This is a genomic window from Sphingopyxis sp. GW821-FHT10B01 (genome assembly GCF_059415685.1).
Genome location: NZ_JBWKNS010000007.1, coordinates 1 through 56,889 on the forward strand (window position 1 = coordinate 1; position 56,889 = coordinate 56,889).

General features: G+C 62.3%; 51 protein-coding genes, 3 tRNA genes and 1 pseudogene. 20 read left to right on the plus strand and 35 right to left on the minus strand.

The window, feature by feature from the left end; genetic code table 11:
- Window positions 1-131: 131 nt before the first annotated feature.
- The 3 genes from AC07NV_RS19135 to ychF all read right to left on the minus strand — a co-directional run bounded on the left by AC07NV_RS19135 (window position 132) and on the right by ychF (window position 2,252).
- Window positions 132-392, minus strand: a complete 261-nt coding sequence (locus AC07NV_RS19135; RefSeq protein WP_495167988.1) for a helix-turn-helix domain-containing protein — start codon at window positions 390-392, stop codon at window positions 132-134.
- A gap of 75 nt (window positions 393-467) precedes the next feature.
- Window positions 468-848, minus strand: a complete 381-nt coding sequence (locus AC07NV_RS19140; RefSeq protein WP_495167989.1) for a hypothetical protein — start codon at window positions 846-848, stop codon at window positions 468-470.
- Window positions 849-1,154: 306 nt separating this feature from the next.
- Window positions 1,155-2,252, minus strand: coding sequence for a redox-regulated ATPase YchF (gene ychF, locus AC07NV_RS19145; protein WP_495167990.1), 1,098 nt, complete (start codon window positions 2,250-2,252; stop codon window positions 1,155-1,157).
- A 144-nt stretch (window positions 2,253-2,396) separates the two neighbouring features.
- Here ychF and AC07NV_RS19150 point away from each other — a divergent pair, with 144 nt between their 5' ends.
- Complete coding sequence (locus AC07NV_RS19150; RefSeq protein WP_495167991.1) at window positions 2,397-3,047, plus strand: CAP domain-containing protein; 651 nt, start codon at window positions 2,397-2,399, stop codon at window positions 3,045-3,047.
- A gap of 46 nt (window positions 3,048-3,093) precedes the next feature.
- Here the strand turns inward: AC07NV_RS19150 and AC07NV_RS19155 are convergent, their stop codons facing one another.
- The 9 genes from AC07NV_RS19155 to AC07NV_RS19195 all read right to left on the minus strand — a co-directional run bounded on the left by AC07NV_RS19155 (window position 3,094) and on the right by AC07NV_RS19195 (window position 10,021).
- Window positions 3,094-4,971 (minus strand): PhoX family protein, encoded by a 1,878-nt coding sequence (locus AC07NV_RS19155; protein WP_495167992.1) that lies wholly within the window; start codon window positions 4,969-4,971, stop codon window positions 3,094-3,096.
- Between the two features lie 158 nt (window positions 4,972-5,129).
- Window positions 5,130-5,540 (minus strand): GNAT family acetyltransferase, encoded by a 411-nt coding sequence (locus tag AC07NV_RS19160; RefSeq protein ID WP_495167993.1) that lies wholly within the window; start codon window positions 5,538-5,540, stop codon window positions 5,130-5,132.
- Window positions 5,537-6,106, minus strand: a complete 570-nt coding sequence (gene pth / locus AC07NV_RS19165; protein WP_495167994.1) for an aminoacyl-tRNA hydrolase — start codon at window positions 6,104-6,106, stop codon at window positions 5,537-5,539. The genes AC07NV_RS19160 and pth overlap by 4 nt, the downstream gene beginning before the upstream one ends.
- Before the next feature lie 57 nt (window positions 6,107-6,163).
- Window positions 6,164-6,796, minus strand: coding sequence for a 50S ribosomal protein L25/general stress protein Ctc (locus tag AC07NV_RS19170; protein WP_495167995.1), 633 nt, complete (start codon window positions 6,794-6,796; stop codon window positions 6,164-6,166).
- 111 nt (window positions 6,797-6,907) lie between these two features.
- Window positions 6,908-7,759 (minus strand): TraB/GumN family protein, encoded by an 852-nt coding sequence (locus AC07NV_RS19175; protein ID WP_495167996.1) that lies wholly within the window; start codon window positions 7,757-7,759, stop codon window positions 6,908-6,910.
- Window positions 7,760-7,803: 44 nt separating this feature from the next.
- Window positions 7,804-8,742, minus strand: coding sequence for a TraB/GumN family protein (locus tag AC07NV_RS19180; RefSeq protein WP_495167997.1), 939 nt, complete (start codon window positions 8,740-8,742; stop codon window positions 7,804-7,806).
- 64 nt (window positions 8,743-8,806) lie between these two features.
- Window positions 8,807-9,241, minus strand: coding sequence for a hypothetical protein (locus AC07NV_RS19185; protein WP_495167998.1), 435 nt, complete (start codon window positions 9,239-9,241; stop codon window positions 8,807-8,809).
- On the minus strand, window positions 9,234-9,446 hold the full coding sequence (locus AC07NV_RS19190) for a helix-turn-helix transcriptional regulator (protein WP_495167999.1): 213 nt from the start codon (window positions 9,444-9,446) through the stop codon (window positions 9,234-9,236). The genes AC07NV_RS19185 and AC07NV_RS19190 overlap by 8 nt, the downstream gene beginning before the upstream one ends.
- A gap of 242 nt (window positions 9,447-9,688) precedes the next feature.
- Complete coding sequence (locus tag AC07NV_RS19195) at window positions 9,689-10,021, minus strand: UrcA family protein (RefSeq protein WP_495168000.1); 333 nt, start codon at window positions 10,019-10,021, stop codon at window positions 9,689-9,691.
- Between the two features lie 276 nt (window positions 10,022-10,297).
- On the opposite strand from AC07NV_RS19195, the gene AC07NV_RS19200 reads away from it, so the two are divergent.
- The 6 genes from AC07NV_RS19200 to AC07NV_RS19225 all read left to right on the plus strand — a co-directional run bounded on the left by AC07NV_RS19200 (window position 10,298) and on the right by AC07NV_RS19225 (window position 17,432).
- The gene (locus AC07NV_RS19200; RefSeq protein WP_495168276.1) at window positions 10,298-11,179 is read left to right on the plus strand and encodes a glycine--tRNA ligase subunit alpha; all 882 of its coding nucleotides are present in this window, start codon (window positions 10,298-10,300) and stop codon (window positions 11,177-11,179) included.
- The gene (glyS, locus tag AC07NV_RS19205; RefSeq protein WP_495168001.1) at window positions 11,176-13,335 is read left to right on the plus strand and encodes a glycine--tRNA ligase subunit beta; all 2,160 of its coding nucleotides are present in this window, start codon (window positions 11,176-11,178) and stop codon (window positions 13,333-13,335) included. Before AC07NV_RS19200 ends, glyS begins: the two co-directional genes overlap by 4 nt.
- Before the next feature lie 103 nt (window positions 13,336-13,438).
- The gene (ppdK, locus tag AC07NV_RS19210) at window positions 13,439-16,099 is read left to right on the plus strand and encodes a pyruvate, phosphate dikinase (protein WP_495168002.1); all 2,661 of its coding nucleotides are present in this window, start codon (window positions 13,439-13,441) and stop codon (window positions 16,097-16,099) included.
- A gap of 107 nt (window positions 16,100-16,206) precedes the next feature.
- Entirely contained in the window at window positions 16,207-16,782 is a 576-nt protein-coding gene (locus AC07NV_RS19215; RefSeq protein WP_495168003.1) for a DUF1214 domain-containing protein, read from the plus strand.
- A 1-nt stretch (window position 16,783) separates the two neighbouring features.
- Window positions 16,784-17,311 (plus strand): DUF1254 domain-containing protein, encoded by a 528-nt coding sequence (locus AC07NV_RS19220; RefSeq protein ID WP_495168004.1) that lies wholly within the window; start codon window positions 16,784-16,786, stop codon window positions 17,309-17,311.
- Between the two features lie 44 nt (window positions 17,312-17,355).
- Window positions 17,356-17,432: transfer RNA gene (locus tag AC07NV_RS19225), tRNA-Arg, on the plus strand.
- A 922-nt stretch (window positions 17,433-18,354) separates the two neighbouring features.
- On the opposite strand, the gene AC07NV_RS19230 is transcribed toward AC07NV_RS19225, so the two are convergent.
- The 3 genes and pseudogenes from AC07NV_RS19230 to AC07NV_RS19240 all read right to left on the minus strand — a co-directional run.
- Window positions 18,355-18,609: a hypothetical protein gene (locus tag AC07NV_RS19230; protein WP_495168005.1), complete on the minus strand. Its 255-nt coding sequence runs from the start codon at window positions 18,607-18,609 to the stop codon at window positions 18,355-18,357.
- Window positions 18,606-19,892: a pectate lyase family protein gene (locus tag AC07NV_RS19235; protein WP_495168006.1), complete on the minus strand. Its 1,287-nt coding sequence runs from the start codon at window positions 19,890-19,892 to the stop codon at window positions 18,606-18,608. Before AC07NV_RS19235 ends, AC07NV_RS19230 begins: the two co-directional genes overlap by 4 nt.
- Window positions 19,893-20,169: 277 nt before the next feature.
- A pseudogene (locus AC07NV_RS19240) lies at window positions 20,170-20,730 on the minus strand (integrase core domain-containing protein); the annotation flags it as partial.
- 63 nt (window positions 20,731-20,793) lie between these two features.
- On the opposite strand from AC07NV_RS19240, the gene AC07NV_RS19245 reads away from it, so the two are divergent.
- Both AC07NV_RS19245 and AC07NV_RS19250 read left to right on the plus strand, forming a co-directional pair.
- Window positions 20,794-21,965 (plus strand): IS3-like element ISSpwi1 family transposase gene (locus tag AC07NV_RS19245; RefSeq protein WP_495168007.1). Its coding sequence is split into 2 segments (ribosomal slippage): window positions 20,794-21,058 and window positions 21,058-21,965, totalling 1,173 coding nucleotides; the frame shifts between segments, so codons are not numbered across the junction.
- Between the two features lie 70 nt (window positions 21,966-22,035).
- On the plus strand, window positions 22,036-22,563 hold the full coding sequence (locus tag AC07NV_RS19250) for a hypothetical protein (RefSeq protein ID WP_495168008.1): 528 nt from the start codon (window positions 22,036-22,038) through the stop codon (window positions 22,561-22,563).
- Here AC07NV_RS19250 and AC07NV_RS19255 read toward each other — a convergent pair.
- A tRNA-Ser gene (locus tag AC07NV_RS19255) sits at window positions 22,523-22,613 on the minus strand. The two genes, AC07NV_RS19250 and AC07NV_RS19255, sit on opposite strands and share 41 nt — an antisense overlap.
- A 73-nt stretch (window positions 22,614-22,686) precedes the next feature.
- Between AC07NV_RS19255 and AC07NV_RS19260 the strand changes: the two genes are divergently transcribed.
- Window positions 22,687-23,838, plus strand: a complete 1,152-nt coding sequence (locus AC07NV_RS19260; protein WP_495168009.1) for a peptidylprolyl isomerase — start codon at window positions 22,687-22,689, stop codon at window positions 23,836-23,838.
- A 5-nt stretch (window positions 23,839-23,843) separates the two neighbouring features.
- Window positions 23,844-24,158 (plus strand): DUF1905 domain-containing protein, encoded by a 315-nt coding sequence (locus AC07NV_RS19265; protein WP_495168010.1) that lies wholly within the window; start codon window positions 23,844-23,846, stop codon window positions 24,156-24,158.
- Here the strand turns inward: AC07NV_RS19265 and AC07NV_RS19270 are convergent.
- Window positions 24,148-24,276, minus strand: coding sequence for a hypothetical protein (locus tag AC07NV_RS19270; protein ID WP_495168011.1), 129 nt, complete (start codon window positions 24,274-24,276; stop codon window positions 24,148-24,150). The genes AC07NV_RS19265 and AC07NV_RS19270 overlap by 11 nt on opposite strands.
- A 116-nt stretch (window positions 24,277-24,392) precedes the next feature.
- On the opposite strand from AC07NV_RS19270, the gene AC07NV_RS19275 reads away from it, so the two are divergent.
- Window positions 24,393-24,467 (plus strand) — tRNA-Thr (locus tag AC07NV_RS19275).
- Between the two features lie 61 nt (window positions 24,468-24,528).
- Here AC07NV_RS19275 and AC07NV_RS19280 read toward each other — a convergent pair.
- On the minus strand, window positions 24,529-25,407 hold the full coding sequence (locus tag AC07NV_RS19280) for a LysR substrate-binding domain-containing protein (protein WP_495168012.1): 879 nt from the start codon (window positions 25,405-25,407) through the stop codon (window positions 24,529-24,531).
- A 154-nt stretch (window positions 25,408-25,561) separates the two neighbouring features.
- Between AC07NV_RS19280 and AC07NV_RS19285 the strand changes: the two genes are divergently transcribed.
- A complete protein-coding gene (locus tag AC07NV_RS19285) occupies window positions 25,562-27,886 on the plus strand; it encodes a CDC48 family AAA ATPase (protein WP_495168013.1) in 2,325 nt (774 codons plus the stop codon).
- Here AC07NV_RS19285 and AC07NV_RS19290 read toward each other — a convergent pair.
- Window positions 27,883-29,196 carry an MFS transporter gene (locus tag AC07NV_RS19290; RefSeq protein WP_495168014.1) on the minus strand — a complete coding sequence of 438 codons (1,314 nt, stop codon included), beginning with the start codon at window positions 29,194-29,196 and terminating at the stop codon, window positions 27,883-27,885. The two genes, AC07NV_RS19285 and AC07NV_RS19290, sit on opposite strands and share 4 nt — an antisense overlap.
- A gap of 146 nt (window positions 29,197-29,342) precedes the next feature.
- Here AC07NV_RS19290 and AC07NV_RS19295 point away from each other — a divergent pair, with 146 nt between their 5' ends.
- Window positions 29,343-29,981, plus strand: a complete 639-nt coding sequence (locus tag AC07NV_RS19295) for a class I SAM-dependent methyltransferase (RefSeq protein ID WP_495168015.1) — start codon at window positions 29,343-29,345, stop codon at window positions 29,979-29,981.
- Here AC07NV_RS19295 and AC07NV_RS19300 read toward each other — a convergent pair.
- Window positions 29,978-31,174: a phospholipase D-like domain-containing protein gene (locus AC07NV_RS19300; protein ID WP_495168016.1), complete on the minus strand. Its 1,197-nt coding sequence runs from the start codon at window positions 31,172-31,174 to the stop codon at window positions 29,978-29,980. The genes AC07NV_RS19295 and AC07NV_RS19300 overlap by 4 nt on opposite strands.
- A 343-nt stretch (window positions 31,175-31,517) precedes the next feature.
- On the opposite strand from AC07NV_RS19300, the gene AC07NV_RS19305 reads away from it, so the two are divergent.
- The 3 genes from AC07NV_RS19305 to AC07NV_RS19315 all read left to right on the plus strand — a co-directional run bounded on the left by AC07NV_RS19305 (window position 31,518) and on the right by AC07NV_RS19315 (window position 34,242).
- The gene (locus AC07NV_RS19305) at window positions 31,518-32,843 is read left to right on the plus strand and encodes an ATP-binding cassette domain-containing protein (RefSeq protein ID WP_495168017.1); all 1,326 of its coding nucleotides are present in this window, start codon (window positions 31,518-31,520) and stop codon (window positions 32,841-32,843) included.
- Window positions 32,836-33,108, plus strand: a complete 273-nt coding sequence (locus AC07NV_RS19310; protein WP_495168018.1) for a hypothetical protein — start codon at window positions 32,836-32,838, stop codon at window positions 33,106-33,108. The genes AC07NV_RS19305 and AC07NV_RS19310 overlap by 8 nt, the downstream gene beginning before the upstream one ends.
- Window positions 33,109-33,522: 414 nt before the next feature.
- Complete coding sequence (locus AC07NV_RS19315) at window positions 33,523-34,242, plus strand: beta-barrel domain-containing protein (protein WP_495168277.1); 720 nt, start codon at window positions 33,523-33,525, stop codon at window positions 34,240-34,242.
- 160 nt (window positions 34,243-34,402) lie between these two features.
- On the opposite strand, the gene AC07NV_RS19320 is transcribed toward AC07NV_RS19315, so the two are convergent.
- The 3 genes from AC07NV_RS19320 to AC07NV_RS19330 all read right to left on the minus strand — a co-directional run bounded on the left by AC07NV_RS19320 (window position 34,403) and on the right by AC07NV_RS19330 (window position 41,488).
- Window positions 34,403-40,321, minus strand: a complete 5,919-nt coding sequence (locus tag AC07NV_RS19320; protein WP_495168019.1) for a hypothetical protein — start codon at window positions 40,319-40,321, stop codon at window positions 34,403-34,405.
- A 439-nt stretch (window positions 40,322-40,760) separates the two neighbouring features.
- Window positions 40,761-41,222, minus strand: coding sequence for a GIY-YIG nuclease family protein (locus AC07NV_RS19325; protein ID WP_495168020.1), 462 nt, complete (start codon window positions 41,220-41,222; stop codon window positions 40,761-40,763).
- 41 nt (window positions 41,223-41,263) lie between these two features.
- The gene (locus AC07NV_RS19330; protein ID WP_495168021.1) at window positions 41,264-41,488 is read right to left on the minus strand and encodes a hypothetical protein; all 225 of its coding nucleotides are present in this window, start codon (window positions 41,486-41,488) and stop codon (window positions 41,264-41,266) included.
- 553 nt (window positions 41,489-42,041) lie between these two features.
- Between AC07NV_RS19330 and rpoZ the strand changes: the two genes are divergently transcribed.
- Window positions 42,042-42,386, plus strand: a complete 345-nt coding sequence (rpoZ, locus tag AC07NV_RS19335) for a DNA-directed RNA polymerase subunit omega (RefSeq protein WP_495168022.1) — start codon at window positions 42,042-42,044, stop codon at window positions 42,384-42,386.
- A 52-nt stretch (window positions 42,387-42,438) separates the two neighbouring features.
- Here rpoZ and AC07NV_RS19340 read toward each other — a convergent pair whose 3' ends face one another.
- The 12 genes from AC07NV_RS19340 to wecB form a co-directional block, all read right to left on the minus strand.
- Window positions 42,439-43,044, minus strand: a complete 606-nt coding sequence (locus AC07NV_RS19340) for a DUF3800 domain-containing protein (RefSeq protein ID WP_495168023.1) — start codon at window positions 43,042-43,044, stop codon at window positions 42,439-42,441.
- A 10-nt stretch (window positions 43,045-43,054) separates the two neighbouring features.
- Window positions 43,055-43,510 carry a hypothetical protein gene (locus AC07NV_RS19345; RefSeq protein ID WP_495168024.1) on the minus strand — a complete coding sequence of 152 codons (456 nt, stop codon included), beginning with the start codon at window positions 43,508-43,510 and terminating at the stop codon, window positions 43,055-43,057.
- 66 nt (window positions 43,511-43,576) lie between these two features.
- Complete coding sequence (locus AC07NV_RS19350) at window positions 43,577-43,963, minus strand: hypothetical protein (protein WP_495168025.1); 387 nt, start codon at window positions 43,961-43,963, stop codon at window positions 43,577-43,579.
- Between the two features lie 60 nt (window positions 43,964-44,023).
- Complete coding sequence (gene ftsH / locus AC07NV_RS19355; protein WP_495168026.1) at window positions 44,024-45,967, minus strand: ATP-dependent zinc metalloprotease FtsH; 1,944 nt, start codon at window positions 45,965-45,967, stop codon at window positions 44,024-44,026.
- Window positions 45,968-46,048: 81 nt separating this feature from the next.
- Entirely contained in the window at window positions 46,049-47,053 is a 1,005-nt protein-coding gene (gene tilS / locus AC07NV_RS19360) for a tRNA lysidine(34) synthetase TilS (RefSeq protein ID WP_495168027.1), read from the minus strand.
- Complete coding sequence (locus AC07NV_RS19365) at window positions 47,007-47,957, minus strand: tetratricopeptide repeat protein (protein WP_495168028.1); 951 nt, start codon at window positions 47,955-47,957, stop codon at window positions 47,007-47,009. The genes tilS and AC07NV_RS19365 overlap by 47 nt, the downstream gene beginning before the upstream one ends.
- Before the next feature lie 114 nt (window positions 47,958-48,071).
- Window positions 48,072-48,941, minus strand: a complete 870-nt coding sequence (locus AC07NV_RS19370; protein ID WP_495168029.1) for a helix-turn-helix domain-containing protein — start codon at window positions 48,939-48,941, stop codon at window positions 48,072-48,074.
- 139 nt (window positions 48,942-49,080) lie between these two features.
- Entirely contained in the window at window positions 49,081-50,382 is a 1,302-nt protein-coding gene (gene hslU / locus AC07NV_RS19375; RefSeq protein WP_495168030.1) for an ATP-dependent protease ATPase subunit HslU, read from the minus strand.
- Window positions 50,383-50,387: 5 nt separating this feature from the next.
- Entirely contained in the window at window positions 50,388-50,954 is a 567-nt protein-coding gene (hslV, locus tag AC07NV_RS19380) for an ATP-dependent protease subunit HslV (protein WP_495168031.1), read from the minus strand.
- Between the two features lie 54 nt (window positions 50,955-51,008).
- Window positions 51,009-51,812: a class I mannose-6-phosphate isomerase gene (locus tag AC07NV_RS19385; RefSeq protein ID WP_495168032.1), complete on the minus strand. Its 804-nt coding sequence runs from the start codon at window positions 51,810-51,812 to the stop codon at window positions 51,009-51,011.
- A gap of 45 nt (window positions 51,813-51,857) precedes the next feature.
- Window positions 51,858-53,153 (minus strand): UDP-N-acetyl-D-mannosamine dehydrogenase, encoded by a 1,296-nt coding sequence (gene wecC, locus AC07NV_RS19390; protein WP_495168033.1) that lies wholly within the window; start codon window positions 53,151-53,153, stop codon window positions 51,858-51,860.
- A complete protein-coding gene (gene wecB, locus AC07NV_RS19395; RefSeq protein ID WP_495168034.1) occupies window positions 53,143-54,249 on the minus strand; it encodes a non-hydrolyzing UDP-N-acetylglucosamine 2-epimerase in 1,107 nt (368 codons plus the stop codon). Before wecB ends, wecC begins: the two co-directional genes overlap by 11 nt.
- 260 nt (window positions 54,250-54,509) lie before the next feature.
- Here wecB and AC07NV_RS19400 point away from each other — a divergent pair, with 260 nt between their 5' ends.
- Window positions 54,510-55,298 carry a metallophosphoesterase family protein gene (locus tag AC07NV_RS19400; RefSeq protein ID WP_495168035.1) on the plus strand — a complete coding sequence of 263 codons (789 nt, stop codon included), beginning with the start codon at window positions 54,510-54,512 and terminating at the stop codon, window positions 55,296-55,298.
- Between the two features lie 91 nt (window positions 55,299-55,389).
- On the plus strand, window positions 55,390-56,841 hold the full coding sequence (locus AC07NV_RS19405) for an O-antigen ligase family protein (RefSeq protein WP_495168036.1): 1,452 nt from the start codon (window positions 55,390-55,392) through the stop codon (window positions 56,839-56,841).
- Window positions 56,842-56,889: the final 48 nt, after the last annotated feature.

Consider the following 56,889-nt stretch of genomic DNA (forward strand, 5'->3'; position numbering starts at 1 on the left):
CATCTGCTTTCTAACGCTCTGGGCCCCGGCCTTCGCCGGGGAACATGAGTGGGAGGCAATGGCAGTTCACCACCCCAGAGTGGGCGTTCGCTACCAATTTGATCAAAATGACCGGAAACGAGCGATTTCAGCTACGACGGATCGGTCGGCGGAACGCGCAATGTGGCAGCGATCTGTGCTTCGGCCGCGTTTGCTTCATCTATGAGCAGGAGCAATGCCTTGGCGGTGTCTTCCAGTAGTCCGTCACCAAGAGGCCGCTCCCCATTGATGAAACGGCGGATAGCCCGCTCGTCTATGCCAAGGCGCCGCGAGAATGCAGTGGTGCCGCCAAATAGTTGGACGCAATAAGCAAAATGCTCGCGTCGTTCGTCCACTGAAAATGACGCGGCCATTGTTTCTCCTTTTCGTTCCCTGCCGGCTGCCATAGGCTACCTTACGGATGAGGCGCAATCGACCGATTGCGGACGTTAGCGAACTAGCCCAAATCTTTGCTCCAGACGTTCCAGAGAAACTTCAAATTCCGACACGCCTTGCGCGAAGGCCGATCTCACTAAGCCCCTGTCCCTCACGCATCTCAGAGCGGGAATAACTTCCAAGCCTGGATCGGCTCCGTTTTCAGCCTCGTAAGCCTTCTTCAATTGTTCAATTCGCTTTTTGGAACGCCGGTTAAAGAACGCTTCCTGCTGGCTACGGGTCGATTTGTCACACGCCATCTTCCCTTTGTTGATCGGATGCGCATACCAAAGGAAAGTCGCCAGCGTTTCTTCGTCTCCAGAAGATGAAGCTTCTGCGGATTCAACAGCTTGGAATGCCAATGCTAAGACTATCGCTGTGCCGATCATACCCATGAGCCATCTAGTACCATGATGCGCTAGCATCGAAACTGGAAATGTCCGCTTCCTACCCCAATGCCGACATCACCCTAAAATAAGCCTTTCCTACATTATCCGGCCATGCCAGCCTTCATCCGGCTCTTGCATTCGGTGGACAAAAAGCGGTCGCCGTCCGGTTTGCGGGTCGGCCACGGCGGAGTCGTGCCGGACGCGTCAGCATGACGCGAGGCCCAAACCGGGCGCGCGTAAGGCTGAACTTTCCTGAACTTTGGAATATTGCGCGGCCCTGGTGCCGACCGGCCCCGCAATGACGAAGCCGGATCAGCTGTGCAGGAAGTGCATTACGTCGCCGTCGTGCACGACATAGGCCTTGCCCTCGGCGCGCAGCTTGCCCGCTTCGCGCGCCCGCGCTTCGCCGCCCAGCGCGACATAATCGTCATAGGCGATCGTTTCGGCGCGGATGAAGCCCTTCTGGAAATCGCTGTGGATCTCGCCCGCGGCTTCGGGCGCGGTGGCGCCCGTGTGGACGGTCCAGGCGCGCGCTTCCTGCGGGCCGACGGTGAAGAAGGTGATCAGGTGGAGCAACTCATAGCCCGCACGGATGACGCGCGCGAGGCCGGTTTCGTGGAGGCCCATTTCTTCGAGGAATTCGAGCCGGTCGGCCATGTCCATCGTCACCAGCTCGCTTTCGATCGCGGCCGAGACGACCACGGCCTGTGCGCCCTCGGCGGCGGCCTTGGCAAAGACCTTTTCGGAGAAGGCGTTGCCGTTCGCGGCGCTGCCTTCATCGACGTTGCAGACATAGAGGACGGGCTTCGAGGTCAGCAACTGCGCGGTGCGCAGGACGCGGGCCTCTTCCTCATCCTTGGGGTCGGTCAGCCGCGCGGGCTTGCCTTCGCGCAGCAGGTCGAGCGCCTGGCCGAGGACCGAAGCTGCAATCTTGGCTTCCTTGTCGCCCTGCGCGGCCTTCTTGGTGAAGGCGGGAACGCGCTTTTCGAGGCTTTCGAGATCGGAGAGCAGCAGCTCGGTCTCGACCGTCTCCGCGTCGGCGACCGGGTCGACCTTGTTCTCGACATGCTGGATGTCGTCATCTTCGAAACAGCGCAGGACATGAACGATCGCGTCGACCTCACGGATGTTGCCGAGGAACTGGTTGCCGAGCCCTTCGCCCTTCGAGGCGCCGCGGACGAGGCCGGCGATGTCGACAAAGGCGAGCTGCGTCGCGATGATCTTCTTGCTGGTCGCGATGGCGGCCAGCTTCTCGAGCCGCGCATCGGGCACCGCAACATTGCCGATATTCGGCTCGATCGTGCAGAAAGGATAGTTCGCCGCCTGCGCGGCCGCCGTTTCGGTCAGCGCATTGAACAGGGTGGACTTGCCGACATTGGGCAGGCCGACGATGCCGCATTTGAAACCCATAAAAACTCCGTGAGGTTCGGCGCGCTGTTGAGGGAGGCGCCGGTGTTGCAGCGCCCCTAGCGCCAGATTGCCTCCGGCGCCAGTCCTTGCCGCCGCGCTTTGCCGTTGCGCCCGGTTCAGACTTGCGCCTTTATCGCTCCAGCCATGATGAAATCCCGCTTCCTTGCCGCCGGTATCCTTCTGACTCTCGGCGCGACCGCCGCCGTCGCCGCGCAGAGCAGCTTCGAGGAAGGCGTTTTCGTCGAGCTTAATCGCTTTCGCAGCGATCCCGCCGCCTATGCCGAATATCTGCGCGATTATCGCCCGCGCTTTGAGGGCAAGCTCCTCGTCAGCGACGACGACAGCGAAATCGACATCATGACGCGCGAAGGCGTCGGGGCGGTCGACGAGGCGATCCGTGACCTCCGCCGGGAAAAGCCGCTCGCCGAACTCGAATGGAGCAATCCGCTGGCGCGCGCCGCGGCGGACCATGTTGCGGTCCAGTCGCGGTCAGGCGCCGTCGGCCATTACACAAGGGGCAGTGGGCCGGGCGAACGGATGAAAGCGCGCGGTGGCGGTCCCTATGTCAACGAAGTCATCACCTACGGCCATCACACGCCTGCGGGCGTTGTCGACCAGTTGCTGATCGATGACGGCGTGCCGGACCGTGGGCATCGCCACAGCCTGCTCCGTCCGGAGCATCGCTATGCGGGGGTCGCGTGCGGGCGGCACCCGGTGCACCGGACGATGTGCGTGACTTTGATGTCGCAAACCCCGGATGGTTCGCCGCCTCCACCGCCAAGGCGCACACCCTAGCGGTTGCCCCGCCCGCCATTTCGGTGCGGGCGGGGCCTCTGCTTCGTCAGTTGCCGACCGGCTGGCTGTCGGTCCGTCGTACGACGATGGTCGACGAACGCGGCTGCTGTCCGGCAACCGGCCAGTTGCCCGTCGGATGCTGGATGTTGACGAAGAAGGTCTTGAGATCGGGCGTATAGGCAAGGCCTGTGATCTCGCAGCCGAGCGGGCCGACGAGGAAACGCTTCGACTGCTTGCTCGTCTGGTCGACATAGAACATCGCATTATGGCCGAACGCCTGATCGATCGTCTTGCCGGTCACGCCCGAGTTGCCGGGGACGCTATGGTCGGTCTGCACCCACATGCGACCCTGCGGATCGATGCGGAGGCCATCGGGGCTGGAGAAGGTGTCGCCATTGATGTTGCCGACCAGATTGCTGCCGCCTGCCGCCAGCGACGGATCGCCTGCCGTCAGGAAGATTTCCCACGTGAACTTGGTCGCCAGCGGCGAATCGCCTTCTTCGCGGAACTTGATGATATGGCCGTGCAGGTTGGTGACGCGCGGGTTGGCGGGGTCGGTGACGCGGCGGCCGCTGTTGTTGGTCAGCGTACAATAGACCGCCTTGTTGTCGGGCGCGACGGTCAGCCATTCGGGACGATCCATCACGGTGCCGCCCGCGACGCGCGCTGCCGATGGGCAGTTGATGAGCACGTCGGCCTGGTTGTTGAAGTTGACGATACGGGGTGCCGGTGGCGTCGTGCTCTGGCTGACGTTGCCCGGGTCCGAGGCGCCGGCGACAAGGCCATTCTGGCCCACCACAAGCGCGCGCCACTCGCCCGTGCCATTGCCGTTGAAGCGGGCGACGTAGAGCGTGCCATAGTCGAGTATATCGGTGTTCGCTGCCCGGTTCGTGGCGCTGTAAGCGCGGTCGGGGATGAATTTATAGATGCAGCCCGGCGTCGAGTCGTCGCCCATGTAAAATGCGACGCGGCGGTCGGCGTTCGCCATATAGGCGACATTCTCGTGATTGAAGCGCCCCATTGCGGTGCGTTTGGTCGGCTGCGCGAGCTCGCGCAGCGGATCGATCTCGACAACCCAGCCATAATTGGTCGCCGGCTGCGTCGGGTCGAGATAATTGTCGGTGGTCTCTTCGCAGGTCAGATAGGTGTCCCACGGGGTGCGGCCGCTCGAACAATTGTTGAGCATACCCTTGATCGTCCCGGAGAGCAGGCCCGCAGCGGGGCCGCCGGCGCGATAGCTGCTGTTGCCGGTATAGCGGCGGTTATAGGTCGATCCGGGCTGTACCGCCCATTTGCCGTCGCTGCCCTTGGCGATCTCGACGACACCGATGCCGACCGCCGACAGGGCGAGCGCCTTCTGGTCCGCAGTCGCCGTGGCGGCGTCATAGTTGCCCGCCATCAGGATGTTGAAGTCGGGATATTCGTAATTCATCGCGAGGATACCGCGGTTGTTCGCATCGACACCCGGGAAGGCGAAATATTCCATCCCGTCATGGTTGCCGCCGGCCCATTTCTCGGCAACCGCCGGAGTCGGGAAGCTGCCCGAATAGGCGGTACCGGTCTCGACCGAATCTCCCGCTTTCAGCAGCACGTCGACGGTATAGCCCGCGGGCACCGTGACCTTGTCGTCCTGATTGGCGGCGACGGCCGCGAAATTGACGGCATAGCTGGCCGACGGCGTCGGGGTTGGCGTCGGGGTCGGCGTGGGTGTGGGCGTCGGCAGCGTGACGGTGGGGTCGCCGCTGGTGTCGTCGCAGCCCGCCAGCACGGCCGCGGGAATGATCGACAGCCCGAACAGGCCGTTGCGCAAAAGCGTACGGCGCGACGGGTTTTGGGCGACAAGTGCCTCGAGGCTGTCGGGGCCGGGAAGGTCGTTTGCTTCGCCGCGATAAGGCGCGCGAGCGTCGTCGGTAAGATGTGACATGCAGTTCCCCTGTTTTTCGGTTGAGCCCCGGACTGACTGTCCGGATGAGGTGGCGCACCGATTGCAGAGGGAGGTGTCAGCACCATGGCTCCACCATGTCGGGAAGGGTCGACTCTTGTGACGGTCTTGTTACGCGAACGGTTCGCGCCGATCGACGATCAGGCCAGCCATCGAGCAAAGACGCGTACCGGCTGCAACTCCCAGTCAAGATGTTCGTACAGTCCGGCTGCGGGATTTCCCTCGCGCAGCATCAATTCGACCTTCGGGCAGCCGCGAAGCTTCAGCCAATCGCAGGCGTGATCGAGCAATTGTCGAGCGATACCCTCGCCGCGTTGATCAGGGGCGACCGCCAAATAATAAATCCACCCGCGATGGCCGTCGAAACCGGTCATTGCCGTGCCGATGATCCGGTTGTTCCGTTCGGCGACGAAGATGGTCGATGCCGAATGATCGAGCGCGCGCATGAAATCGGCGCGCGGGTCGTTCCATGGGCGCGTCAGGTCGCAGGCGTGCCAGATTGCGATTACCGCGTCGGCATCATTCGCCGCCGCGGCCCGCAAGCTCGTCATCCCTGCAACCGCAGCGCGAGATCGCTTTGGAACCGGACATCGTCGCCGTCGGCGAGCCACTTGGCCTCGGCGGCGATGGCGCCGAGCAGATCGATCAGCGGCTCCATCTCGCTCTTGTGGTAATTGCCGAGGACATGACCGGTAACCCGGTCCTTGTGCCCCGGATGGCCGATGCCGATGCGCACGCGGCGAAAATCCTCGCCGACATGCTGGATCATCGACCGGATGCCATTGTGGCCTGCGGCACCGCCGCCTTGTTTGACCTTCACCTTCATCGGCGCGAGGTCGAGTTCGTCGTAAAAGGCGGTGACGTCCTGCGCGGTCAATTTGTAGAAATCGAGCGCGGCGCGCACGCTGCGGCCGCTTTCGTTCATGAAGGTGCCGGGTTTGAGCAGCAGGATTCGCTGCGATCCGATACGCCCGTCCTGGATCCAGCCCTGGAATTTCTTCGCGGGTGCGGGAAAGTCGTGGACGTCGGCGATGACGTCTGCGGCCATAAAGCCGACATTGTGACGGTGCATCGCATATTGGGGCCCGGGATTGCCGAGGCCGACCCAGAGCTGCATGCTATCCGCCTTTCGTGGAAGGCCCCTCCCGCAAGGGGAGGGGCCGCCCGGATAAGATCAGGCTTCTTCGCCGCCTTCGGCTGCTTCGCCTTCGGCCGCCGTATCACCGGCGTTCGACTTCATCGCCGACGGCGCAACGATCGTCGCGATGGTGAAGTCGCGATCGGTGATCGCGCTTTCGCTGCCCTTGGGCAGGGTGACGCTGCTGATGTGGATCGAATCGCCGACATCAAAACCGGTGACATCGATCTGAACGTCGTCGGGCATCTTGTCCGAATCGCAGATCAGCTCGAGCTCGTGGCGAACGATGTTGAGCACGCCGCCGCGCTTCAGGCCCGGCGAGGCTTCTTCGTTGATGAATACCACGGGGACCGCGACTGTGACCTTGGCATCCTTGCTGATGCGCAGGAAGTCGGCGTGGATCGGGCGATCCTTGACCGGGTGGAAAGCGACGTCCTTCGGCAGGGTCCGCACCTGCTTGCCATCGACTTCGATCATCACGATCGAATTCATGAAGTGACCCGTCATCAGCTGCTTCATCAGCAGCTTTTCTTCGACGTGGATCATCAGGGGTTCTTCTTTGCCGCCATAGACAACGGCGGGGACGCGGCCATTACGACGCAGTTCACGCGAGGCTCCCTTGCCTCCGCGATCACGCGTCTCGGCCGACAGCACCAGCTGGTCGCTCATCATTTTTCTCCGAGAAACAGATTACACAGTCCGCCACGCCTCCAGGGATGACCATGGTCGGAAGCGAGGGCGCTTAGCGGCGCAATGCCCGAAATGCAAGCGTCAGCGCGTTTATTGTACGCGGCTGACTTTCAGTCCCTCGGCCTCGAGCATCGCCGGTACGCCGTCGGTCCCGACCAGATGACCCGCGCCGACCGCCATCAGCACCGTGCCGGGCTGGTCCATGCGCCGCTTCACCCACGCGCTCCAGCGCCGGTTGCGGTCGGTGAGGATCGCCCGGCGCGCCGCCGGTACGGCATCGACGTCCTCGTTGATGACTTTTTCCAGCGCCGCAACGTCACCGCGGCCCCACGCAGCGGTCAGTTCGCCGACGTCCTTCACCGCGTCGTTCGACTTTTCGGCTGCACGGGTCAGGAGCGTGCGCTGGGTGGGCGCGTCGAGCGTTTCGAACAACATCAGCTGCTCCTGCGCGGTCTCAAGGCCACCGATCGGCTTTCCGCCCGCCTTGAACATCTGGGTCAGCCCGGTTTCGACGCCGTCGGAAGGCGACAGTCTGGCGTTTTGTGCAACCCGCTGCCCCATCAACACCATCACGGCCCAATCGTCGAAACTCTCGCCGCTAAAACCGCTGCCGCTTGCTTCGAGTACGCGGTAACGGGTCAGCGCCTCGCCCGAGAGGCGCGCGTCCATCGCGAGCGGGGCCGTTCGCGGGGCGAGCTTCCGGAACACGACGCCGGCCGCAGCGAGTTCGGTCGGCGACAATTCCAGTATCAGCTCGTCGGCCGCGCGGATCGCGCCCGCAACCTTACCCTCGCTCCAGTCGGTCCCACGCGGCAAGGCATGCATCGTGCCGAGCAGATAGATGTTTGTATCCTCGTCCGCGACCAGCCACATGGCGGGCCGCGCTTGCTGTGCAGGCTCCGCGGTGCCGCAGGCGGTAAGTAGGCACGGCAAAAGGGCCACCGCGAGGCGGCGACCCCAATGTCCGGAGCGGAGCGTTTCGAAGCTCAATATTTGACCCGCTTTGCGGTCAGACCGCGTTCTTTCAGATAATCCTGGACGCTGTGCTTGCCGGCAAGATGGCCTGCGCCGACCGCGACGAAAACGGTGCCGGGTTGCTCCATCCGCGCCTTGAGCTGGTCGGCCCAGCGGGCATTGCGATCCCAAAGCAGTATTTTGGCAAGTTCGGGCGTTGCGGCTAGGCTTTCGTTCATCGACACGGCCAGCCCGTCGGGATCGCCCTTCGCCCACAACACGACCATCTTGTCGAGCTGCGGCCCCAGCTTGTCGAGATCCTTGACCACCGAGTTCAGGAAGACGACCTGCTGCGCCTCGGGCAGCGCGTCGAAGAAACCGAGTTGCTCGGCGAAGGTTTCAAGGCCCAGCACGGGCTTGTCGGCCTTTTTCGCAAAGGACGTCAGCAGCTTTTCGGCGCCCTGTTCGGGGTCATAGCCAAGCTTGGTGAGTGGCAGCACCGACAGGGTGATCGCCGGGAACCAGGGCTCGAACATGTCGAACTGCGTTACGGGCAGACCAACGCTCGCCATCGCGGCCTGATAGGCCTTGAGCTGGTCGGGATCGAGGCGTGACGACAGGGTCTTGCCGCTCTGGTCGATCGCCAGCGGCATCATCACCTTCGCCATTTCGGCTTGGTCTTCGGGCATCACCATCTCGATCATCAACTGGTCGGATTTGTCGAACGCGCTCTTCACTGCCTCGTCGAACCAGCTGAGGCCGGGCTTCAGCACATGGACGGTGCCGAAAAGATAGATGGTCGTGTCCGCGTCCTTCACCACCCACAGCGCGGGGTCGGCATCGGTCGTTGCCGGGGCCGTCACCGCAGCGGGTTCGGCGGCAAAAGCCCGATTGCTGCCGGGGACCATCGAGCATTGGGCAAAGGGGATGACCGCGCACGTGGCTGCGAGCGTCTTGAACCAGCTTTTCATGGAGAAATCACCTTTCATTTTCAGTGCTTATGGCCGGTCCATAGAAGAGAGGAAAGGAAAAGGGTCAGCGATATTTCAGCCACAACCAGACGATCGCGTTCACGGCCATCGAAAAGAGGAACAGCAGCATCGTGTCGGCGGGTGGAGCAAGGCTAGCCCGATTCAGGATCCACCAAACCGGAGCGGGGACGATGAAAGCGTACCAGCCGGCGAGGCCGGCCCAGAGCCATGCACGCTCTTCGTGATCGTCGATCGCCCGGTGATAAATGATGAGCGAGATGGCAAGTCCTAACGCCCAGAACAGCGATGCGCCGATCGCGAAGCCGGCACTGAGCGAACCATGGAACGCGGCTTCGAGGCCGTTGCGGCCTGCCGGCTGGTCGACGATCATCGAGCCGCCAAGTATCCCTCCCAGTACGGCCGCGAAACCGAGCGCGAAGCGATACCGCCGTTTACGCGGCGAAATGCCGCGGCGCGGCTTGGTGTCGGCTTCAGTCATCCTTGTTTCCCTCGTGGGCGTCATCGAAGATTTCCTCGATCGACATTTCGAACAGGCGCGCGAGCTTGAAGGCCAGCGGCAGCGACGGGTCATATTTGCCCGTTTCGATCGCATTGACCGCCTGCCGCGACACATCGAGCCGGTCGGCAAGTTCCGCTTGGCTCCAGTTTCGCATGGCGCGCAGCACTTTCAATTTGTTGTTCATCGACGCCTCGTCAGCATTTCCATCCGAAGGGACATGACTTCCCATAAACAGCAATCTGTCGGGGAAGGTGAATTATTTGCCATTCTCTTCAGGATGGTCGGATTTGCGGCGAAAGGTTCGGACCGTTCGTCTTACTGCAAGAGACTGGAGCGCCGCCACCGGGTGGGGGGGGGCGCTCCAGCCCCAGGTCGCCAAGCCGCCACCGGGGAAGGCACGGCCAGAACGAAACTGTCATTCTTCCGTTACCGGGCGGCGATCACCATCAGCAGGGCAAGCTCCGTACCGGCCTGTGCCTGAGCGATCGCACGCTCGGCCTGCGGTTCGGCCTGTGCGGCGGCGGCTGTGATACATTCCAACCGGCGCGTCATCCCGGCGGTCCCGCGCAGGCCTCCCGAGTAACAGACGCTGCGCGCGGCGCTCTTCAGCCGGGCATCGAGCCGTTCACGATCGGCAGCATGAGTCAGGTTGAGGTCATCGATACGGACCGTCGCGACCTTGTTTTCTGCCTCGGTAGCCATGGCGGGGGTCGCGGCGATGGAGAGCGAGAGAGCAAGGATCAGAGCGCGGTTCATCATGTCTATTCTCCTTAGATCAGTTTGGACTAAGTCATGTTTGCATGTCTTAGTGTCATGTACACATGACTATATGTCGCGATTTGCTGACTATGTCAATAACACCTTACAAAAAGTTCCGTAACCGTGACAAAGTCGCGCGTTTTGCTCGTGCGGGGCATGGCGGGGAGCCTTGACCCTGCGGCCCCGCTGGGCCAATGCGGCGGCGATTTTTGCACCTGCGAAGGAATTGCGGCCGTGGCCGACGGGGCGGACAAGACACCACTCAGCTTTCAGGACATGATCCTGACGCTGCACGCCTATTGGGCGGCGCGCGGTTGCGCGATCCTTCAGCCTTACGACATGCGCGTCGGGGCAGGGACGTTTCACCCGTCGACGACATTGCGCAGCCTCGGCCCCGAGCCTTGGAATGTCGCCTATGTCCAGCCGAGCCGCCGCCCGACCGACGGCCGCTATGGCGAGAACCCCAACCGGCTCCAGCATTATTATCAGTATCAGGTCATTCTGAAGCCGTCGCCGGCCGACTTGCAGGAACAATATCTGGGTAGCCTCGCCGCGATCGGTATCGACCCGCTCCTCCACGATATCCGCTTCGTTGAAGACGACTGGGAATCGCCGACGCTCGGCGCGTGGGGCTTGGGCTGGGAAGTCTGGTGCGACGGGATGGAAGTCACCCAGTTCACTTACTTCCAGCAAATGGGCGGCTTCGACTGCAAGCCTGTCGCGGGTGAACTCACCTACGGGCTCGAACGCCTCGCCATGTATATCCAGAATGTCGACAATGTGTACGACCTCCGCTTCTCCGACGCCGTCGGCGACGTTCCGGGGATCAGCTATGGCGACGTCTTCCTCGAGAATGAAAAGCAGTTCTCGAAATGGAATTTCGAGGTTGCCGACACCGACAGCCTGTTCGCGGGATTCAAGGCCGCCGAGGCCGAATGTCAGCGCGCGATCGCCGCAAATGTTCCGCTCGCCGCCTATGACCAGGCGATCGAGGCGAGCCACCTCTTCAACCTGCTCCAGGCGCGCGGCGTGATCAGCGTGCAGGAGCGCGCCAATTATATGGCGCGCGTCCGCGACCTCGCGAAGGGTAGCTGCAAGGCGTGGATCGACAGCCAGTCCGAGCGCTGGACCGCACAATATCCGGGGTGGACTCTGTGACCGACTTTCTTCTCGAACTGCGCAGCGAGGAAATCCCGGCGCGGATGCAGGCTGGCGCGCGCGCCGAACTGGAAAAACTGTTCCGCGCCCAAATGGCAGCCGCGGGCATTGTTGTTGGCGACCTCACCATCTGGTCGACCCCGCGCCGCCTCGCACTGATTGCCAAGGGCTTGCCCGAGGCGACGTCCGCGGTCAGCGAGGAGCTGAAGGGCCCGCGCACCAGCGCCCCGCCGCAGGCGCTCGAAGGCTTCCTTCGCAAGACCGGCCTGACGCAGGACCAGCTCGAAGACCGCGACGGCGTCTATTTCGCCGTGATCGACAAACCCGGCCGCGCGACCGCCGAGGTGCTCGCCGAGGCGATCCCCGCGATCGTCCGCGCCTTCGCTTGGCCCAAGTCGATGCGCTGGGGCAAGGAAAGCGCGAGCAGCGAGAGTCTGCGCTGGGTGCGCCCGCTGTCGGGCATTGTCGCGATTTTCGGCGAGGAGCTGATTCAGTGTGAAGTTAGCGGGATTTCCGCGGGTTTCGCGACGCGCGGCCATCGCTTCCACTGCCCGGGCGAGATCACGATCGGCTCGGCATCGGACTATGCGGAGAAGCTGCGCGCCTGCCATGTCATCGTCGACCATGAAGAACGCCAGGCGATCATCCGCGACGGCGCCGCCAAGGCTGCGGCCGACGCCGGTCTTACGCTCGTCGAGGACGAGGGGCTGGTCATCGAGAACGCCGGCCTCACCGAATGGCCGGTGCCCTTGCTCGGCCGCTTCGACGAAGCGTTCCTCGAAGTGCCGCCCGAGGTCATCCAGCTGACGGCCCGCGTGAACCAAAAATATTTCGTCGTGAGCGATGCGGGCGGCAAGCTCGCTAACGGCTTCGTCTGCACCGCGAACATCGACGCGGTCGACGGCGGCGCCGAGATCGTTGCGGGCAACCGCAAGGTGCTCGCGGCGCGCCTGTCCGACGCGCGCTTCTTCTGGGAACAGGACCAGAAGAAGACCCTCGCGCAGCACGCCGGGAAGCTCGCAAACATCACCTTCCACGAAAAGCTCGGCACCGTCGCCGACAAGGTCGAGCGCGTCGCGAAGCTGGCGCGCTGGCTGGTTGAAGAAGACATCGTCACAGACCGTTCCCCGGCGAAGGCCGGGGCCCAGAGCGACACAGGGCAAACCGCAGCATTATCCAGCACTGGACCCCGGCCTACGCCGGGGAACAAGGAAGAGTTGGCCGATCAGGCCGAACTCGCCGTGCGGCTGGCCAAGGCTGATCTCGTCACCGAAATGGTCGGCGAATTTCCCGAACTGCAAGGCCTGATGGGCGGCTACTACGCTCGCGCCGAGGGCCTGCCCGACGCGGTCGCCGACGCGATCCGCGATCATTACAAGCCGGTCGGGCAGGGCGATGACGTCCCGACCGCTCCGGTAACGGTTGCGGTGGCGCTGGCAGATAAGCTGGACGTCTTTACCCAATTCTTCGTGCTGATCGATGAAGCGCCGACCGGATCGAAAGATCCGTTTGCTTTGCGGCGCGCGGCCTTGGGCGTGATTGCTATCATTCTACGGAACGGCCTGCGTTTCCGCCTGGAACAGGTGCTACTGAAGGCAGTTGAGGATGATCTCGATAAGTTCGGGGTTGTCTGGGAAGGCCACACTGAAAAGAAGCTGGCAGCCTTCTTCGCCGACCGCCTCAAGGTCCAGCAACGCGAAGCTGGCGTCCGCCACGACCTGATCGACGCGGTGTTCGCGCTCGGTGGTGAGGATGATCTCGTCCGCCTGCTCGCCCGCGTGAAGGCGCTGCAGGCGTTCATGGCGACTGAGGACGGCACGAACCTGCTCGCGGGCTACAAGCGCGCGGCGAATATCCTGAAGCAGGCGGGCGAGGTGAGCGGCACCGCCGCCGCGACGCCGCCGACCGAGGCCGACGCCACGCTGCTCGCCGCGCTCGCCGCCGCCGAGCCTGCGGCCTCCTCCGCCGTCGCTGACGAGCGCTTCACCGACGCGATGGCCGCGCTCGCCTCACTCCGCGCGCCGATCGACGCCTTTTTCGACGGGGTGATGGTCAACGACCCCGTTGAGGATGTTCGTGCCTATCGTCTCGGCCTGCTCGCGCGATTTACCGGCGCGGTGCATGGCGTCGCCGATTTCTCGAAGATCGAGGGCTGACGCTACGGCAGCTTTGCAGCGAATGAAGTAAAACTGAATCGACGATAAGACTTCTCCACCCTATCCAGCCGCAACCTCCTCCCCGGGGCAGCAGGAGCATAAGATGACGACGATGGTGCATTTGTTCGGCGGCGACGCAACGACAGCCGAACGGTCGAAGGAGTTGCTGGGCGGCAAGGGGTCGAACCTTGCCGAAATGGCCTCGATCGGCCTGCCGGTCCCCCCGGGCTTTACGGTCACCACCGACGTCTGCACCGCCTATTACGCCAATGGCGAACAATTTCCCGCGGGCCTGATCGAAGAAGTGGCCGCGGGCATCGTCCATATCGAGGGCATCACCGGCAAGAAGTTCGGCGATCCCGCCGACCCTTTGCTCGTCTCGGTCCGTTCGGGCGCGCGCGTGTCGATGCCGGGGATGATGGACACTGTCCTCAATCTCGGGCTCAACGACCGCACCGTCGTCGGTCTGTCCGATGCGTCGGGCGATCCGCGCTTCGCATGGGACAGCTATCGCCGCTTCGTCCAGATGTACGCCGACGTGGTCATGGGCCTCGACCATGCCGAGTTCGAGGAAGCGCTGGAAATCGCCAAGGAAGACAGAGGCTTCTATCTCGATACCGAGATGTCGGCTGAAGACTGGCAGGCGCTCGTCAAGGAATATCAGGCGATCGTCGAGCGCGAGACCGGCGCACCTTTTCCGCAAGAACCGAACGACCAACTGTGGGGCGCCGTTGGCGCCGTGTTCGCAAGCTGGGAAAGTGATCGCGCGAAAGTCTATCGCCGCCTGAACTCGATCCCCGCTGAATGGGGCACCGCGGTCAATATTCAGGCGATGGTGTTCGGCAATATGGGCGATACCTCGGCCACCGGCGTTGCTTTCACCCGCGATCCCGCAACCGGTGAGCGCGCGTGGTACGGTGAATGGCTGATCAATGCGCAGGGCGAGGATGTCGTCGCGGGCATCCGCACGCCGCAGTATCTCACCAAGGTCGCGCGCGAAAAAGCCGGCGCCAAACCGGCATCGATGGAAGAGGCGATGCCCGAGACCTTCACCGAGCTTGGCCGCGTATTCGACACGCTCGAAACGCATTACCGCGACATGCAGGACATCGAGTTCACCGTCGAACGCGGGACTTTGTGGATGCTCCAGACGCGCAGCGGCAAGCGCACGGCGAAGGCCGCGCTCAAGATCGCGGTCGACATGGCGGCCGAAGGGCTGATCACCGAAGAGGAAGCCGTCGGCCGTGTCGATCCGGGCGCGCTCGACCAGTTGCTCCACCCGACGCTCGATCCGAAGGCGCCGCGCGACGTGCTGACCAAGGGGCTGCCCGCCAGCCCGGGCGCGGCTTCGGGCAAGATCATGTTCACGGCCGATGGCGCTGAAAAGGCGGCTGAAATGGGCGAGGCCGTGATCCTCGTGCGCGTCGAGACATCGCCCGAAGACATTCACGGCATGCACGCGGCCAAGGGCATCCTGACCGCACGCGGCGGGATGACCTCACACGCGGCGGTCGTTGCACGCGGTATGGGGCGTCCGTGCGTCTCGGGCGCGGGCGGGCTGTCGATCGACGGCGCGGCGCGTATCTTGCGCGTCGGCGGGCGCGAGCTTCGCGAAGGCGACATCCTGACCCTCGACGGTTCGACTGGCGAAGTCATGGCGGGCGAGGTTCCGACCCTGCTTCCCGAACTCGTCGGCGATTTCGGTACGCTGATGGTGTGGGCCGACAAGGTCCGCCGCATGAAGGTGCGCGCCAACGCCGAAACACCCCAGGATGCGCAGGTTGCACGTGACTTCGGTGCAGAGGGCATCGGGCTTTGCCGCACCGAACATATGTTCTTCGACGCCGCGCGCATCACCGCGGTGCGCGAGATGATCCTTGCCGAAAATGAGGACGGCCGCCGCGCCGCGCTTGCGAAACTGCTCCCCGAACAGCGCGGCGATTTCGCGGCTATCTTCGGCGTCATGGCGGGGCTTCCGGTCACCATCCGCCTGCTAGATCCGCCGCTCCACGAGTTTCTGCCGATGCGCGAGGAGGATTTCGCCGACGTCGCCGCGGCTGCGGGCGTTGGGATCGAGGCGCTGAAGGCACGTGCCAACGAGCTCCACGAATTCAACCCGATGCTGGGGCATCGCGGCTGCCGCCTCGGCGTCACCTATCCCGAGATCTACGAAATGCAGGCACGTGCGATCTTCGAGGCGGCGTGTGACGTTGCCGCCGAAACCGGCGCGGCGCCGATCCCCGAGGTAATGATCCCGCTCGTCGCGACGCGCCGCGAGTTCGATCTGATGAAGGCGGTCGTCGACGCGCAGGCCAAGGCGGTGTTCGCCGAAAAGGGCCGCGAGATCGCATATCTGGTCGGCACGATGATCGAACTGCCGCGCGCTGCCTTGATGGCGGGTGAGATTGCCGAGACCGCCGAATTCTTCAGTTTCGGCACCAACGACCTGACGCAAACGACGATCGGGATCAGCCGCGACGACGCGGGCCGCTTCCTGACGCAATATGTCGACAAGGGCATCTTCCTGACCGACCCGTTCGTCAGCCTCGATGTCGAAGGCGTCGGGCAGTTGATCGAACTGGCGGCCGAACGCGGGCGCAAGACACGCCCCGACGTCAAGCTCGGCATCTGCGGCGAGCATGGCGGCGATGCGCCCAGCATCCATTTCTGCGAAAAGACGGGCCTCGACTATGTCAGCGCCTCGCCCTACCGTGTCCCGATTGCACGCTTGGCAGCAGCTCAGGCGGCGCTGAAGCGGGGATAACTCCTAACTTCGTCACCCCGGCGAAGGCCGGGGTCTCGCCGCTGCATCCTGATGCGAGGTTGAGATCCCGGCCTTCGCCGGGGTGACGAACGGGTGAGGGATGGGGCATGAAGAGCTGGCACCGTTATGCGATCACTTTGGTGGGCGGAATTGCGGTGGGGCTCGGCGCCGCTTGGGCGATAACCGGCGGCGGTCTTAGTGGCGGCGCGATCGCCAACGGCCCGTGGACGACCTCGCTCGGTTTCGGAACCAAAGCGACCGATCCGGTAACTCGTGCTGCGGTCGCGCGCGCGGGCCTGCTCGCGCTTCCGGCGAAGGAAACCGTCTATTGGGCGGCAAAGACCGATGCCGGGGGGGCGCCGCTCGACGGCAATTGCCGCTACAGCCTGTCGGGCGCTCCGCTCGACGCGCGCTGGTGGAGCGTCACCATCTATGACGTGGCGGGGTATCTCGTCGCCAACCCCGTGAACATCTGGTCGGTCAACGGCGCCAATGTCGCGCTCGATCCCGGGGGCAAATGGCGTGTCACCATCGCGCCGGAGAAGCCCGCCGAGGGCGCGTGGCTACCGGGGACCAAGGGGCAGCCCTTCCACCTGACCCTGAGAATGTACAACCCTGGCAAAGCCTTCCGCGCCGATCCTGCGAAGGCTTCGCTGCCGCATATCGTCAAGGAGGGCTGCTGAAATGCGTAGCTGGCTCCGCCCGCTCTTCTTTGGCCTGATCGTCGCGGCCGCCACCGCCTGTGCCGCGATCTGGGCGATTCCTTATGGCCTGATGAACGTCGCGATCGAGCGGCTGGGGCAGGGCGGGATCAACACCATGTCCTATGGAAATCTTGCTAGTCCCAAGCGCCAGCCGGTTGTCCGGCCGAGTCCCGATCTCGCCTATTCGAGCTGCCCTTACGATCTGTCGAACGGGCCGATCGCGATCGATGTCACTCCGGTGCCGGGGCGTTACACGTCGCTCAGCATCTTCGACGCGGCGACCGACGTTATTTTCGTCCGCAACGATGTCGAGGCGGGTGGCAAGCCGTTCCGAATCATCGTCGCGCGCGAGGGGCAGGCGGTGCCTGCGGGCGCCGAAACCGTCCGCACGAACCATGATGACGGCATCGCCCTGATCCGTCTTTTGCTGAAAGACCCCGCAGAAATCGGGGCGCTCGACGCGGTACGCCGACAATCGTCCTGCCGGACGGTCACAAAGCTGAAATAGGGGGTTGCGCCCCCGCGCGACGCCCCTTAAAGGCGCCTCTCCACGCACCCGTAGCTCAGCTGGATAGAGCATCAGACTACGAATCTGAGGGTCGGGCGTTCGAATCGCTCCGGGTGCACCAGCTATTCCAACGCCTTCCGCGTTTCGATGCGGAAGGCCTTTTGCTTCTAGCAATCATATAGCAAGCGCGGCGCGGCATTTCGCTGGGTTTGCGAACTTCATTCTATCGTTTCGCATACGCTGGTTGCAGTGTCGTTCTTTGAGCGACTACGCAGTGGCATGCTGCATTGCTTTTTCGACGATAGCGGGGCCCATGCCCAATCCGACTTCGCCGTATGGGGCGGCGTAGTCGGTGCGACGGGGCATTTCCTTAAACTGGAAAGCGCTTGGCGCCGACTGCTCGCTGAGCCGCTACCGGGCAAAGCGCCCATCACAAACTTTGGCGTTGGTCATTGTCGATGGGGCGAAGGTGATTTTGCGCGATACTCTCCGGCAGAACGAGATTTAGTTAGAAATTTGTTTCGATCCACGATCCTAGAGTCTGGAATTTTCTCCGTATGTTTTGGCGTGGACCGACAGGCGTGGGACCAGATCGTGACGGGTAAGATGCGCAATGAATATGCTACGGGGGCGAGCGGGGTAGCGCTTTCGGCTTGTGCGGATATAGCCATTCGGCTCGCCTCCGGCATGCCAGCCGGATGGTTTGCGTGTTTGATCAGGGGCAGCGCAATTCTGAAGCTGAAAGTCTTTTGGATGACGCGCGGCGACGAGTGGATGCAGCGGGCTTGCGGGTTCAATTCACATTTGCAGCGGTGGGCGACGTTGTGGGCCTTCAAGCGGCCAACACAATTGCTACAGAACATTACTGGTATGGTCGCGATCTTAAAACGGACCCGAACGCGCCGCTGCCGCCCCACCTGAAGCACCTTGTCTCAACTGTGAAAACTCGGGCATATTTCCTCGAACGGCCCCAAATCTTGAAGCTGCGAAAAAACTATCGCAGTTTCGCACAGCGACGAGGCCAATAAACCGGCTCGGTCGGACTAGCGCTCAATCTCGAACCCGGGAGGCGGCGGGGGAATGGCGGAACGCTGGCGAGTTGGAGAATGACGCTCGCCTTTGACCGGGCGCAGGGGAGGGATAGGCACCCCGCCCAAGACGTTGGCCTTTGCAGCTTCGCGAGCCTTTTCCATTATGAACTTGATAGCCTTCGCCTGCCCGTCCAGATCAAGCGCCCGATATTCTGGCAGCTCGATAAGCTCGCTCACCCACTTGTGAGCCAGCGGGCCGGTCATCATCGCGCCTCGACCCGCAGGGTGTGTGAGCCAAGATCGACCGTTCCGCCACTTTCGTTCTGATAGCTAACAGTGACAGTGTCAGCCGCCGAAACGTAAGCTGCAAGCATCACGCCCGCCTGATCAATGGAGATCGCGGCAGAGGCGATCATGCCCATCCTCGCGCCTGTGCACGTCACGGTCGTACTGCCCCCGGCGCGGTCTGCAATGCTTCCTGGATCATATGTCTTGGAGCCGCGATAACGAAAGTCAGTCGTGTTGGCTCCAACCGCGCTGTTGTCGGTGTTGGATGAGGCAGTGACCACCACGTTGCCCGAGACGACACAGGTAGCCGCGCCGGAGTGTATAATGATGCTGCCAGCTACGGCATTGCCGGTAACGACGTTGTCCGTCCCCTTGACCGTCATCCCTCTGCCAAGGGTGCTGATGCGCGAACCGGACAGGATGACTTTCTTCGACGCGGCGCCAAAGAAAACATCACGGGTGTAAATCCCGGTCAGCAAGAGACTGTCAGCACCCGCCGTGTCGATCAGAACGCCCGTTGACGACACACCCACCAGATGCCGCGGGGTAGCCTGAGTGTCACCCGTAGGCATCTGGATTGCAGCCAGCGCCGGGTCGGTCCGGTCGTAAATCCCGCCGATGATGCGAAGTTGAGAACCGCCGTTGTTCGCTGTCACCTCGACCGTATAGCCGTTCATGTCGAGGATATTGACGTTTTGAAGCGTGATGTTCGCGGTGCTGGCGCCAACTACCAAGCCGCGCCCGGTCAGGATTCCGCCGTTCCCCTGCAAGCCGATGTCCCGCAGGCCAGACCCCGCCGCCATTGTGAACATGTCGCCGCTGCTATCGACCTTGGCGATGCGGGTGGTGAGCGGGCTTTCGCCGTAGAGAACCTGACCGAACGCCAGCGCCTTGCCTGACGGCACATAGCTATAAACACCAATCGGGAAAAATACGTGGCTGCCGGTGTCAATCGCGGCGTTGATCGCGGCGGTATCGAGCGCAGCATTCCCACCAGTCGCGCCGAAGTCCTTGACGCTGACGACATCGCGGGCTTTTGACTGCGCTGTGCGGGTGATCGCTCCCGTTCCTGATTGCTGTATGCCCACCATCTCCCCACCAGTGGGCGAGCGGAGACGATCGATCGATAGCGCCAGCGCCAGTAAGCTCTGCGGCGTCTCGCCTATGCCAGCGCCAGCCTTTGCAGACGAGTCCCATATCGCCAAGGACCCTGCCGCTGCCAGCATGCCGCGTCGCCCGATCTTTCCACCACGATACTCCATAGTGTCTCCGTTTGTTCGGCTGCAATCAATGCCGTCGCGCAAGCTCTTATGTAATTTGCAAGCCCACGTCTCGCCCGGCGAGAAGAGGGGTGGCAGAAATCAGCCCGGCAACGAAGGCTCCAGCGACCCCGGTTTGCAGGGCAGCCGCTCCGGAACCTCTTCTACACGGATGAGTTTTGCAGCTGGGGATCGGTCATTCATTGACCGGAGTAACTGACATCGAAACGAGAAGGCGGGCTGTCACCACGGACGCGCTTCTTTTCAAGACGTCAATGCACTAGTTGTTTGGTCCTGGCATTTGGTGGATCGGATTGACGATGAATCGATCTGGCTCTGAAGTCCAGCATTTGCAGATGTATTCGTAGGGAGTGAGCCCGCTGAGCGTCTTGAGCCGACGAGCAAAGTTATAGGCATCCATGAAGTCGGCGAGATGCGTGCGCAGTTCGTCATGACTATCGTAGTGGAAGCGTTTGACGGTTGCATCTTTGATCGTGCGGTTCATCCGCTCGACCTGCCCATTGGTCCATGGATGGTTCGGCTTGGTGAGGCGGTGCTCGATGTCGTTTGCCTCGCAGATCATGTCGAAGCGCATCTGGCGCGACCAGGCGGTGTTGCGATTGCGCGGCTGCTCGGCGAACTGGATGCCATTATCGGTCAGGATCGTGTGGATACGGTAGGGCACGGCTTCCAGCAGGCCTTCCAAAAACTCCCACGCGGTTCGCCTGTCGGCCTTGTCGACCAGCTGGGTGACTGCGAACTTGCTGGTTCGGTCGATGGCGACGAACAGGTGCAGCTTGCCTTCGGCCGTTTGCACCTCCGCGATGTCCATGTGGAAGAATGATCTGCCCCCTTCTGAGTGGTACAAAATTGATGATATTTTGGATTACGAAGGAGATTATGAATGCCGACCAAGAAGCATCGCCCGGAAGAGATTATCGGCAAGCTGCGTGAAGCGGAGGTTGTTCTGGCGCAGGGTGCGACGACCGCAGAGGCGTGTCGGCGGATCGCGGTCAGCGAGCAGACCTATTATCGGTGGCGCAAGGAATATGGCGGCCTGAAGACCGATCAGGCGCGGCGAATGAAGGACCTGGAGAAAGAGAATGCGCGGCTTCGTCGTGCGATCTCTGACCTGACGCTGGACAAGCTGATCCTGCAGGAAGCTGCTCGGGGAAACTTCTGAGCCCCGCGCGCCGAAGGCGCTGTATCGACCACATCAGAATGATGATGCCGGTGTCCGAGCGACGGCTCTGCCGCGTGCTCGGGCAATACCGATCGACACAGCGCAAGGCGCCTCGCGGGGCAGATGACGAAGCGGCTCTCACCGAGGATATCATAGCGCTGGCGCGGCAATATGGTCGTTATGGCTATCGCCGGGTGACTGCGTTGCTGCGCGACGCAGGGTGGCATGTGAACCGCAAGCGGGTCGAGCGCATCTGGCGACGCGAGGGGCTGAAGGTGCCGCAAAGGCAGCCGAAGCGCGGTCGGCTCTGGCTGAATGACGGATCATGCATCCGGCTTCGGCCCGAGTATCCTGGGCATGTCTGGTCCTACGACTTCGTCGAAGGTCGCACCCACGATGGCCGCAAATACCGGATCCTGTCGATCATCGACGAGGCGAGCCGGGAGTGCATGGCGTTGCCGGTCGCGCGCAAGCTCAAGAGCGACGACGTGCTTGCGGCCCTGGCCGAGCTGTTCGTTACGCGCGGGCCGCCAGCGCACATCAGGTCTGACAATGGGCCGGAGTTTATCGCGACCGCCGTGCAAGAATGGCTGGCGAAGGTCGGCGTGAAGACGCTCTACATCGCCCCCGGATCGCCATGGGAGAATGGTTATTGTGAATCGTTCAACGGGTCGCTGCGCGATGAACTGCTCAACGGCGAGATCTTCTACTCGCTCGCCGAGGCCCGCATTCTGATCGAGGCGTGGCGGCGACATTACAACACCGTCCGGCCGCACAGCTCGCTGGGATATCGACCACCGGCTCCAGAGGCCGTTCCATCGCCAGTGTCGCCCTCCGGTTCCGCTTCGCTCCACCTACGGCCAACACTGGCGATGGAGACGTCAATGCACTAACAATCCCCGCGGACCACTCGGTGGGGGCCGGTCAGTTGCACGTTCCAAGATCGAGGGAGCGTTTGAAGACATGCTGCGCCGCCTCGTTCCCGGTCCTGAACTGATTGGCATTGTTGCCAAGCTGTTCCGGAAGCGGTGGGATGAAAGCGAAGCCAAAAATGTTGAGCGCCAAGCAGCCGCAAAACGTGAAGTCGCGACCATCGAAAAGAAGATTGCCAATCTGGTGGACCGGATCATGGAATCGGAGAGCCGGACAGTAATTACCCGCTACGAATCCGAAGTGGAAAAGCTGGAACGCGAAAAGCTTGCGATGGTGGAAAAAACGGCGCGTTGCGGCACAGTAGCGAAGTCTTTTGATGAGACTTTTCGAACCGCTTTTGACTTTTTTGCAAACCCTTGGAATCTTTGGGAGAATGGAACTCTTGAGGATAGGCACATCGTCCTTCGCTTAACCCTCAACTCTCATTTGGAATATGACTGGAATGGTTCTCTTCGAACCGCAGATTTATCCTTGCCGTTCAAGGCTTTGGACTGTGCCGAAAACCGAGAAAAGCAATTGGCGGAGCGGGTGGGATTCGAACCCACGATAGGCTTTTGACCTATACTCACTTTCCAGGCGAGCGCCTTCGACCACTCGGCCACCGCTCCGCATGCTTGGAACGGGCGCCCTAATCGCTTGGCGGGGCTTTCGCAAGCCGATTGGGCGTGGCAGACATCGGGCATGAAACATTTGCTCCTGACGGCCGTTGCCGCCGCGTCGCTGCTCCTTCCCGCTCATGCGGAAGAGCCTGCCCAGATCCCGTCGCCGGGAGAGATTGCGGCTGCTGCGCCGGCGAGCGACTGGATCGCCATCGCGCTCTCGGATCTGCTGGTGATGGACCTAGCGCCCGATGCCAGAGGCAAGCCGCGCCGCGTCGACATCCAGTTGATGCCGGCACCGTTCAGCCAGGGATGGATCGGCAACATCCGCAAGCTCGCCGCCGCGCACTGGTGGGACGGCACCAGCGTCAACCGTGTGCAGGATAATTATGTCGTGCAATGGGGCGATGCGACCGAGAAGAAGGTCTTGCCTGCCGGTTTGGCTGTCATGCCGGAGAGCGGCTATGTGACGACGTCCGATGCTATGGACGCGACACCTTCCGCCACGGCTGTGACCGACGGGCCGGCGGAAGCTGCGCATAAGAAGGCCGTGGCTGAATTTGCCGCCAAGAAGGCCGCCTCACCCAGCAAAGCCGATCTCGACAAGATGGGGGCGAATTTGCAGCGTTTGCGAGAAGACTTGCAAGCCGAAATGGACGTCCGCGAGCAAAGCGTGCGAATCTCGATGGATTCGACGCGGACGAGCAAAGCACCGGACGGCTGGCACGAACGAGACGCCTACGCGCAGTGGGTCGAGATCCACAAGGGCTGGCCGATCGCAGCCGAAGAGGTCGGCGACCAGCTTTGGCGATATTGGCCCGTGCATTGCTATGGCATGGTTGGTGTCGGCCGCAATATGTCGCCCGACACGGGTAACGGAGCCGAACTTTATACCGTGATCGGGCAGGCTCCGCGGCATCTCGATCGCAATATCGCACTTGTCGGGCGCGTGGTCAGCGGGATCGAGCATTTGACGAGCCTTCCGCGCGGGACCGGGGCGTTGGGTTTTTACGAAGACCCGGCCCAGCGTGTGCCGATAGTCTCGGTCCGGCTGGCCAGCGAAATGCCGGCGGCCGAACGGCCCAAGTTTGAATATCTTTCGGGAGCAAGTCTCAGCTTCGGCCGCTATGTCGATGCCCGCGCCAACCGCCGCGACCCCTTCTTCATCAAGCCCGCGGGGGGAGCCGACATCTGCAACATTCCCGTTCCGATTCGGCCGGTCGCTGCGAAATAGGCACCGTGGAGGAATTCACCATCACCACGCCGCTCTGGCGCTGGCAATCGGCCACGGCGCCCGCTGCATGGTTCTTCGTCACCATCGCTGGCGAGGTAGCCGACGGCATCCGCCTGGCAGCGATCAGCGGACAATGGCTCGACGGGCGCAAGGGGTTCGGATCGGCGCGGGTCGAGGCGGTGATCGGCGACACGCTATGGAAGACGTCGGTCTTCCCGCACAAGGAAAGCGGTGGATGGATCTTGCCGGTCAAGGCCGCGGTGCGAAAAGCCGAAGGGCTGACCGAGGGCGACCCGGTGACGGTGACCGTCAGTCTTTAGGCGGATTTTCGGTCTGCGCCTCACGCGCTTGCGCCTTGCGCTTGCGCAGATTGACGCGCAGCGCTTCGGCCAAGCGGCGCTCGCGCTCGATATCCGCGGGGGAGGGGGGCTTGCTCACAAGCGGCCAATCTCGCGAAATCGGCGCGCCGTCAAGCCTCGCACCTTGACAGGCGAAGGGCGCCCCTTCATAGGCCGCGCCTGCCCAGCAAACATGCGTTTGGGGGCGCCCCGGTTGCTGCTGTAGCTCAGTGGTAGAGCGCGTCATTGGTAATGACGAGGTCGACAGTTCAATCCTGTCCAGCAGCACCATTTTCCATACATCGCAGGATTTCAGGGGACCGCTCGGTTCGTCTCCGATGCTGATCTACTGCTAGATCTTCGCCGCGAGCAGCCAGTCGTGGAAGAATTTCACGGCCGGCTGGCGCAGTGCGCGGGGGCGGCACACGAACCAGTAACTGTACGGGCTGTCGACATCGAAATCGAACAGGCGGACCAGCCTTGGGTCGTGGGCATCGTCGAAATGATGGCCGTGCATGAAGGCGACGCCGATGCTCTGCGCCGCGGCCTCGAGCATCAAGGGGCCCGAATCGAAATAATCGATCCCGGCGGGCTCCAGATAGGGCATGCCGATCGCCTTCTTCCATTCGGCGAAGGTTTCGGGCATTTCGCGGTGGAGCAGGACGGTCATCCGCTGCATCTGTTCGGGGACTGCGATGGGCCGACCATTGTCCATCAGCGTCCGCGACGCGATCGGGAACACCTTGTCTTGGTCGAGCCGCGCGGCATAAAGCACCGGGTCGATCGAGCGCGCGAGCGCGATCGCTGCGTCGATGCCGTCGCCCAACCGGGCTTCGGCGTGCGACATCGTGTCGATGTCGATATGCAGTTCGGGATGCTGACGCCGCAGTTCGGGCAGGCGCGGGAACAGGCGCTGCTGCGCGAATAGCGGCAGGACGTTGAGGTGCAGGCGGAGCGACGCATCGGGGCTGCCGACCTGGCCGATCACGATACGCAGCTCATCGAGAATCGGCGACAATTGTTCGTTCAGTGCGCGTCCGGCTTCGGTCAGGCTGAGGCCGTGGTGGTGGCGGTTGAAAAGCGGGCGTCCGACGGCATGTTCGAGAGTCTGGATCCGGCGCGACAGCGCGGGCATCGACAGGCCGAGCTCGATCGCCGCGGCCTTGACCGTGCCATGACGGGCAACCTCCAGAAAGGCTTCCATGCTGCTGATAGGGGGTAGGCGTGGCATATCCGTTGCCGATGATGACATGACCTTGCCGGACATGCCAGAATTTTGTGCAGTGCGTCATAAAATGGCGCGGCCATAAGAAGGGGAAGGGGGTCGCAAATCGGGAACCGCCATCCTATCTTTCGCATTCTGACCTTTTTGAGGGAGACGCGCATTGGCCGACGCAGCGGTAAAAGAAAAACAGGTGAAACTGCAGGTGGCGAACGCCCGCGCAGAGGAAAGCGGCGGGGGGATCGCACGCATCCCGCGTTCCGTGATGGCCGAGCTTGGTGTCACCGAAGGCGATATCATCCAGATCAGCGGCAAGCGGCAGACGGCTTCGCGCGTTGTCTTGCCTTATGCTGAGGATGAGGGGCTGGAGGTCATCCGCCTTGACGGCCTTCAGCGCGCCAATGCGGGCGCCGGCGCGGGCGATATGGTGGAGCTGAGCCGCATCGAGACGCGCCCGGCGACGCGCGTCGTGTTCGCGCCCGCGCAGGAAAATCTGCGACTGCAGGGCTCCGCCAACGCGCTGAAGCGCAGCTTTTTTGGGCGTCCGCTCGTTGCGGGCGACACCGTCGCGACTGCGGGGCAGCAGCGGCTGCCGTCCGGCGACATGCCCCCGCAGCTTCGCCAGATGCTCAACGCGCCCGCCTATGCGCTTGCGGAGGTGCGCTTGCTCGTCGTTTCAGCGAACCCCAAGGGCGTCGTCTTCATCGACGAAAATACCGAAATTGAACTGCTTCCTGAATATCAGGAGCCGCATGACGCGCGCCGTACCGACGTCACCTATGACGATCTCGGCGGCCTTGGCGACACGATCGACCAGCTCCGCGAGATGGTCGAACTGCCGCTGCGCTATCCCGAACTGTTCCAGCGTCTCGGCGTCGATCCGCCGCGCGGCGTGTTGCTGCACGGCCCGCCGGGCACGGGCAAGACGCGGCTGGCGCGCGCGGTCGCCAACGAGAGCGACGCGCAATTCTTTCTGATCAACGGCCCCGAAATCATGGGCAGCGCCTATGGCGAGTCGGAAAAGCGTCTGCGCGACGTGTTCGAGGCCGCGGCAAAGGCTGCGCCGTCGATCCTGTTCATCGACGAGATCGATTCGATCGCGCCCAAGCGCGGGCAGGTGCAGGGCGAGGCGGAGAAACGCCTTGTCGCGCAGCTTCTGACGCTGATGGACGGGCTCGAGCCGCGCACGAACCTCGTCGTCATTGCTGCGACGAATCGTCCCGACGCGATCGACGAGGCCCTGCGGCGTCCGGGCCGTTTCGACCGCGAGATCGTCATCGGCGTTCCCGACGAGAGCGGGCGTCGCCAGATCCTGGGCATCCACACACGCGGGATGCCGCTCGCCGAAGATGTCGACCTCGCGGAACTCGCGCGCACGACCTTTGGTTTTGTCGGCGCCGACATGGCGGCATTGACGCGCGAAGCCGCGATCGAGGCGGTGCGGCGGATCATGCCCAAGCTCGACCTTGCCGAGGGCACGATCCCGCCCGAGGTGCTTGAAGAACTGCGCGTCACGCGTGAGGACTTTAACAATGCGCTGAAACGCGTCCAGCCGTCGGCGATGCGCGAAGTGATGGTACAGGCACCCAAGACCCGCTGGAGCGACATCGGGGGGCTCGACGCTGCGCGCGACAAGCTGATCGAGGGGATCGAACTGCCGCTGAAGAATCCCGAGGCGTTTCGCCGGCTCGGCATTCGTCCGGCGAAGGGCTTCCTGCTCTATGGCCCGCCCGGAACCGGCAAGACCTTGCTGGCGAAGGCGGCGGCGCGCGAATCCGATGCGAACTTCATCTCGATCAAATCGTCGGACCTGTTGTCGAAATGGTATGGCGAGAGCGAGCAGCAGATCGCCCGGCTATTCGCGCGTGCGCGCGCCGTTGCGCCGACGATTATCTTCATCGACGAACTCGACAGCCTGGTGCCCGCGCGCGGCAGCGGAACGTCGGGCGAGCCGCAGGTGACCGACCGCGTCGTCAACACGATCCTCGCCGAGTTGGACGGGATCGAGGAAATGCAGTCGGTCGTCGTCATCGGCGCCACCAATAGGCCAAACCTGATCGACCCGGCGCTGCTTCGTCCGGGGCGGCTCGACGAACTGATCTATGTTGCGGTTCCCGACAAGGAGGGGCGCCGGCGCATCCTCGAAATCCAGACCGGCAAGATGCCGCTGGCGAAGGATGTCGATCTTGCGGCGCTCGCGGAAAGGTCGGATCGCTTCACCGGCGCCGACCTCGAAGACCTGACGCGGCGCGCGGGTCTTGCCGCGCTCAAGCGTTCGATCGCCAGCGAGACGGTAACGATGGACGATTTCGAAGCCGCGCTGAAGGACACCCGCGCCTCGGTCACCGAGGCGATGGAAAAGGATTATGAAAAGATCCAGGGCGAGATCAAGCAGGCCGCGATGAGTGTCGATCCGATCGGCTTCTTCGCGCCCGGTATGCTCAAGCCCGTTCGCGAGCGCAAGCACAGCGACGATACGAAGGATTAACGAGTCGGCGGCTGGTCCAGCCTCAGTGCGGACCAGCCCCACACCACTAGCCAGACGCAAAACGCCGCCATCAGGCCATAAGCGACCATCGGGTGCCAATTATAGAGCAGCACGCCGATGGTTGGCGAAATGATATAGGCAGATCCGTTAATCGATGCGGTCATGCCTGCTACGGACCCTTGATCGTGCCGCGGCACCGACAGCGACGCGCCGGCGGTGAAGCCTGGCCGGAACAGGCCAAAGCCGAGCGATGCCAGCGAAAAGCTGATGACGATGGTATGGAGGTCGCTGGCAAGGCCATTCATAACGATGCCAATTCCCGCGAGCGCCGCCCCCGCGAGCACCGTCATCCGCGGCGTAAGCTTCAGGATCGGGATCAGGCCCCACTGCGCGAGCAGGGTCGCGAAGGCGCCTGCCATCAACACGATGCCAGTGGTCGCCGCACCCTCGTTATCGGTGCTTTGGCGCAGGTGAAGCCGGTCGAGGACAAGATAACCGATAATGCCCAGCGTCATGGCCTGCGCCTGCCCGCCCAAAAGGCCGGCGAGCAGCCATGGGCGGACGCGGTTGTCGGTCCAGCGCAATGGTGCCGTTGATGCGGCAGGCTGGTCAACAGCCTCATCTTCCCTTTCGTCGGTCGCGGTAGGGGCCGATCCCGCTGCCGGATAGGTGGCGATGGTCCCTCGTGCTGCGAAGCGGGGCACGTCGTCGGGCAAGCGCCACCGCAGCAAGATCAGCACGACGAGGCCGATCAGCGCGAATACCAGCATGGGGCCGGCGAGGCCGACGAACGGCAGAATGAAAAAGGGCGCGATCGCCGGACCAATGACGGTCCCGAGCCCGAAGGAGGAGGAGACGAGCGACAGCGCTTGTGTCCGCTGCTCGGGGTCCGTCCGGGAAGCGACATAGGCCTGCACCGCAGGGGGGGACGCTGAACCGAAACCGCCATAAAGGCTGCGGAATATTGCAAAAACTACGAAGGTGACGCTCCCCGCGAGATAGCCTTCGAGCCCGGCCCAGAGCGTAAGTCCGCACAGCGCCATCGACGAGAGGAAGCCGACGACGCCGAGCGCCATCAGCGCCTTGCGCCCGCGCTTGTCGGACTGGCGCGCCCAATAGGGTGCCGTCAGGACCCAAAGCAGCGCTGACCAACTGAAAGCGAGGCTTCCCCATACGTCGGGAATATGCAGCTTCGTAACGATCGTCGGCAGGATCGACTGCATCGCAGTATTGCCCGCCGCGGCGACCAGCATGACGGCGAACAGCACCGCCATGCGGTCCGAGGGGATGGAATGCGATGTCGTCGCCATGTTCGCCCCTCCTCGCCCGTGGTCGGTAACGCTGCCTCTCCCTACACGCGAGCGCTTGTCTGTCCAGAGTCAAGACAGACTCTTTCCTTGCGCGTCGGCGCCGATTTTGCCACGCCTTTGCCAACTGCAACAACGCGAAAGCCATCATGACCAATCCGCGGGCGCAGGCCCAAGAAAAGAAAGCTCCGTTGGGCCGCCGGCTTCGCGAGAGCCTCAAGCGCTTTTTCGGGCCCTGGGGCATGTTTGTCCGCGGCTTTGTCAAGCACCCGGTCATGGTTGGATCGATCGTGCCGTCGTCGCCGACGCTGATCCGCCACATGTTGCGTCCGGTGGATTGGAAAAACACGAAGCTGTTCGTCGAATATGGACCGGGCGTCGGCACCTTCTGCCGCCCCGTGCTCGAACGGATGGCCGGCGATGCGACGTTGATCGCGATCGACACCAACGAAGATTTCATCGACTATCTTCGCAAGGATATTCGCGACAGCCGTTTCATTGCGGTTCACGGCTCGGCCGCTGATGTCGAGGAAATCGTGCGCGCACATGGTTTCGAGAAGGCGGATTATGTCCTCTCGGGCTTGCCCTTCTCGACGCTGCCCGCCGGCGTTGGCCCGGCAATTGCCGCTGCGACCCACCGTGTGCTTCGTCCCGGCGGTGCTTTTTTGGTCTATCAATTCCGCGCCCGCGCGCGCGACTTCCTCGCTGCGCATTTCGATCGCATCGACAATGCGTTCGAATGGGTGAACGTCCCGCCGTGCTTCCTGTTCTGGGGCTGGAAAGACTAAACTTCCAGGTCGGGATCGGTCTCACCGAGACCGAAATTCAACCGTCGCGACACCGTATAGTCCGCGGCACCCACGACAAACCACGCCAACGTCCAGCGCAGTCGCGTCAGCCATCCGGCTCGCGACTTGTGCTTCGCGGTGGTAATGTCGTCGCAATCCGCCCGCTGCGCCGCGATGAAGCCCCGCATCTGCTCGGCAAAACCGGCATCGGCGATACGCAGCATCACCTCGACATTCACGAACAGGCTGCGCATGTCGAAATTGGCAGTGCCGATATAGACAACATCGTCAACAACGATCAGCTTCATGTGCAGCTTGCATGGGCGATATTCCCAGACCTGCGCGCCTTTGCGCAGCAGATAGCCATAGAGCAGGCGCGAGGCACCGACCGTCGCAGCATTGTCCGATTTCGCCGCCATGATGAAGCGCGCTCGGCCGTGCCGGGCGACGCGCCCAAGGCGCCGCAGCATGCCTTGCCCCGGCGAGAAATAGGCCATCACCATGTCCAGTTGGTGCGCGCCGACCAAATCGGTGCGCACCGCCTGCGCCCACGGCGACAATCGCTGGGTCGGGCCGCCGACCAGCCAAGTCACTGGCGCGGCCTCAACAGGCCATTCACGGATAAGGCGGCGGAGCATGAACAGCTTGCCGTCATTATTCACGGTGTAATCGTGGATCTCCTCGAACCACGCGACCATGCGCGCCACCGACGGCCCGCGCACAACGATGCCCAGGTCGAACCAGCAATTGTCCGGCTGTGTGCCAAGATAGGGGGTCGCGATGTTGAACCCGCCGGTCACCGCCACGTCGTCGTCGATCAGCAGCAATTTCTGATGATTACGGACCAAATAGCTCGATCGCCAGCGCCGCGAGAAAAACGTCACGCTGCCGCCCGCTTCACGCAAGGGAACAAAGATGCTGTCCGAGATGTCCGACGAGCCGAAACTGTCCATCACCGCGCGGACCCGCACCCCGCGGCGCGCGGCGGCGGTCATAGCATCGAGTATGCGTATCCCCGCAGCGTCATGCTCGAAGATATAGATGACCAGGTCAATACTGCTGATCGCGCCGCCGATCAGCGCTAGCAATTGTTCGAACCGCTGCTCGCCGTCAAATATCACCTCAAGCCGATGCCCCGCGATGTTCGCCTTCAACATTTCGGTCTTTCGAGCCTCACTGGCAACATCGGTCATAGGTCGTTCATAGGCTGGCGGCCATCTATGCGGCAAGCGTTGGCTGTTTTTGACCGCAATGGTTGACTGACGGAGCGCTGCCGCGCAAGGCATAGGGGATGGCAGTTGATTTGAATGTTGACGCCGAACGATTGTTCTGGGCAGCGGATTCCTTGCTGCGTTGATCGGGCGGAGTTCGGCATCGGAACGAAACGGCGGAGTCCGCTAGCGGAGTTGAACTCTGCCCGGAGCGAATTTAGTGACGGGGGCTCCGGAAGATCTCGATCCGGCGCAGGCCGGGACTGCTGAGCGCGCCGGGCCCCTGCCGAGCGCGCCATCCACCCTGTGCTGGCTTGCTTCGTCCTTGTGGCGAAATTCCTGGCGGGTCGGCGACAGCATCGCACGCGTTCGCGAACTGGAAAATATCCGGGAGTTTCTTGGCTCCAATGCCGTTACGGTCGTGATCGATTTGTTCTTCACCGTCGTTTTCTTCGAGGTGATGTTCCTCTATTCGCCGCTCCTTACGCTGATCGTGCTGCTGTCGATTCCATGCTATATTGCGATATCGGTCCTCATTTCGCCGCCATTGCGCGCGCTACTCGAGGAAAAATTCCGCCGTAGCGCGGAAAATCAGGCGTTTCTGGTCGAGAGCCTGACTGGCATCGGAACGCTGAAAGCGATGGCCGTCGAGCCGCAGATGCGAAGCCGTTGGGAAAGGCTGTTCGCCGCCTCCACCAGCACGCGTTTCAGCGCCGCGAAGCTCTCCAATTGGGGTAGCCATCTGATCCAGATCGTGTCGAAGCTGACCACGGTCGCGATCATCTATTTCGATGCGAAGGCAGTGATAGTCGGCGATCTGTCGGTCGGATCGGTCATTGCCTTCAATATGCTGGCGGCGCGCGTCGCGGCCGCCATCTTGCGGCTGTCGCAGCTTTGGCAAGATTTCCAGTGGGTGCGCATTTCGGTCCACCGCCTCGCCGATGTGCTCAACGCGTCGGCGGAGACTGAATATAACCCCAATCGCGCGAGGAGCCGCGGCGACGTTACCTTCGACAAGGTGCGGTTCCGTTACCGCCCCGACACCCCCGAAGTGCTTCGCGGGATCAGTCTTGACCTGCGGGCAGGTGAGATGCTGGGCATCTTCGGACCTTCCGGGTTGGGAAAGTCGACGCTGACCAAGCTGATCCAGCGGCTCTATGTTCCTGAACAGGGACGGGCCCTTATCGAGGGCGTCGACCTTGCGCTGGTCGACCCTCCTTGGCTGAGGCGCCAGTTCGGTATCGTGTTGCAGGAGAATATCTTGTTCAACCGCGCCGTGCGGGAAAATATCGCGCTGAGCGATCCGACGCTGCCGATCGAGGCGGTCATCGCCGCTGCCGGATTCGCCGGTGCGCATGATTTCATCCTTGAAATGAGCCATGATTATGACACGGTGATCGATGAGCGCGGCGGCAATCTGTCCGGTGGACAGCGGCAGCATATCGCGATCGCCAGAGCACTTGTGAACAATCCACGCATCCTGATCTTTGACGAAGCCACTTCTGCACTTGATGCCGAAAGCGAGGAAATCGTCCGGAACAATCTGGCGGGCCTAGCGGCGGGCGCGCACGGTGGTTATCATTGCCCACCGACTGTCCGCCGTTCGCCAGTGCGACCGGATCATTACCGTCGAGGCAGGCGAGGTGACTGAACAGGGTAGTCATGACGAGTTTCTCCGTGCGGGCGGGCGCTATGCGCAGCTCCATGCCGAGCAGATGGCAGCGCCCCCGGATGAGCTTTCGCGAGCAGATGGGCCGATGGTTCCCCAACCTCGTGCGTCATTGGACGATCTTCCGCACAGCTGGCAGATCGAGGACGAAGCCGGGGCACAGGCGGTGCCGAGCAGCGATACCGAGTTCCTGCCCGCCACCCTGGAAATCATGAAAAGCCGCCGAGTCCGGGTCTTCGTTGATTGATGCTGTCGCTGTGCCTCTCTTCACCCCCGCATTGCTCTGGTCGTTCATAGGGAAGGTGGACGTGATCGCGACCGCGACGGGGCGCGTGGTGCCCTCGGGTAGCATCAAGGTCATTCAGCCCATTGAGATCAGCTATGTCCGAGCGGCTCATGTCCGCAACGGCCAGCATGTCAAGGCGGCCGATCTATTGGTCGAGCTCGATTCGAATTTGGTCGGCGCAGAAGCGGCGCAGGCTTCGAACAGTCTCGTGAACGCCGAAGTTCTCTCGGCCCGCAATTCGGCGTTGATGGCCCATATAGAGGGACGGTCCGCGCGTTTCATAGCCCCGCCGGGAACCGAGGATGATGCGATCCGGGCGCAGGCGAATTCGTCCGCGCCGCCATTGCCGAATATGAAGGCGAGCGCGCCAGCCTGATACAGCAGCGGGCCGAACGCGGCGCCGAACTCGCCGCGACACAGGCCGAACTGGTGAAGCTCGAACGGACTTTGCCACTGGTGGAAAGCCAGCTGGAGGCGCGTCGGCAATTGGGAGAGAAGGGATATCTTTCGCATCTCCGCCTGCTTGAATATGAACAGGTCAAGGTCGAGCATGAGCAGGATATCAAAGTTCGGAGGGCGAATGCCGCAAAGGCACGAGCGGCGATGGCGGATATCGACGCGCAGCTCGCCAGACTGCCCGGCAGCTTCGGAAAATCGGTCGCGTCCGATCTGTCGGACAGCCAGGAAAAAGCGGGGCTGGCGCGCGAGGAAGTGACGAAGACGCGGCGCGGAACGGCCTTCCAGCAACTTCGGGCGCCCGTTTCAGGGACCGTGCAGCAACTGGTCGTGGCGACCATCGGTGGCGTGATGCAACCCGCACAGCCGCTGATGGTGATCGTTCCGGACGACGACGAGCCCGTGGTTGAGGCGCAAATTCTCAATCGCGATATCGGCTTCGTGAGGGAAGGGCAGCCCGTTCGCGTCAAGCTGGAAGCCTTTCCGTTCACGCAATATGGCATTGTCCCAGGGGTTGTCGAAACATCAGCCGCGACGCCGTCGAAGCTCCGGCATCGCAGACAAGAGGTGACGAATCCGGATTATCCCCGCCTGCCGCGTCGCGGGGCCTTATCTATTCGGTGCGCATCCGCCTTTTGAAGCGCGCCATTGTCGTGGATAGCGGGGAACGATCGATCGTCCCAGATTGGTCGTTCAGGCCGAAATCAAGACCGGGCAACGACGGATCATCCAATGTCTTCTTTCGCCGATTGCCAGTAATTTGGACGAAGCGGCCCGTGAGCGCTAATCGTCGACGGCGTCAGGCGAAGAAATCCACAGGCTTCGCCGTTTCGCGTTGCCAATTCGTGGCCGCTCCCGCGCCGCCGGCGACCGCGAACATGTTCATGTCCTGGATCATCAAGGCCAGAAGCGGGTCCGTCGGAGCCGACCCGGCTTCCGTGTTCGGATAAAGGGCTTGGCCGTCGGGCGTCATCCGGCCGCCGACCGAAATGTTGCCGGTCGCGATATCATCCCCCATGTAGAGGGTCATGTCCTGCGGATCGCGGAGCTGGGCCGTGGCCGCGGGGGCCCTCTCCTCCGATGCCCCCGTAAAGGTGAAGATGACGGGTTTCGAGGCACTGGTGCCTGCCTGGTCGGCGACGGTGACGTGGTAGGTGATCGTGAGCGTCTCGCCGGCGCCGAGGAAGTCGACGAGGCGGTCGGCGAGCGCGAGGCTTGCGGTGATCGCACTGCCACTATGAGCGAGCGACAAGGCGCCCGCGAGTGCGGCGGCGGTCTCGGTGGGGATCGCCGATCCGCCATTCCATCCCGCGGAGACGAAGTCGGAGCCGAGGCTGTATCTGTCCCCGAAGTCATTGCCCAGATTCAGCGAGATCATTGCGATGTCAAGCTCGTTGGAGCCGGAGGTGTTGGCGCGTTCGTTGAGGTGCGCCGATCCGGGTTCATAGGCCTGATAGTAGATGTAAGCTGGCTCGTTCAGCGTCGCATGTCCATTGGACGCCCGGTTGATCTTGCCGGTCGTGCCGTCAGCGAAGACGATAGTGCCTCCGGAGAGGGCGACGATGTCGATTCCGTTAGCCGCGAACCAGTTGCGCTCACCGACGAAGTTATAGCCGTTCGTATAGTCCGCCTGCTCGGCGGTGGCATAGGCGGTCAGGGTGACGAGCGAAGGCTTCCCGTCGAGCAGGTTGGCACTGCTGCCGGGCAGGTAAAGCGCCGCGATTGTCGCCCCCGCGCCGACGCCGGGCTTGAGGTTGGCATTGACAGAAAGATCAGGGACGCCCGCCGCAAGTGCCGGCGTATCGTTGCTTCCGGTGAAGGTGAAGGTGATTGGCTTCGAGCCGGATCGGCCCGTCTGGTCGGTGGCGGTCACGTCGTAGGTCAGAGTGAGCGTCTCGCCCGCAGCGAGGAAATCGACGAGACGGTCGGCAAGCGCGAAGTTGGCGGTAATCGATCCGCCGCTACGCGCAAGCAAGAGCGCGCTCGCGAGCGCGCTAGCCGTCTCGATGGGGATAGTCGACCCGCCACTCCACACCGAAGAGGCGAGACGGAAGCCGAAACTATAGCTATCGTTAAGGTCGGTGCCAAGACTGAGCGATACCGACGCCGTGTTGAGTTCGTTCGAACCGCTCTTGTTTCGCTGTTCGTTCAGCCAGGCGGAACCGGGTTCATAGGCCTGATAATAGATATAGGCGGGTTCGGAAAGGGCGGCGGATCCGTTGGACGCCTTGTTGATCTTGCCGGTAGTGCCGTCGGCGAAGACTATGGTGCCGCCAGCAAGCGTACCCGAACTGATACCGTTCGTCACGAACCAGTCTGGTCCTCCGAGGAAGTTATAGCCGTTCGTGTAGCCTTGCTGCTGGGTGACGGCATAATTGCTGAGCGCCGTCAGCGGTGGACGCCCGTCAAGCAGATTGACATTGCCGTCGGCGGCATAGAGCCCGACGACGGTCGCTCCGGCCACCGCTCCGGGTTTTAGATTGGTCGCAACGTTCAGGTCGGGCATGTCGAAGGCCAGCGTTGGCGCGTCGGCGGTTCCCTTGATCGTAAAGGTGACCGGCTGGGTGGCGGTCCCGGTCCCTTGGCTGCCGATCGTCACATTATAGGTCAGGGTCAATATTTCGTCGGCAGCGAGAAAATCGACCAGTTTGTCGGCCAGCTCAAAATTGGCGGTGATCGTATTGCCGCTGCGATTCAGTGCCAGGGCGGTGGCCAGCGCGCTCGCGGTTTCCTCGGGAATGACGGATCCACCACTCCAGTTCGCCGACGCCAGGCTGTAGCTCATGCTGCCGAGCGCATTGAGGTCGCTGGTCGCGGTGAGTGCCACCGCCGCAGTGATCTGTTCGTTCGAGCCGCTAGTGTTCGGCTTTTCGCTCAGCCACGCTTGGCCCGGTTCATAGGCCTGGTAGAAGATATAGGCGGATTCTCCGGTTGCGCCATCGGAGGCGCGGTTGATCTTGCCGGTCGTTCCGTCCGCAAAGACGATCGTTCCTCCCGTCAGCGCGAGGAGATTGATGCCGTTGGCCGCGAACCAGCCATTTCTGCCCAAATAATTGTAGCCGTTGGTGTAGTCTGGCTGCTGGGTCACGACATAGTTGTTGAGCGTTGTAAGGGGCGGGAGGCCCTTGATCAGGTTGACGCTGCTGCCGGGGGCATAGAGAGCGACGACCGTTGCGCCTGCAGGAGCGCCGGGCTTCAGATTGGTAACGATGCTGAGATCCGGCATGTCCAGTGACAGCGCGGCGGCGTCGGCCGCCCCCGTAATCGTGACCGTCACCGGCCGCATGTCGGCAGCGCCGCCGCGGTCGGTGACTGTCATATTATAGGTCAGGGTAAGTGTCTCGCCGGGGGCAAGGAAATCCACCAGCCGGTCCGCGAGGGAGAAATAGGCAGAAATCGAAGCGCCGTTCCGGGTGAGCGAGAGCGCGTTCGCGAGCGCGGTGGCGGTCTCGGCCGGAATGCCGGACCCGCCGCTCCAGACCGACGCCGCCAGAGCATAGCCCAGCCGATGGGTGTCCTGCAGGTCGGTATCGTTGAGGCCGAGCCCGATCGTGGCGGAAAGCAACTCGTTCGAACCGTTGGTGGCTTTCAGTTCGCTGAGCCAGGCCGACCCCGGTTCATAAGCCTGATAATAGACATAGGCGGATTCGGAGAGGGCTGCGGATCCGTTGGATGCCTCGTTGATCTTGCCGGTCGTGCCGTCGGCGAAGACGATCGTGCCGCCTGCGAGTGCCGCAATACTGATGCCCTTCTCCACGAACCAATCCGGCCCGCCCAGAAAGTTATAGCCGCTGGTCGAGCCTTGCAGCTGGGTGAAGGCATAGTTGCTGGACGTCGTCAGAGGCGGATGCCCGTCGAGCAGGTTGACGCTGCTTCCGGCGGCGTAGAGGCCGGCCACGGTGATGCCCGATGCCGCGCCCGGCTTCAGATTCGTAACGACGCCGAGGTCGGGCATGTCGAAGGCTAGCGCCGGGGTATCGGTCGCGCCTGTAATGGTGAAGGTGACTGGTTTGACATAATTCGTCCCGTCGGCGCTCGTCGCGCTCACCTCATAGGTGAGCGTCAGCGTCTCTCCCGCCCCGAGGAAGTCGACGAGGCTGTCGAGCAGTCCGAAGCTGGCGTTCACCGAAGCGCCATCGCGCGCAAGGGCCAGTGCGCCGGCCAGCGCGCTGAGCGTTGCCGCCGGGATCGTCCCCCCCCCGCTCCAGGCGGACAAAACGAGGCTGGCGGCGAGGTCATAGCTTTCATTCGCGTCAAGATCGGCAAAGGTCAGCGCCGCCAAGCGCGTATCCGTCTCGGTCGATCCGCTGACGCCTGGCCGTTCCGCAAGGATGTGGTTGGCGACGCTGTCCAGCAGCAGATATGTCGCACCGCTGTTCAGCAACTGATAGTTGGTGTCGTTGACGACGATGTCTTGCACGAAGGTCCAGCCGGTGACGTCGACCAGATTGTCGCCGGCGTCGAGGAACAGCGTCTTGCCGATGCCGGTCAGCCCGATGCCGAGCGATGACTGATGGAAATCGCTTCCCGCGGTTATCGTTGCGACATCCTCGGGCGTGAATTTCAGCTTCAGTCCTGTCACCCCGGCGCTTTGCAGGTCTATCTTCTCGATATTGCGCGCCTGGATCATCCTTTCATATTGGCCGAAAACTAGGTCCAGGCCGGGATTCTGCTGCCGCGGTCCCGAGGTCAGATTGTAGGAGCCGTTCCAGACGAGGGTGTCGAAGCCGTCTTCGCCGTTCAAATTGAGCGCCAGACTCCTTTGGGTCGCCACTTGTGTACCCGCCAGAATGAAGCGGTCGTTGCCCGCTCCGCCGCGTATCTGGAAATTCGTGTTGCCCCAGACGCCGATCCCGTCCCAAGTGTCGAGCACCTCTATATCGTCGTCGCCGTTTCCGCCGTCGATATAGCCGATTCCCAGGCTGCCGCCTTCGATATGGCCGGTCGTGATACGATCGTTACCGTCGCCGCCGTCGATTTGTATCGACCCGACATATTGCCCTTGGGCTGTCGCCGCGCGGATGATATCATTTCCTGCGCCGCCCAAGATCGTAATATAGGACGTGGTCTGAGCGTGGCTGCCGTCGAACGTCAGTATGTCGTCGCCAACCCCGCCATCCATCACCGTGCCGGCCGCATCGTTCAGCGTTGCCGCGACCTGCGTGATGATGTCGTTTCCGGTCATTCCCTTGAGAATGTCGGCGCCGCCATTGCCGGTGATGACGTCGTTTCCGGCGAAGCCGATGAGGGTGTCGACGGCAGTCGTCCCGTCCATGATCCGGTCCGACACGAGGGCGATACCAAAGTAGCTCGAGCCATTTTGCAGAATGTTATATTCGATGCCGCCGACCGACGAGCGGCCCAGCAGCGTCCACCCCGTCAGGTCAACCTGATTGTCGCCCAAATCGACAAAAAGCATATTACCGTTGCCTGCCAGTCCCAAGTCGAGCGAGGACCGGTCGAAATCGCTGCCAAGCGTGATATCGGCAACATCCTGCTCCGAAAATGTCAGATTGAGCCCGGTCACTCCCGCGGAAATCAGGTCGATCCTTTCGACGTCGCGGAGTTGGATTTCCTTCCGGTACAGACCATCGTAGAGACCTAGCGCCGCATTCTGCGCGCCTCCGTGGGTCAGATTATAGGCGCCGTTCCAGACGAGGGTGTCGAATCCGGCTCCGCCGTTCACGACGGCAGCGGTCGATGCCGACAGTGCCACCTGCGTTCCCGCAAGAACAAACCGGTCGTCGCCGGCCCCGCCCAGCATTTCGAACGCGGAATTGCCCCAGATGCCAACGCCGTTCGCGCCTTGATGCACTTCCAGAATATCGGCACTGTCGCCGCCGTCCATCACGCCGCCGGGCTGACGATCGGGGCTGTTCGCCGTCGTGGCCAGGATATCGTCGCCACCGCCGCCGCGCATGACATGCGCGTCGGCAAGCTTGTCCGCGCCGTCGCTTCCTGCCAGCACCAGACTCAAGTCACCGTTCGTGTCGGTCAGGGTCGCCGAGGTGGACGAGGAAAGCGAAAATCGCTTGGAGTTGAGAAGATAGACGATCTCATTGTCGCCGGATTCGGAATCGACAAAGATCTGGGTAACCGCCTTCGACCGGTCGGCCAGTCGCGCATTCAGCGCCGGCGACTCGATCGAATAGGATATGCCGTCGATCGTTACGGTCCCCGAACCGGTAATCGCTATGGGTATCAGGGGATAGTCGAAGGCGAAATTATCGAGGTCGCCGAAACCTACCTTCAGTACTGACAGATAAGGGACAGGGATGCCGTTCAGCGACTGGATAAGGCCTGCGGGCGCATCCTCGATAGTCAGCGTGGCGCCGACGGGCAGAGTGAGCGCCGCCGATCCCGCGAAAGCTTCGGTCTGGGGAGGCGGCAATATCTGATTGTCGCTCGTTGACCGGTAAAGGTCGAGCACGGAGCTCTCGAACGCCCAGGACGCTGGCCTTATAGAAGTATAAGCCGATCCGGTGAAATTCTCGGCGAAATCATCTTGATGCGACAATATATAGTCGTATCCTTGAATATTCATCGAATCGTCGAGATAGATCGACTTCAAATCGACGTCGAATATCTTCCATATTCCGTTTTCGAGAACTTCGCTGACGACATGGCCTTCGATCCAAAGGACACGCGATTCATATCCCATTTCCTTGAGGATTGACGCATAGATTTGAGCAACATCATCGCAAAAGCCGAATCCCATGGAATTAAGAAAAAGATAGGGCGCATGCTGCCAATTTGCTCCGCTGTACGGATCAAACTGATAACTGTTGTCCATCATCCAGACCCAAGTCGCATAGGCTGCGCCTTCTGTCTGAAATACGGGCATCGCGTTTATGGCTTGGATAATATCCGAAGTCGATAGGAGTAGCGAGTTTCCGTTGATGTTCAGGTTGAACGTAGCAACTGATGCGCCGTCATTGGTAACTTTGATGGAAGAATTGTTCGCCACTTTTTCACAATCCGAATTTCTATAATTTTTTGGTATCCTAGCATTGTCGTCTCATCGCGCAAGGTCGTGTTCTGGCGAACCGTGACAGGGTGACGGAATCGAGCGGCGGGATATGTTCCGGATGAGGGCGCAGTGAGACCGCACTTGCATGGGGCGCGGCGGGGCCACCGAGTGCGGTGGTGACTCAGTTTCAAAATGAGGGGTTAGGTCGCCTCCAAAGCGCTACTGAAAATTGCGCCGGCAAAAAGCTCGAACATCCTCGCCGGTCAGCGAAAACCATTCCCTGTTTGGCGAAACGGCGGTGCCAATATGCCTCGATACCTGATGAATCATCCGTCCGGATGGTGTGAACAAGGGTCACGGATTTCGGCAGGGCCAACTTTATCTCGTGGAAGCGTTGTTCAATGTCATCGCTGCGTCCGATCTTGTAGTGATTCCCGGACTTGAGGAGATAGACGAAGCCGTTCACCCGACTTGCGCTTCGAGGCGCATCAGGTTCGTTTTCGACAGCCGGAAGATAGCAGGCTAAATCACTCCAGCCGTCTTCAATCTCTGCGAACTGGAGCAGTGCTTGCATCATATTCGCATTGGTACGGAGGTAGGCATCGACTGTTGAATGGGAAGGGGACTCTGGATGGGTTTGACGACGCATCCGGATTTCGGACCTTGTGGGCAAGCGTTGCAATTCTCGCGTTAGCTCGGCGATTTGCGAACAACCTCGTTCGTTTCGGTTTTCTTGTTCCACGCGTTCGCTGCAAAGCCCGCTTCGGCAAGCGCATCGCTCCAGCGAAGCCAATGAATGCCTCGCCATTTGGCCGGCGAAATGCTGGTCGAGTTTGTGAAGGCATTTTGCCCCGGCGCGGTTCCGCCGTTCTCGGACGCAAGGCGCTTAATCTCGGAAAGGATGAAATCTCTCATGTGTTCGGCTTCGCAACTAGCTCTGCGCCGAACTAGCGCCGGACGCCCAGAGCTGCGCGCGAAATGCGGGCGGGTCAGATGTGGGAGGATCGTCAAGATCAGCCCTGATTTTCCCAGACCAGTCGGGACCAGAGTTCGTCATGGCGATCCTTGGTGAACGAAGCCGAATTGGATTCAGCAATCTCGTCAGTGAACGTGTGGAGTGCGGTAATAACCGCCGCCGAGCCGATGAGGTGAAGATTGTTAACGGCATTGGCGAACCTGATCTTGGCATCGTCGGGAGCGTGGTCGACGATCCCGCTTGCAGCGCCGAAGAACTCTTCGTAGTAGGCGAGCTTCTTAGCCCGCCATAGAGCCTCGCGGGGGCGCGAGCCTCAGGTGCGAATTTGTTCGTTGTCTTACTCATCCTACGCCCTTCCTCTCAGGAGTTAGGGCCTCCGGCAATTCCGGGGCGGTTCAGATTGACATTAGGCATGCCCCCCTGCTAAAGTGCTGCGCTTACCGTCACGCCTTAAAGGCAGGGCTGGTCTCTCCGATATTCTAAGGATATAATATGGCCCGCGTTACCGTCGAGGATTGCGTTGACAAAGTTCCCAATCGTTTTGACCTGGTTCTGCTTTCCGCGCACCGCGCCCGTGAAATTTCGGGCGGTTCGGAGCTGACCATTGACCGCGACCGGGATAAAAATCCCGTTGTTGCGCTGCGCGAGATCGCCGAGCAGACCGTGCGTCCCAAGGATTTGAAGGAAACGCTGGTCGGATCGATGCAGAAGGTCATCATCGACGATGACGATACGCCCGATGAAATCAGCTCGATCAGCCGTTCGGCCGAAGCGCTTCGCCTGACCGCCGCCGCGCCGCCGCGCAGCCCCGCGGGCGGTGGCAGCGACTTCGAATAAGCGCTGTCGACATCGATCATTAAGGGGGCCGCAGGAAACTGCGGCCCTTTTGTTATGCCAGCTTTGTCAATTCGGCGACGCGGATCGCTTTCGACGCGAGCATCGGGTCGATGATCCGCTGGATACGATGCGCGCGGGGCGAGCCGATGGTGACGTTAAACAGGCTATTTGCGATCACATCGGCAATCTGGACCCCGTCGCTACGTTTGCTGTCGGCCAGTGAAGCGCTGCCCCATCCGCCGAGTCCCGCCTGTATCTCTTCGCGCACATGCCCGAGGATCTTGGGATCATAACGACCGTCGTCGATGACGACATCGGTGCATACACCGCCTGTTTCGGGCAGCCAGCGCCCGATCGCGAGATTGAGCAGCGCGGCATAGAGCGCAAGATCGCTGGGCAGCGTGCCATCGGAATTCTGCGCGAGCTTGTCGCGTTCTGCGACGGCCACCCATGCGCGCCCGCCCGCGCGATCGAACAGTTCGAGCAGATAGGCGCGCTCGACGATGCTGATGCGGCTGCCCTTGAGTTCGCCGCGCAGTCCGGTGACGTCGCGAAAGCGCGCGTGGATGTCGGCTGCGGCTTTGGGCGTCAGCATCACGGCCGAAAAGGTCATCACGCCGGCATTGAGGCCGCCCGATTCGTCGCAGTAAATCGTCATCTGGCGCGGATCACCGAACGCGCCCGAAAAAGGCGACCGAGCGGCTTTGGCCGGGCGCGATCGCATCGGGCCAAAGCCAGCGGACATGGGTGACGTCGGCGGCCGCGGCGGGGCGACCAGTCGCGCCCTGGACGGGCACGGTCAGGCTTGCGAGCGCACCGAATGTCTTGCCGCCGTCGGTCGACACGGCGAAGCCCGATGCATCGGCTGTGTCATCGAACACAAGACCTTCGGGGATCGGGTTGACCAGATTGACCCCTGCCGCTGGGGCGGCGTCGTTGTTCGTGAAGGTGAGGGCAACGCGGACGCGGTCGCCGGGCACGACCACATCGGGCGTGACATAGGTCTTTTTCGTCAGCCCACCGTCCAGAGAGGGTGTGGACTTTTCCAGCTCGATCTTGCTTGTGAGCGCGCCGGTTCCCTGCGCTGCCGCAGGCTGAACGCTCAATGCGAGGAGGGCAGCCATCGCCAATCTCTTCCGCGCTTTACCGATCATCGCCATCTCCTTTTGTCCCGCCGCAGCATTGGCGCATCAGGCGGGGCAGGGGTAGCGTTTCTTCATCAGCGCGTCGAATGCCGTGTTGATGCTCACCGACTTGCGGACGGGAACGGGATAGCTTCGAAGGTGGGCGAGCCATTGGTCGGGGCTCATCGTACCCGATTCGGGCGGGCAACTCGTCGTTTTGCGTCCGGCGCGGCGGTCGGCGTCTATCCGTGCCTTATAGCGTTTGCCGGCCGCGACTACCTCACCTTTGAGCTGGTTTCCCTGCGGGGTCGCGAGGGCGAGGGGACCGAGCCGTTCGAGCGACGACGCGCGCGCGAGGAACGCGGCGACGCTCATGTCGCCGGGTGCCATGGCGCATAGAAAGGGGGCGGCGATCAGGGCGGGCAAGAGGCCCGCATATTTCCGGTTGGTCATATGCCGCAACTTGCCGCCAGGCAATGAATAATGCCTGAATCGAAAGGCCTAGGCGCGAGCCTAGGCCCCTTGCAGATTGACGTCGCCGAACGGTCGCGGCTTGCGCTTGATCTGCGGCAGCGAGCCCGCATGACCCGCGACGGGCGTACCGCGCTTGTCGGCATCGCCCTCGCGGCCAATGTCTTCGCCCTTGATCGCGCGCTTCGATTCCTCACCCGACAGCGTCTCATATTCGAGCAGCGCACCAGCGAGCAGATGAAGCTCGTCGAGATGGTCGGTCAGCACCTTGCGTGCGACATTTTCGCCTTCTTCGACGAGGCGGCGGACTTCGGCGTCGATCAGCCGTGCGGTGTCTTCCGACATATTCTGCGCGCGCGAAACGCTGTGTCCGAGGAACACCTCGTCCTGATTGTCGCGATAGCGCAGCCAGCCGAGCTTGTCCGACATGCCATATTCCATGACCATCGAGCGGGCCATTTCGGTCGCCTGCTGGATGTCGTTCGACGCGCCGGTGTTGAGCTCGTCCTGGCCGTAGATCAGCTGTTCGGCTATGCGGCCGCCGAAGCAGAGCGCGAGCCGCGCCTTCATTTGCTTCATATTGGTCGAGTAACGGTCGCGTTCAGGCAGGTTCCACGTCACGCCCAGCGCGCGGCCGCGCGGGATGATCGTGACCTTGTGGAGCGGATCGCAGCCGTCGACGTGCAGCGAGACGAGCGCATGGCCAGCTTCGTGATAGGCGGTCGACTTCTTCTCGTCCTCGGTCATGACCATCGAGCGACGTTCGGCGCCCATCATGACCTTGTCCTTCGCCTCTTCGAACTCGTCGTTGGCGATCAGGCGCTTGCCCTTGCGCGCTGCCAGCAGCGCCGCTTCGTTGCAAAGATTAGCCAGATCGGCACCCGAGAAGCCGGGGGTTCCGCGCGCAACGCGACGGAGGTCGACGTCGGGTGCGAGCGGCTTTTTGCGCGTGTGGACTTCGAGAATCTTCTGGCGACCCTCGATGTCGGGACGCGGCACGACGACCTGACGATCGAAGCGGCCCGGACGGAGGAGGGCAGGGTCGAGCACATCGGGGCGGTTCGTCGCCGCGACGATGATGATGCCTTCATTCGCTTCGAAGCCGTCCATTTCGACGAGAAGCTGGTTCAGCGTCTGCTCGCGTTCGTCGTTGCCGTTGCCGAGGCCGGCGCCGCGATGGCGGCCCACCGCGTCGATTTCGTCGATGAAGACGATGCACGGCGCGTTGCGTTTGGCCTGCTCGAACATGTCGCGAACGCGGCTCGCGCCGACGCCGACGAACATTTCAACGAAGTCCGAACCCGAAATGGTGAAGAAGGGAACGCCGGCTTCACCCGCGATTGCGCGGGCGAGCAGTGTCTTGCCGGTGCCGGGTGAGCCGACGAGCAGCGCGCCCTTGGGAATCTGGCCGCCGAGCCGGGAGAATTTGGTGGGATCGCGGAGGAACTCGACGATCTCTTCCAGCTCTTCGCGCGCTTCGTCGATGCCGGCGACATCGTCAAAGGTCACCTTGCCCTGCTTTTCGGTGAGCATCTTCGCGCGCGACTTGCCGAAGCCCATTGCGCCCGAGCCGTTGTTCTTCTGCACCTGACGGAACACAAAGAAGGCGATGCCAAGGATCAGCAGGAACGGCAGCGACTGAATGAGCATATACATCCAGAAATTTGGCGCTTCGGTCGCCTTGCCGTCATATTTGACATTATTGTCGTTGAGCATCTTGAGCAGTTCGGGATCGCGCACGATATTGGCGGTGAAGCGTTCGCCGTTCGACAGCGTGCCCGTTGCCTTGTCTTCGGAAAGAATGACGTCCTTGACGCTGCCTTCCTGGATCTTTTGGCGGAACTCGGAATAGGCAAGCGGACTGCCCGCGGGCTGCGACGCGCCGCCGAACATCGAGGCGACAAGGAGCATGGCAAGCAAGATGCCGCTCCAGATCATCACACTCTTCATCCAGGGGTTGCCCTGCGGTTCCTTGTCGTCCTGCATGCGGATTCTTTCCTCAACGGCGCGGCACTGCGCTCCTATCCGAACAAGATAGGATAATCCGGTTAAATGACAATGAGGCAATCAGCCCTTTTTAGGGGTTTTCCGGCGCGGCGCCGCGGAAATGCGCCAAATCGTCCCTTGCAGCCCCGGGACGGCATCGATTAGCAGCGCGCCAACCATCGCCCGCCGCCCTTCGTGCATCGCAGCGATCACGCCGTCGAGCGAGGCGCCGCGCAGGACGAGTTGCGGTGCGTTCGCGCGAAGCCGCTGGGCGACGATGCGGCGGAACATCTCGGGCGGATAACCGTCATCGCGGATCACCGCGATGTCGGACGCGTCGGGCCACGACGCAATCAGGCGCTCGACGGCCCAGTCGAGGGCCTCGTCGGCTTCGGCGAGCCAAGCAGCCGAGCGCGCTGCCGCGGCGGGATCGATCGCCGTCTGCGATTGGAGCGCGTGGCGCAGGCGTGCGCGGTCGAAGCGGTTGTCGCTGTTCGACGGGTCGTCGACGAAGGGCAGGTCGTTTTCGAGCGCCAGATGGACCAGTTCGTTGCGGCGCCAATGAAGCAACGGGCGCAGGATCATGCCATTCTTCGCACGGATCGCCGCGAGGCCGCCGACGCCGCTGCTGCGGTTGAGCCGCATGACGATGGTTTCCAACTGATCGTCGGCATGATGCGCGGTGACGATATGGCCCAGCGCATTGGCTTCGCGCCATTGTTCGAGCAGGCGGTAACGTTCGGTCCGCGCGGCGGCCTGCTGCGATCCCTTGATCGGCGATGGCGGGCGCAGCGTTGAATGCGGGATATGCTCGCGCTCGCAAAAGCCCGCGACCATCCGCGCCTCTTCGTCCGACCCTTTGCGCAGACCGTGATCGACCGTCGCTGCCCAGACCTGTCCGGGCAGGAGCGAGGCCATCAGCCAGAGCAGGGCCATGCTGTCGGGGCCGCCCGATACGGCGACACCATAATGAAAGCGGTGCCAGCCCGGACCGAGAAGCGCGACGAGATCGCCGGCCAGCCGGCCGGGGGCGTCGCGGTCAGCAGCCTGCTTTTGTTCTTGCGGCGGCAGCATCGGTGCGGACATCCTGCGGGGCCTTGTCACCATAGACTTCTTCGAGTTCGCGGAACGCCTTGCACGCGTCGGCCTTGCGGCCAAGTTTGTCGAGCGCGACGCCCATGAACATCAGGCTGTGCGGCGCGCGCGCGCCGCTCGGGCGATCCTTGTAATTGTTATAGAAAGCGACCGCGGCGAGGCTCGGCTTGCCTTCGTCGAGATAGGAGCGACCGAGCAAATTCTGTGCGAAGCTCGCCTGACTGCTCTTCGGCCATTTGGTGACGACCGTCTTCAGCTGCGTCTGCGCCTCCGGGTAGAGTTTGGCTTCCCACAAGCGGTAGCCATAGTCATAGGCGTCTTTTGTCTCGTTGCCGCTGGCCGGAACCTCGATCTTTTTGACGAGCGCGAGGCGCGCCGCATCGGGCGTAGTGGTGGCGGGCTTCGCTGCCGGCTTTTCGGCGGGTTTCTTGACCGGCGTTGCGGCGACCGTGGTCGGTGCTACCGATGGCTTGACAGTTGGTGCGAGGCTCGCGGGCGTAGCAGTTGCTGCCGCCGCCGCAGGATCGGCGAAACGCTTGTCCATTTCGGACTTGTAGGCGGTGAACTGCTTTTCAAGTTCACGCAGCTGAAAGGCATTTTGCTCGGTCTGGCCGGTCAGCGTCTGCAACTGCGATTCGAGCGCATCGACGCGTGCGGTCAGGTCGATCACCGGGGCGTTGCTGCGCGCACGTTCGCCGGGAGTCTTGTCGGGCGCAATCTCGCCTTCGAAGAAAGTCGGGCTGCCGCCGGGGAAAACTGAACGCTGGACAGCGCGCATTTCCTTTTCGAGCCGCTCGACCCGCTTGTCGATCGCGCCCTCCTGCGCTTGCGCGGGCATCGCCGCGACCAGGGCAATCGTTGCCGCTCCGAGGAAAGTGATCTGACGCTTCATCATCTGCCGTTAGGCCCCCACAAATTAACCATTACGCTGTCCATAACGCGGCAAAGTGCGACAGCGCAAACCCATTTCGGTGCGCTGCCGCTCTGACCGGCCCGAATGACGGCCGATTCAGCCCTTGGGCTGAGGACGTGCTGCTGGCGCCGCCGTGTTTGCGGCGCCATTGCCTTCGGCGCGCGCGACGAGGTCCGCCGGCTTCAGCGAGACGTTCTTGACCAGCGTGTCGGCAGCTCCGATCGGTCCGATATCGCGGCCGCCAACGGTGACTTTCAGCGCTTGCGGGATGCTGGTACGCAGCGTGAACTGTTCGATATAGTCCGGCGGCACCTGATAGGTTTCGCCCGCATCGAGCGTGCGCCAATTTTCTGTCTTGCCCTTCGCATCGTCAAAGCCGATCCAGACCTCCGAAACGCCGATCAGCACCACCGGCGCGTTCGCCGCAACGGCGGCTTGTCCGGCCGCTCCGGTCTTGGTTGCGGGCGCAACCGCGGCATCGCTCTGCGGTGCTTCGGATGCATCGGCCGCGCGATTCTGCGCTGCAATCAGCGCCTCGTCGGGCTCGACCGAGAGAAAGCGCCACACGCCATAGGCCGATGCGAGCAGCAGGGTGACGATGACCAGCGTCCAGGTCAGCCTCGCGGTGGGCAGGCGCGCGGGATCTGTCGGTTCATAAGCCTCGTAAAGCGGCCGCGCGCCATAGGCATCATCTTCGAGTTCGCGGCGAACCGCGGCACCGATCTCGGCTTCGGGAAGGTCGACGGCTCGGGCATAGGCGCGCGCGAAACCGGTGACATAGGTCCGTCCGGGGAGTTCGGAAAAATCGGATTTCTCGATTGCGGCCAGATGGCGCTGGGTGATCCGCGTCCGCGTCGCCACATCGGCGAGTGACAGTCCCGCAGCCTCCCGCGCCAGCCGAAGCCGATCACCGGTGCGCGTGATCGCCAACTCGCCCTGTTCCGGGGCGACGTCTTCTTCTGCCATTACTGTCTCCGTGCCGGTCGTTGGACCCATATCGACCGTGTCGCTCATTCATCGCATTGACGACGCGCGAAAGTCAAATGAAGTTCGGTAAACGACCGGCTGAAAAGATGCAGATTTGGGACCGTTCGAAAGCGGTCAATCAGAGGACATATTTGCTGAGGTCGGTATCGCCGACAATCTCCGAAAGCTGCCTGTCGACATAGGCGGCGTCGATGTCGAGCGTCGTGCCTCCGACGTCTTCGGCGGTGAAGCTGATTTCTTCGACCAAGCGCTCCATGATCGTCTGGAGACGGCGCGCGCCGATATTCTCGACCCGCTCATTGACCTCGGCGGCGAGCTTGGCGACGCGGGCGATCGCATCTTCGGTGAATGACAGCATCACACCCTCGGTGCCGAGCAGCGCGACATATTGTTCGGGCAGTCCTGCCTTGGTCTCGCTGAGGATGCGGACGAAGTCGGCTTCGGTGAGCGCGCTCAGTTCGACCCGGATCGGTAGGCGACCCTGCAATTCGGGCAGCAGGTCGCTTGGCTTGGCCACGTGAAACGCGCCCGACGCGATGAACAGGATGTGGTCGGTCTTCATCGGGCCATATTTGGTCGCGACCGTCGTGCCCTCGATCAGCGGCAGCAGATCGCGCTGAACGCCTTCGCGGCTCACCGATCCGCCGCGCACGTCGCTGACCGCGATTTTATCGATCTCGTCGAGGAAGACGATGCCATTGGCCTCGGCGTCGGCGAGCGCGATGCGCGCGACATCGTCCTGATCGAGCCGCTTGTCCTGCTCTTCTTCGATCAGCCGGGTTGCTGCTTCGATAACCTTCAGCTTGCGGCGCTTCCTCGGTGCGCTGCCCATGGCTTTGCCGAGCATATCCGACAGGTTGATCATGCTCATTTGCCCCGACTGACCGGGCAGTTCGAACGGCATGTTCGGCGCGTCCGCGACCTCGATCTCGACCTCGCTGTCGTCGAGATGGCCTTCACGGATGCGCTGGCGGAAACTCTGGCGCGTCGCTTCACTGGCGCCCTTGCCGGTGAGGGCATCGAGCAGGCGCTCCATCGCGGCTTCCTCGGCGGCGGCGCGCACCGCTTCGCGGCGGCGATCCTTTTCGAGCCGCACCGCTTCCTCGACAAGGTCGCGCGCGATCTGCTCGACGTCGCGGCCGACATAGCCGACCTCGGTGAACTTCGTCGCCTCAACCTTGATGAACGGCGCGTCGGCGAGCTTTGCCAGGCGCCGCGAAATCTCGGTCTTGCCGCAACCTGTGGGGCCAATCATCAGGATATTCTTGGGGCTCACCTCATCGCGCAGGTCGGGCGACAACTGCTGGCGGCGCCAGCGATTGCGAAGCGCCACCGCGACGGCGCGCTTGGCGGCATCCTGGCCAATGATATGCGTGTCGAGCGCGGCAACGATCGCCTTCGGGGTCAAATCCTTGTTCATCTGTCTTATGCCTGAATTTCAATGGTTTCTTGGGTGAACTGGTCGTTGGTATAGACGCAGATGTCGGCGGCGACCTGCATCGCCTTGCGGACCAGCACTTCGGCGTCCTTTTCATACTCGGCGAGCGCGGTTGCGGCGGAAAGGGCGTAATTGCCGCCCGATCCGATCGCCGCGATCCCGCCCTTGGGTTCGAGCACGTCGCCGTTACCGGTGATGACGAGCGTCACCTCCTTGTCGGCGACGATCATCATCGCTTCCAGATTGCGAAGATATTTATCGGTGCGCCAGTCCTTCGCGAGTTCGACCGCGGCGCGAAGCAGTTGGCCGTTGTGGCGTTCAAGTTTGGCCTCGAGCCTTTCGAACAGCGTAAAGGCGTCGGCGGTTGCGCCGGCGAAGCCGCCGATGACGCTGCCGTCGTGCAGGCGGCGGACCTTGCGGGCGTTGGGCTTCATCACCGTCTGGCCCATCGACACCTGACCGTCGCCAATGACGACGACCTTGTCAGCGGTGCGGGCGGAAAGGATGGTGGTTCCGTGCCAGGGCGCGGCACTTTGCGCGTGAGGATTGGTCATGCGGCCGGATATGGGAGATGGGTGGGCGGGCCGCAAGGGGAGGGGGCGTCTCCCTCAGGCCCAGGTGAGAAGGCCCCGGCTGCCCTCGTCGATCTCGATCGCTTTGGCGTCGGTGAGCAGCACTGCCTCGCCAAGTTCGACGGCTTGGCCCGCAGCACGGCAGCCCGCCGACAGCGGGATGAAGGTAAGTTCGCCTGTCGCCTGTTCGAGCAGCGCGGGATCGACCGGTCCGGCTAGCTGTGCGAGGAAGAAAGGGGGGCCGCTTGCCAGCATGCGGTTCGTGTGCGGATTGACCACGGCGTCGCGCGGATCGTGGACAGGCCCCGGGGTCGCCGCGTTCAGTCCTTCGTCGAGGTGCAGTTCGCGCGGGCGGCCATAGTCATAAAGGCGATAGGTGCAGTCGACATTCTGCTGGACCTCGACGACGGTCAGCCCGCCGCCGATGGCGTGAATGGTGCCGGCGCGGTTATAGACGAAATCATTCACCTTCGACGGCCGCCAGTCGACCAGATCGACGATCGATCCGTCGAGTGCTGCGTCGTGGAGCGCCTCTCGCGTCGTTTCGCGGGTCAGGCCGACGCCGAGTTCGGCATCGGCGCTGGCGTCGATGATCAGCCAGCACTCCTCCTTGCCGCGCGGGAAGCCAGCCGCCCGCGCGTCGTCGTCGTCGGGGTGGACCTGAATCGACAACCGCTCCGACGTGAAGAGGAATTTGACCATGATCGGGGCATCATCGCCCGCGGGGTTGGAGAACCATATTTCGCCGACGCGGCGACCATCGAAATCGCCGAACTCGCGCGGAATATCGGTGCGGCCCCACGGCTTTTCGACAACGATGGTTTTCAAGCGCGTCAGCATCGCTCGAAGATGTAGAGCATCCGGCTGGCGGTCAAGGTCGATGCGTCAGGCTGCCCGATGGAAACGATTGCCATTTCCGCCGCTTGGCTGGTCGAGCCACAGGCCGCGCGTATCATAGACGATCTTGTCGACGCGTTCTTCGATCGGGATCGACTTGAACAGCTCATGGTCGACGAGGACGATGAGCAGGTCGCAGCCGGCGAGTGCGCTGTCGAGGTCGATCAGTTCGGCACCTGTCCCCGCGAATTCGACGGGCAAGCCGCGCGCATAGGGCTCAACGATTTCGATCTGCTTGCCAAAGCGGCGCGCAAGCGCGGCAGCCACCTCGACCGCGGGGCTTTCGCGGAAATCGTCGATATTCGGCTTGAAGGCGAGGCCGAGGCAGGCGACGCGTGCCTGTGGATGTTGCGACACCAGCATCTCGGCGGCACCGATGACATGCGCGGTTTTGGCCAGATTGACCTCGCGCGCGGTGCGGATCAGCCGGCTGTGATCGGGCGCGCCATGGACAAGAAACCACGGATCGACCGCGATACAATGGCCACCCACGCCGGGGCCGGGCTGAAGGATATTGACACGCGGGTGACGGTTGGCGAGGCGGATCACCTCCCACACATCGACGCCCATATGCTCGGCCATCATCGACAGTTCGTTGGCAAAGGCGATGTTGACGTCACGGTAGCTGTTCTCGACCAGCTTCACCATTTCAGCAGCGCGCGCCGTCGTCGTGACGCAGGCGCCGCGGACGAACTGGCGATAGAAGGTCATGGCGCGGCGGGCACAACGCGGCGTGATGCCGCCGATACAGCGGTCGTTGTCGACAAGCTCGACGAGGATGCGCCCCGGCAGCACGCGCTCGGGGCAATAGGCGATGAAGATATCGCCGGCGCCGGCGCACGCGCCCGGCACTTTCAGGTCGGGACGCAGCTCGGCAATCAGTTCAGCAACTTTTTCGGTCGTGCCGACGGGGGATGTCGATTCGAGGATCACGAGGTTACCCGCCTCAAGCTGCGGCGCGATCGCGCGCGCGGCCGAGAGCACATGGCTGATGTCGGGGCGGTGTTCTTCGTCGTGCGGCGTCGGCACCGCGATGACGAAGGTGTCAGCGGGCGCGACCGCGGTCGACGCAACGAGCGCGCCGCGCGAGACGACGCCCTGGACAAGGCCGTCGAGATCGACTTCCTCGATGTGGACCTTGCCGTTGTTGACCGTGTCAACGACCGATTGGCTGACATCGACGCCGGTGACCTTGCAACCCGAGCGTGCAATCAGCGCTGCGGTCGGCAGGCCGATATAGCCGAGCCCGAGGACCGTGACCTTCAGTTCTGTATCAATGGGCACGCGCAACTATCTCCGCAATCTGTTTGGCCGCCGTGCCGTCACCGAATGGATTATGGGCGCGGGCCATGGCATTATAAGCGTCCTTGTCGTCCAAAAGCTTGAAAATTTCGGAAACGATCCGCGCTTTGTCGGTTCCGACGAGGCGGGCGGTGCCTGCTTCGATGCCTTCGGGCCGCTCGGTCGTCTCGCGCATCACCAGCACCGGCTTGCCGAGCGATGGCGCTTCTTCCTGCACGCCGCCGCTGTCGGTCAGCACCAGTTCGGACGTCGCGAGCAGGCGGACGAAATGCGGATAGTCGAGCGGATCGATCAGCGCCACGTTGGAAAGTAGGCCGAGGATCGGCTCCATCGCGGTGCGGACGTGCGGGTTGGGATGGACGGGAAAAACGACCGCCACGTCATCGCGCGCAGCGATCGCGGCGATCGCCTCGGCTATCGCTCTCATGCCGTCGCCGAAATTCTCGCGGCGATGCGTCGTGACGGCGACGACACGCTTACCGGCAAAGCGCGCGACGAGCGGATCGAGGCCAATGGCCAACGAAGGATCCTGGTCGATCCGCGCCTTGGTCGCGAGCAGCGCGTCGATGACGGTGTTGCCGGTGACGTGAATGCGGTCTGCGGGAACATTCTCGGCCCGCAGCGCCACCGCCGCGGTTTCGGTCGGCGCAAAATGCAAATCTGCAACTGCACCGGCGACCTTGCGGTTCACCTCCTCCGGCCAGGGATGATAAATGTTGCCGCTGCGCAGCCCCGCCTCAACATGGCCAACGGGGATTTTGCGGAAGTAGGCGGCGAGGGTAGCTGCCATCGTCGTCAGCGTATCGCCATGGACCAGAATACGGTCGGGCTTCTCGGCGTCGAATGTTTCGCCGAGGCCGGTGACGAGTCGTGCCAGCAGCCCGTCGAGCGACTGATTGGCCTGCATGACGTCAAGGTCGATATCGGGGGCGATGCGAGCGATTTCGAGCACCTGGTCCAGCATCTCGCGATGCTGCGCGGTGACACACACGCGCACACCGAGCGTCGGCGTCTTGCGCATGGCATGGACAACCGGACACATCTTGATTGCTTCGGGGCGGGTGCCGAACACGACCATGATCTTTCGGCGAGCGGATAATGGTGATGAAGGCGGTTCCAAAGGCATAATCAGGTGGTTCCTCAGCTAGTCTTACGGCCACCCTAGCTCAAAGCTCTTGCCGGGGGCTTAACTTGGCTCTAATCGCCGCGCCGACCACAAGGGATTCTCGATCGGCTGTCCGGTTGTTGACTCACAAAGTGGCACGGCATCCGTCAACGAGGTGGTAGATGGACAAGCTCGTTTTTGTAAGCTGCTGATATAGTTGATATTACGCCCATATGTCCTTTCTTGATTTCTTGAAACGCCGGCAACGCGAAGAACAGGTGCCGGCGGCGCTGTCGCGTGTGCCGGACGGACAGCGCGTCTATGCGATCGGCGACATACACGGTCGTGACGACCTTTTCGCGCAATTGTTGGAGAAGATCGAGGCCGACAATGCTGCACGCGGCAAGGCTTTTACAACGCTGATCCTGCTAGGCGATCTGGTTGATCGCGGCCCCGATTCCGCATCGGTGATCGAGCGGGCGATCGGTTTGGGAACTCCGTTCGACAAGGTGGTCCTGCTGGTCGGCAATCACGAGGAGTGCTTCCTCGCCGCCCTTACCGGCGACCTGAAACGGGTGCGCTATTTCATTCGTATCGGCGGTGATGCGACGATCCGCAGCTATTGGGGCGATGATGCGGCCTATGCGGCGACGACCTTTGAAGATATTGCCGAGCATCTGCGGCACAAGGTGCCACAATCGCACGTCGATTTCCTAAACCGTGGAGAGGATATGATCCAGATCGGCGATTATGTCTTCGTACACGCGGGCATTCGCCCTGGTGTCCCGCTCGACCGGCAGACGCTGCCCGATCTTCGCTGGATCCGCGAAGAATTCATTGATGGCGATCAGGACCATGGCGTGACGATCGTCCACGGACATACGATTTCGGATGACGTCGATGAGGCACGAAACCGTATCGGCATCGATACGGGTGCATATCTGACCGGCCGTCTTACCACGGTGGGCCTTGAAGGCGATCAGCGCTGGTATCTCGATACAGCCGATTTTGAACTCAACTAGTTTTTCATTCGCTTCATAACGAAGCGATGGACTTCGCGCCGGTTCGAACGCATGACCGGCCCGCGCAATGAATATTGGACCACAGCCCCTGATGAAGCCTGTATCGAGACCCTTGCAGCAGAATGGCTTGTCGCCGACGACGCTTCTGGCAATTCTCGCGGCGTTCACCGCGCTTGTGGCGCTGACGGGTGGCAGTTCGCGAAGCGACGTCGCTTCGCTGCCGACTCTGCGCGGCTTTGCGGCGTTGACCTCGTTTGCGATGCTTGCGTTGGTGCCTGCCGCGGCGTGGCGCGGCATCCGAGTACCGCTCGCGCTGCTTGGTCTGCTTGCACTCTGGATGGCTGTCCAGCTGGTCCCGCTGTCGCCTGATATCTGGCGCTCGCTGCCGCTGCGCGACCGGATTTTTGCGATCGACACCTTGCTGGGAACGAGCGGCCAATGGCGGCCAATCAGCATGACGCCATCGCAGACCGTCAACAGCCTGTTGGCGCTCCTCGTTCCCACCGCGGCGCTGTTCGTGGCGGCGGCGGTGCCGCCGGCGCAGCGGATCCGGATCTGGTGGGCGATCTGGGGCTTTGGAGTGGCCTCGGCGGTTTTCTGCCTCTTTCAGTTCATGGCCGGGCCCCGCAGCCTTTTCTATCTATACCGGATCACGAACGAAGGATCGCTCGTCGGGCTGTTCGCCAACCGCAATCACAATGCGCTGCTGCTGTCGATTTCGATCCTGGCGGCGGGCTGGCTTACTGCAAACCAGATATCGAGCCGTGCGAAGTGGCCGCTGATCGTGCCAATGCTGATGGGAAGCATGGCGTTTTTTCTGCTGCTGATCCTGGTCATCGGGTCGCGGTTCGGCCTGGTTTTCGGCGCGGCCAGTCTTCTTCTGGTCTATTTGCTTGTTCGCTGGAGCTATCGGTTCGAACCAAAGCCGATCAATCAGGCGCGCGCACGTCCGCAGCGGCGCGGATCGGCGCGGTCCCCCGCAAGGCCCGTGCGGCACATCCTTTCCAGCCTGCTGCCTTTTCTTCTGATCGCCGGGTTGGGCGCGCTCTTCTATTTCTCGGGGCGCGACAACACGGTCGATCGGCTCTTCAGCGGCGGCGGGGTCGAGGAAATTCGTCTCGCGGCACTCGAAACGGTCGCCTCGATGGCGAAAGCCCATTGGTTGCTCGGCGCGGGTTTCGGCTCGTTCCCCAGTGTGTATAAAATCATCGAACCCGACGCGCTGCTGCGCCCGGATTATTTCAACCAAGCCCATAATGACTGGCTTCAGCTTCCGATCGAGGGTGGATTGCCCGCGGTGCTGATTTTCCTGGCGGGCGCCGGGTGGATTGTGTCGGGGCTGCTTTCGATGGTCCGCAATCGGGCGCGTCCGCTCGGGGTTGAATTCGTCGAACTTATCCTTCTGATCAGCGCGTTGGCCCTGATCGCGCTGCACAGCCTTGTCGATTATCCGGCTCGAACACCATCTGTTGCGGTGGTCGCGGTCTTCCTCCTCGTCATCCTCGCACGCAAGCGCGCGGCCGCCGAGGATTTAGGTTCGTGAGCCTAAATGCGCTTTCGTATCCGCGATTTTCCCCCTATGGCCGAGCCG

Bases quoted from the DNA above. Each gene is read 5' to 3' on its own strand.
- wecB (WP_495168034.1), bottom strand. From the start codon at position 54,249: ATGGTCGTGTTCGGCACCCGCCCCGAAGCAATCAAGATGTGTCCGGTT.
- AC07NV_RS19230 (WP_495168005.1), bottom strand. From the start codon at position 18,609: ATGATGACCGGCCCGCTGGCTCACAAGTGGGTGAGCGAGCTTATCGAG.
- AC07NV_RS19350 (WP_495168025.1), bottom strand. From the start codon at position 43,963: ATGACCAACCGGAAATATGCGGGCCTCTTGCCCGCCCTGATCGCCGCC.
- hslU (WP_495168030.1), bottom strand. From the start codon at position 50,382: ATGAACAAGGATTTGACCCCGAAGGCGATCGTTGCCGCGCTCGACACG.
- AC07NV_RS19155 (WP_495167992.1), bottom strand. From the start codon at position 4,971: ATGTCACATCTTACCGACGACGCTCGCGCGCCTTATCGCGGCGAAGCA.
- AC07NV_RS19195 (WP_495168000.1), bottom strand. From the start codon at position 10,021: ATGATGAACCGCGCTCTGATCCTTGCTCTCTCGCTCTCCATCGCCGCG.
- ppdK (WP_495168002.1), top strand. From the start codon at position 13,439: ATGACGACGATGGTGCATTTGTTCGGCGGCGACGCAACGACAGCCGAA.
- pth (WP_495167994.1), bottom strand. From the start codon at position 6,106: ATGCAGCTCTGGGTCGGCCTCGGCAATCCCGGGCCCCAATATGCGATG.
- ftsH (WP_495168026.1), bottom strand. From the start codon at position 45,967: ATGCAGGACGACAAGGAACCGCAGGGCAACCCCTGGATGAAGAGTGTG.
- AC07NV_RS19320 (WP_495168019.1), bottom strand. From the start codon at position 40,321: ATGGGATTCGGCTTTTGCGATGATGTTGCTCAAATCTATGCGTCAATC.
- AC07NV_RS19345 (WP_495168024.1), bottom strand. From the start codon at position 43,510: ATGGCTGCCCTCCTCGCATTGAGCGTTCAGCCTGCGGCAGCGCAGGGA.
- hslV (WP_495168031.1), bottom strand. From the start codon at position 50,954: ATGACCAATCCTCACGCGCAAAGTGCCGCGCCCTGGCACGGAACCACC.
- AC07NV_RS19215 (WP_495168003.1), top strand. From the start codon at position 16,207: ATGAAGAGCTGGCACCGTTATGCGATCACTTTGGTGGGCGGAATTGCG.
- AC07NV_RS19295 (WP_495168015.1), top strand. From the start codon at position 29,343: ATGACCAATCCGCGGGCGCAGGCCCAAGAAAAGAAAGCTCCGTTGGGC.
- AC07NV_RS19340 (WP_495168023.1), bottom strand. From the start codon at position 43,044: ATGACGATTTACTGCGACGAATCGGGCGGCCTCAATGCCGGCGTGATG.
- AC07NV_RS19280 (WP_495168012.1), bottom strand. From the start codon at position 25,407: ATGCCACGCCTACCCCCTATCAGCAGCATGGAAGCCTTTCTGGAGGTT.
- AC07NV_RS19170 (WP_495167995.1), bottom strand. From the start codon at position 6,796: ATGAGCGACCAGCTGGTGCTGTCGGCCGAGACGCGTGATCGCGGAGGC.
- AC07NV_RS19135 (WP_495167988.1), bottom strand. From the start codon at position 392: ATGGCCGCGTCATTTTCAGTGGACGAACGACGCGAGCATTTTGCTTAT.
- AC07NV_RS19325 (WP_495168020.1), bottom strand. From the start codon at position 41,222: ATGCGTCGTCAAACCCATCCAGAGTCCCCTTCCCATTCAACAGTCGAT.
- AC07NV_RS19405 (WP_495168036.1), top strand. From the start codon at position 55,390: ATGAAGCCTGTATCGAGACCCTTGCAGCAGAATGGCTTGTCGCCGACG.
- AC07NV_RS19200 (WP_495168276.1), top strand. From the start codon at position 10,298: ATGATCCTGACGCTGCACGCCTATTGGGCGGCGCGCGGTTGCGCGATC.
- AC07NV_RS19160 (WP_495167993.1), bottom strand. From the start codon at position 5,540: ATGACGAGCTTGCGGGCCGCGGCGGCGAATGATGCCGACGCGGTAATC.
- AC07NV_RS19250 (WP_495168008.1), top strand. From the start codon at position 22,036: ATGCTGCGCCGCCTCGTTCCCGGTCCTGAACTGATTGGCATTGTTGCC.
- AC07NV_RS19385 (WP_495168032.1), bottom strand. From the start codon at position 51,812: ATGCTGACGCGCTTGAAAACCATCGTTGTCGAAAAGCCGTGGGGCCGC.
- AC07NV_RS19185 (WP_495167998.1), bottom strand. From the start codon at position 9,241: ATGACTGAAGCCGACACCAAGCCGCGCCGCGGCATTTCGCCGCGTAAA.
- AC07NV_RS19220 (WP_495168004.1), top strand. From the start codon at position 16,784: ATGCGTAGCTGGCTCCGCCCGCTCTTCTTTGGCCTGATCGTCGCGGCC.
- ychF (WP_495167990.1), bottom strand. From the start codon at position 2,252: ATGGGTTTCAAATGCGGCATCGTCGGCCTGCCCAATGTCGGCAAGTCC.
- AC07NV_RS19400 (WP_495168035.1), top strand. From the start codon at position 54,510: ATGTCCTTTCTTGATTTCTTGAAACGCCGGCAACGCGAAGAACAGGTG.
- AC07NV_RS19300 (WP_495168016.1), bottom strand. From the start codon at position 31,174: ATGACCGATGTTGCCAGTGAGGCTCGAAAGACCGAAATGTTGAAGGCG.
- AC07NV_RS19150 (WP_495167991.1), top strand. From the start codon at position 2,397: ATGATGAAATCCCGCTTCCTTGCCGCCGGTATCCTTCTGACTCTCGGC.
- AC07NV_RS19190 (WP_495167999.1), bottom strand. From the start codon at position 9,446: ATGAACAACAAATTGAAAGTGCTGCGCGCCATGCGAAACTGGAGCCAA.
- AC07NV_RS19140 (WP_495167989.1), bottom strand. From the start codon at position 848: ATGGGTATGATCGGCACAGCGATAGTCTTAGCATTGGCATTCCAAGCT.
- AC07NV_RS19235 (WP_495168006.1), bottom strand. From the start codon at position 19,892: ATGGAGTATCGTGGTGGAAAGATCGGGCGACGCGGCATGCTGGCAGCG.
- AC07NV_RS19260 (WP_495168009.1), top strand. From the start codon at position 22,687: ATGAAACATTTGCTCCTGACGGCCGTTGCCGCCGCGTCGCTGCTCCTT.
- AC07NV_RS19290 (WP_495168014.1), bottom strand. From the start codon at position 29,196: ATGGCGACGACATCGCATTCCATCCCCTCGGACCGCATGGCGGTGCTG.
- AC07NV_RS19180 (WP_495167997.1), bottom strand. From the start codon at position 8,742: ATGAAAAGCTGGTTCAAGACGCTCGCAGCCACGTGCGCGGTCATCCCC.
- AC07NV_RS19365 (WP_495168028.1), bottom strand. From the start codon at position 47,957: ATGATGAAGCGTCAGATCACTTTCCTCGGAGCGGCAACGATTGCCCTG.
- AC07NV_RS19370 (WP_495168029.1), bottom strand. From the start codon at position 48,941: ATGGCAGAAGAAGACGTCGCCCCGGAACAGGGCGAGTTGGCGATCACG.
- rpoZ (WP_495168022.1), top strand. From the start codon at position 42,042: ATGGCCCGCGTTACCGTCGAGGATTGCGTTGACAAAGTTCCCAATCGT.
- tilS (WP_495168027.1), bottom strand. From the start codon at position 47,053: ATGTCCGCACCGATGCTGCCGCCGCAAGAACAAAAGCAGGCTGCTGAC.
- AC07NV_RS19330 (WP_495168021.1), bottom strand. From the start codon at position 41,488: ATGAGAGATTTCATCCTTTCCGAGATTAAGCGCCTTGCGTCCGAGAAC.